31 protein-coding genes are annotated in these 42,258 nt (G+C 58.4%); 6 read left to right on the top strand and 25 right to left on the bottom strand.

What is annotated here, in order from left to right; genetic code table 11:
- Positions 1–29: 29 nt before the first annotated feature.
- Entirely contained in the window at positions 30–932 is a 903-nt protein-coding gene (gene pssA / locus B3187_RS00375) for a CDP-diacylglycerol--serine O-phosphatidyltransferase (RefSeq protein ID WP_123639500.1), read from the bottom strand.
- A 112-nt stretch (positions 933–1,044) separates the two neighbouring features.
- Positions 1,045–2,061 (bottom strand): ketol-acid reductoisomerase, encoded by a 1,017-nt coding sequence (ilvC, locus tag B3187_RS00370; RefSeq protein WP_286804144.1) that lies wholly within the window; start codon positions 2,059–2,061, stop codon positions 1,045–1,047.
- 145 nt (positions 2,062–2,206) lie between these two features.
- On the opposite strand from ilvC, the gene ilvY reads away from it, so the two are divergent.
- Positions 2,207–3,082 (top strand): HTH-type transcriptional activator IlvY, encoded by an 876-nt coding sequence (ilvY, locus tag B3187_RS00365; RefSeq protein ID WP_123639502.1) that lies wholly within the window; start codon positions 2,207–2,209, stop codon positions 3,080–3,082.
- 42 nt (positions 3,083–3,124) lie between these two features.
- Here the strand turns inward: ilvY and B3187_RS00360 are convergent, their stop codons facing one another.
- The 6 genes from B3187_RS00360 to B3187_RS00335 form a co-directional block, all read right to left on the bottom strand.
- On the bottom strand, positions 3,125–4,351 hold the full coding sequence (locus tag B3187_RS00360; RefSeq protein WP_286804143.1) for a glycoside hydrolase family 27 protein: 1,227 nt from the start codon (positions 4,349–4,351) through the stop codon (positions 3,125–3,127).
- Between the two features lie 215 nt (positions 4,352–4,566).
- Positions 4,567–5,880, bottom strand: a complete 1,314-nt coding sequence (locus B3187_RS00355) for a glycosyl hydrolase (RefSeq protein ID WP_286804142.1) — start codon at positions 5,878–5,880, stop codon at positions 4,567–4,569.
- A gap of 95 nt (positions 5,881–5,975) precedes the next feature.
- Entirely contained in the window at positions 5,976–8,609 is a 2,634-nt protein-coding gene (locus B3187_RS00350) for a hypothetical protein (protein ID WP_286804141.1), read from the bottom strand.
- Positions 8,610–8,666: 57 nt separating this feature from the next.
- Positions 8,667–11,834, bottom strand: coding sequence for a TonB-dependent receptor (locus B3187_RS00345; RefSeq protein WP_286804140.1), 3,168 nt, complete (start codon positions 11,832–11,834; stop codon positions 8,667–8,669).
- 380 nt (positions 11,835–12,214) lie between these two features.
- Positions 12,215–12,706, bottom strand: coding sequence for an acetolactate synthase small subunit (ilvN, locus tag B3187_RS00340; RefSeq protein ID WP_024462558.1), 492 nt, complete (start codon positions 12,704–12,706; stop codon positions 12,215–12,217).
- Position 12,707: 1 nt separating this feature from the next.
- Positions 12,708–14,444, bottom strand: coding sequence for an acetolactate synthase 3 large subunit (locus B3187_RS00335; RefSeq protein ID WP_286804139.1), 1,737 nt, complete (start codon positions 14,442–14,444; stop codon positions 12,708–12,710).
- Positions 14,445–14,956: 512 nt separating this feature from the next.
- Here B3187_RS00335 and B3187_RS00330 point away from each other — a divergent pair.
- Positions 14,957–15,388 carry a DUF4124 domain-containing protein gene (locus B3187_RS00330; protein WP_286804138.1) on the top strand — a complete coding sequence of 144 codons (432 nt, stop codon included), beginning with the start codon at positions 14,957–14,959 and terminating at the stop codon, positions 15,386–15,388.
- Positions 15,389–15,407: 19 nt separating this feature from the next.
- Here the strand turns inward: B3187_RS00330 and clpB are convergent, their stop codons facing one another.
- From clpB to rluD, 3 genes are all read right to left on the bottom strand, one after another.
- A complete protein-coding gene (clpB, locus tag B3187_RS00325) occupies positions 15,408–18,053 on the bottom strand; it encodes an ATP-dependent chaperone ClpB (RefSeq protein WP_123639509.1) in 2,646 nt (881 codons plus the stop codon).
- 96 nt (positions 18,054–18,149) lie between these two features.
- A complete protein-coding gene (gene pgeF, locus B3187_RS00320; RefSeq protein ID WP_286804137.1) occupies positions 18,150–18,911 on the bottom strand; it encodes a peptidoglycan editing factor PgeF in 762 nt (253 codons plus the stop codon).
- Positions 18,912–18,931: 20 nt separating this feature from the next.
- Positions 18,932–19,879: a 23S rRNA pseudouridine(1911/1915/1917) synthase RluD gene (gene rluD / locus B3187_RS00315; RefSeq protein WP_286804136.1), complete on the bottom strand. Its 948-nt coding sequence runs from the start codon at positions 19,877–19,879 to the stop codon at positions 18,932–18,934.
- A gap of 149 nt (positions 19,880–20,028) precedes the next feature.
- On the opposite strand from rluD, the gene B3187_RS00310 reads away from it, so the two are divergent.
- Positions 20,029–20,940: an outer membrane protein assembly factor BamD gene (locus tag B3187_RS00310; RefSeq protein ID WP_024462552.1), complete on the top strand. Its 912-nt coding sequence runs from the start codon at positions 20,029–20,031 to the stop codon at positions 20,938–20,940.
- 86 nt (positions 20,941–21,026) lie between these two features.
- Here B3187_RS00310 and B3187_RS00305 read toward each other — a convergent pair whose 3' ends face one another.
- On the bottom strand, positions 21,027–22,652 hold the full coding sequence (locus tag B3187_RS00305; RefSeq protein WP_286804135.1) for an NAD+ synthase: 1,626 nt from the start codon (positions 22,650–22,652) through the stop codon (positions 21,027–21,029).
- A gap of 127 nt (positions 22,653–22,779) precedes the next feature.
- Here B3187_RS00305 and B3187_RS00300 point away from each other — a divergent pair, with 127 nt between their 5' ends.
- Positions 22,780–24,387: a sensor histidine kinase gene (locus tag B3187_RS00300; protein ID WP_123639513.1), complete on the top strand. Its 1,608-nt coding sequence runs from the start codon at positions 22,780–22,782 to the stop codon at positions 24,385–24,387.
- A gap of 37 nt (positions 24,388–24,424) precedes the next feature.
- Positions 24,425–25,801 carry a sigma-54-dependent transcriptional regulator gene (locus tag B3187_RS00295; RefSeq protein WP_286804134.1) on the top strand — a complete coding sequence of 459 codons (1,377 nt, stop codon included), beginning with the start codon at positions 24,425–24,427 and terminating at the stop codon, positions 25,799–25,801.
- 20 nt (positions 25,802–25,821) lie between these two features.
- On the opposite strand, the gene B3187_RS00290 is transcribed toward B3187_RS00295, so the two are convergent.
- The 6 genes from B3187_RS00290 to B3187_RS00265 all read right to left on the bottom strand — a co-directional run bounded on the left by B3187_RS00290 (position 25,822) and on the right by B3187_RS00265 (position 33,265).
- Entirely contained in the window at positions 25,822–26,244 is a 423-nt protein-coding gene (locus B3187_RS00290; RefSeq protein WP_211331165.1) for a type IV pilin protein, read from the bottom strand.
- 30 nt (positions 26,245–26,274) lie between these two features.
- Positions 26,275–30,390, bottom strand: coding sequence for a pilus assembly protein (locus tag B3187_RS00285; protein WP_286804133.1), 4,116 nt, complete (start codon positions 30,388–30,390; stop codon positions 26,275–26,277).
- Positions 30,391–30,591: 201 nt separating this feature from the next.
- Positions 30,592–31,164, bottom strand: a complete 573-nt coding sequence (locus B3187_RS00280; RefSeq protein WP_286804132.1) for a pilus assembly PilX family protein — start codon at positions 31,162–31,164, stop codon at positions 30,592–30,594.
- 11 nt (positions 31,165–31,175) lie between these two features.
- Positions 31,176–32,201 (bottom strand): PilW family protein, encoded by a 1,026-nt coding sequence (locus B3187_RS00275; protein WP_286804131.1) that lies wholly within the window; start codon positions 32,199–32,201, stop codon positions 31,176–31,178.
- A 27-nt stretch (positions 32,202–32,228) separates the two neighbouring features.
- Positions 32,229–32,678, bottom strand: a complete 450-nt coding sequence (gene pilV, locus B3187_RS00270; RefSeq protein ID WP_024462544.1) for a type IV pilus modification protein PilV — start codon at positions 32,676–32,678, stop codon at positions 32,229–32,231.
- 29 nt (positions 32,679–32,707) lie between these two features.
- Entirely contained in the window at positions 32,708–33,265 is a 558-nt protein-coding gene (locus B3187_RS00265) for a GspH/FimT family pseudopilin (protein WP_286804130.1), read from the bottom strand.
- 212 nt (positions 33,266–33,477) lie between these two features.
- Here B3187_RS00265 and B3187_RS00260 point away from each other — a divergent pair, with 212 nt between their 5' ends.
- Positions 33,478–34,005 carry a GspH/FimT family pseudopilin gene (locus B3187_RS00260; RefSeq protein ID WP_286804129.1) on the top strand — a complete coding sequence of 176 codons (528 nt, stop codon included), beginning with the start codon at positions 33,478–33,480 and terminating at the stop codon, positions 34,003–34,005.
- A gap of 5 nt (positions 34,006–34,010) precedes the next feature.
- On the opposite strand, the gene ispH is transcribed toward B3187_RS00260, so the two are convergent.
- The 7 genes from ispH to B3187_RS00225 form a co-directional block, all read right to left on the bottom strand.
- Positions 34,011–34,943, bottom strand: coding sequence for a 4-hydroxy-3-methylbut-2-enyl diphosphate reductase (gene ispH, locus B3187_RS00255; RefSeq protein WP_286804128.1), 933 nt, complete (start codon positions 34,941–34,943; stop codon positions 34,011–34,013).
- 73 nt (positions 34,944–35,016) lie between these two features.
- Positions 35,017–35,469, bottom strand: coding sequence for an FKBP-type peptidyl-prolyl cis-trans isomerase (locus B3187_RS00250; protein WP_024462540.1), 453 nt, complete (start codon positions 35,467–35,469; stop codon positions 35,017–35,019).
- Positions 35,462–35,941 (bottom strand): signal peptidase II, encoded by a 480-nt coding sequence (lspA, locus tag B3187_RS00245; RefSeq protein WP_286804127.1) that lies wholly within the window; start codon positions 35,939–35,941, stop codon positions 35,462–35,464. The genes B3187_RS00250 and lspA overlap by 8 nt, the downstream gene beginning before the upstream one ends.
- The gene (ileS, locus tag B3187_RS00240) at positions 35,934–38,732 is read right to left on the bottom strand and encodes an isoleucine--tRNA ligase (protein ID WP_286804126.1); all 2,799 of its coding nucleotides are present in this window, start codon (positions 38,730–38,732) and stop codon (positions 35,934–35,936) included. The genes lspA and ileS overlap by 8 nt, the downstream gene beginning before the upstream one ends.
- A gap of 241 nt (positions 38,733–38,973) precedes the next feature.
- Positions 38,974–39,933 carry a bifunctional riboflavin kinase/FAD synthetase gene (ribF, locus tag B3187_RS00235; RefSeq protein WP_286804125.1) on the bottom strand — a complete coding sequence of 320 codons (960 nt, stop codon included), beginning with the start codon at positions 39,931–39,933 and terminating at the stop codon, positions 38,974–38,976.
- Between the two features lie 134 nt (positions 39,934–40,067).
- Positions 40,068–41,663: a DUF342 domain-containing protein gene (locus B3187_RS00230; RefSeq protein ID WP_286804124.1), complete on the bottom strand. Its 1,596-nt coding sequence runs from the start codon at positions 41,661–41,663 to the stop codon at positions 40,068–40,070.
- A gap of 186 nt (positions 41,664–41,849) precedes the next feature.
- On the bottom strand, positions 41,850–42,258 hold a 409-nt coding region (locus B3187_RS00225), incomplete at its 5' end, for a lipid II flippase MurJ (RefSeq protein WP_286804123.1).

The following is a 42,258-nucleotide window of genomic DNA, read 5'->3' as shown; positions in this document are numbered from 1 at the left end:
GGGCGCGCAAGTACTTTTTGAAAAAAGTTTTAAGGCTCCTTGCGTACCTCTTCGGGCGCATCCTCTTCGCCGGATTCAGCGCTGCCCTGAGCAGAGGAATCATCGCCCTCTTTACTGCTATTCACCCACCCCACCAGAGAGGCCCGGCGCCGCCAGAGCCAGATGGCCGGGCCCGACAGGCCGTAGGTGACTGACATGCACAGCAGCACAACCGGCGGGTTGATGCTGACCACCACAAACACCCCCACCACCATCAACATGACCACAAAGGGTACGCGCCCGCGGAAGTCGATGTCCTTGAAGCTGTAGTAGCGAACATTGCTGACCATTAACAGCCCGGCGATGGTCGTGATTAGCGCCGAGGCCACCGCGACGGACACCGACACATCGCCGCTATGGCCAGTCCATACGATGGACGCGAGAATGGCCGCCGACGGCGGGCTGGCCAGACCGACGAAGTACTTCTTGTCGACCACACCTATCTGGGTGTTGAACCGGGCCAAGCGCAAAGCGGCGCAGACGGCGAACACAAAGGCGGCCGCCCAGCCGAGCTTTCCCAAGTCCGACAGCGCCCAACTGAACATGACCAGGGATGGCGCCAACCCGAAGGACACCATGTCCGACAGACTGTCGTATTGTTCACCGAACGCGCTAGAGGTGTTGGTCAGCCTGGCTACCCGCCCATCCAGGCCATCCAGAGCCATGGCCACGAAAATGGCAATGGCCGCACTGTCAAAATTGCCGTGCATGGCGGAAATGATGGCGTAGAAGCCCGCAAAGAGAGCCCCGGTGGTAAACAGATTGGGGAGAAAGTACACCCCACGGTGCCGCACCTTCTTGCCGTTCTCGGAAACCTCCTCTACATGCTCGTCAAAGGGGAGAAAACCCTCATCCCCTTCCTGCAGCCGGGAGTCCTGATCGTTGTTTGTCATAGCCACCTCAACACTGAATTTCCTGTCCCCATGGTACACGAAAGCCCGCTGCAGGTGATCCCGCAGCGGGCTGAACGAGTGCTCGGGGCCCGGAGGGCCCCTGCGCAAGAACTCAGATCTTGGACTTGTCGATGATCTTGTTGGAACCGATCCAGGGCATCATGGCGCGCAGGCGCTCACCGACCTGCTCGATCGGATGCGCCGCATTCAGACGACGACGGGCGGTCATCTCCGGGTAGTTCAGGGCGCCTTCGCTGATAAAGCGCTTGGCGTACTCACCGTTCTGGATGTTGCGCAGGGCCTGACGCATGGCTTCGCGGGACTCGTCATTGATGACCTGGGGACCGGTCACATACTCACCATACTCCGCGTTGTTGGAGATGGAGTAGTTCATGTCGGCAATACCGCCTTCGTACATCAGATCAACAATCAGCTTCAGCTCGTGCAGACACTCGAAGTAGGCCATTTCCGGGGCATAACCGGCTTCCACCAGGGTTTCAAAGCCGGCCTTGACCAGCTCAACGGTACCGCCACACAGCACCGCCTGCTCGCCGAACAGGTCGGTTTCGGTTTCGTCTTTAAAGGTGGTTTCAATAATACCGGTACGACCACCGCCGATAGCGGAAGCGTAGGACAGCGCTACGTCTTTGGCCTTGCCGGACGCATCCTGGAAAATCGCGATCAGATCCGGAATACCGCCGCCTTTGACGAACTCGGTGCGAACGGTGTGACCCGGAGCCTTGGGCGCCACCATGATGACATCCAGATCCTGGCGGGGCACGATCTGGTTGTAGTGGATGGCAAAGCCGTGAGCGAAGGCCAGGGTAGCGCCCTGCTTCAGGTTGGGCTCGATCTCGTCTTTATAGAGCGCAGACTGGAACTCGTCCGGAGTCAGAACCATGACGATATCGGCACTTTTCACCGCGTCGGCTACATTGGCCACTTTCAGGCCAGCGCCTTCGGCTTTCTTGACCGAGCCAGAGCCTTCACGCAGACCGACCACAACCTCAACACCGGAGTCCTTCAGGTTGTTGGCGTGCGCGTGACCCTGGGAGCCATAGCCCAGAATGGCCACTTTCTTGCCCTTGATGATGGAAAGATCACAATCTTTGTCGTAATAAACGTGCATGTTCATCTCCTGAATAGTCGCCCAAAGGCGGGGAACGATTGAATATCGGCCGGCAGTTTAAGGAAAAACACTCATAACGTAAAATGATATATTCGCAACTTGATATTGCATATAATGCAACATCAATCAACGGCAGGAGATCCCGATGGACGCCACAAAGCTTCGTCTCTATCTGGCGCTCGCCGCCACACGCCACTTTGGGCGAGCGGCTACCCAGTGTCACGTCAGCCCCTCCACCATCAGCCGCAACCTGAAACAGCTGGAAGAGGAGCTGGGCGTGACGCTGATGCTGAGGGATAACCGATCCGTGAACCTGACGCCCGAGGGCGAACGATTCCAACGGTTTGCCCGGGAAAGCCTTCAACAGTGGGAGACCTTTCAGGAAGCACTGCACCAGGGCGCCGACGAGCTGCGCGGCCAACTGAGCATTTACTGCTCGGTGACCGCCAGCTACAGCTTTTTGCACGACTTGCTGACCCAGTTCCGGGGCAGCTATCCCGGCATCGCCATCAAACTGCACACGGGGGACCCCGCCCAGGCGGTCGAGCGGATTCTGGCGGGACAGGAGGATATTGCGATTGCCGCCCGGCCCGACCGTCTGCCGGGAAGCCTGGAGTTCAAGTCCATTGCCGAGTCACCCCTGGTGTTCATCGGCCCCGAGGACCCGGCGTTGCTCGCCAATCAGGCCGGCTCCGAACAGGACTGGCGGCGCTGGCCGATCATCATCCCGGAAGAGGGGATTGCCCGGGAGCGCTTTGACGGCTGGTGCCGGGCACAACAGCTGACACCCGACATTTACGCAGAGGTCAAAGGCAATGAGGCAATCGTCAGCATGGTGAGCCTCGGTTTCGGGGTCGGATTGGTGCCAGAGATTGTGCTCAGAAACAGCCCCCTGCGCCAGCGGGTCAAGCCGCTGCCGCAGCAGCCGGACCTGGGGCCCTTCGAAACCGGCATCTGCGTGCTGCAAAGGCGGCTTAAAAGCCCAATTGTGTCAGCACTATGGGAACAGGTGGCGGGTTAACCCCCCCCGGAGCAGCTAACCCGCCACCAGCCATACAGGAATTTACCGCACTGGGGACAACCGCAACACTGCCACATCGTGTGCGGCCAGCTTTAACCGAAGCGGTTTACTGGTATCCCCCTCGCCATCTCTCCAAAGCCGATGCCAGGTGAACTGCTGATCGTGAAAGTTGATGTGATGGCCAAACTGATCATCCTTCACTTCAAAATGATGAGCCCAGTCGTGGGTATAGCTCAGCGGCGTATCCCCGCGGTTCAGAAACATGAAGGCCCAGTCACCGCCTTCCAGCGGTTTTACATAAATCATCAGCTCTCCCTGATGAAGGTACTTCATGGCCTGTACACCCAGAGGGTCCTGATTCAAGGCAATGATGTCTCGGTTCGTCAGAATGTCGCGTGTGGCATCACTCATGTTGCGCAGGTCGTTTCCGGCGATCAGCGGCGAGTTCAACATGGCCCACAGGGTGAAATGGCTGCGGTCCTGCGCCTCTGTCATACCGTTGCCCACTTCGAGCATATCGTAGTCGTTCCAATGACCTGGGCCCGCGTATTGACGCAGTCGCTCATCGGCACGCATTTCGAGAATCTTCAGAACACCCCAGGATGACCAGGAACCCCAACTCAGCTCGCAATCCCAGCAGGGGTAGATATCGCCACTGACCCGCCAGGAGTGCCCCACATCCTCCGCCCAATTCCAGGGCTGGTTATCCCCCCACTCACAGATACTGAACAAAATCGGTCGTCCGGCGCGTTTGAGCGCGTCGCGCATCGTAGTGTATGCGCCAATCGGGTTGATATTCTCGGTATCACACCAGTCGTACTTCAGGTAATCAATGCCCCACTCTGCGTAGGTACGCGCATCCTGATACTCGTAGCCTCGACTGCCCGGATAGCCGGCGCAGGTGGTATTACCCGCATCGGAATAAATCCCCAGCTTCAAGCCACGCTGATGTACATATTCGGCCAGGGCTTTCATCCCGGAGGGAAACCGATCTTTATTAACCTGAATATTGCCCTGAGCATCGCGCTCACCGTGCCAGCAATCATCAATATTGATGTACTCATATCCGGCCGCTTTCATACCCGACTCCACCATGGCATCAGCCATTTCCCGAATCATCGACTCGTCGACATTACAGTCGAACGTGTTCCAGCTGTTCCAGCCCATCGCCGGCGTATCGGCAAGATGCGGAAACTTTTCGGCATTTGCGGCCAACGATGCCCAACCAATCAGAAAGCCGGTAGCCCAAGTTAAAATTGTACTTCTCATAATGATTACCCTTATCAAAATATACGATTTATATTACTTTTAAAAATTTGCGATAAAACGCCCATCAAGCCTGATGCAATGCTCCGTTAATGAACGGGTCGGCGCCAGGATCGAAAGACGAAAAATGAAACCAATGGTTTCCTTTTTGAAAAAGGTCTGAACAATCTTGTTCGCCCCCGGCCAGAAAACCCAATCGGAAGCGAACCTAGGAAGGATCAGTTTTCGCTGTGAAATTCCGGAAGCTCATCCAGAGTGACTACCAGCTCATGGTTGTAAACCTCAACTTTATGTGCATCTTCATTGTAGTACTCGCCCGTCCAGAAGTTACTGCTATTGGTAACACCTTCTTCACTGTCCCCGTCATTCCAGGTCACGAAGAACAGCCACCAGGCGCCATCCTCCTTGATATTGTCCGGGTGAGGAATCGTGCCATTTTCTGTCAAGGCAACCATCTTGTCTTCACTGTCCGGATACTCGACGGCTTCGTTGAACTTGGGGAGTTTGGAGCCGTAATCTTGCGCATCTCCGTAAATATCTTCACCAATAATATCTACATATCGATCCCCCGGGTACCAATCAGCCGAGGCTCCATTCCATACCCAAATCAGATTATTCAGTTCGTGATGATTCGTTAACCGATCGTACAAATACTTCCAGAGCGCTATCTGTGCGTTAGCAGGATGGACGGAATCATCTCGGGTCGCCCCCCACCAGAACCAGCCGCCTGATGCCTCATGCAAAGGGCGCCAGAGGACAGGAACGTCGGCGTCCTGGAGAGCCTTCAACTCCTGTGCAATACGGTCGACATCCGCCTCCATCTGGGCGAACGCGTCAGACTCGCTATCAAGTTGATCACCATCCATTGGTACTCTGAAGCCGGTGGATTCCGTATAGAACTCCAATGTTTCTCCAGACGGATCTCGCCAGTGCCAGTTGAACGTAACCAGCCCTCCCAGTTCCCAGTGCGCGATCGCCTCTTCGGTCTGCATCAAACCAGACCACCCTTGCCCATCAGCTACGGTGTAGTTCATGAAGTCATAGCCCATGATCGCAGGGGCCAGCCCGGTGTCATTGACCACTCGCTGGAACATGTCGGTGGAATCTTTCCACGTCAAGTCCTGCTGACCTGACAGCACCTGCTTTCCGAAAACACTTTTCAGATAGCTGTAAACCGTCCGGGTCGTCTCGGTCGCATTGTCATTGACGAGATTCTCTGCAACATCCAGTTTTTCAACCGTGGGGGCGTTGGGGTCCATATCACCCATCTCGACAACGCAGTTTTCTTCCTCCTGACTGATTACCTGCTGCCCCCAGCCATCGCCATCGGAATCGACCGATGCCTCCGGCTCAGTACAATAGGGGTAGTCCACTCCCTCAACCTCAACATAGGTCAGCGCATTTTCTGGATCGTGTTGATTGGTATCGGGATTATCTTCAATAGCGTTATTACTACCACACCCCAGAATTCCTGCCGTAAAAGCCAGAATGGCTGCGGCACAGGTGCTACTTTTAAACAGATAGAGTTTCATTTGGTCTCTTCCAGTATCAAACCACTTGTAAAGACAACAAAACATCGGACCAGAGCTCCCAGTGACGGAGGGAGCACTGGTCCTAGCGCTCAGATCTATTCGGCCTCAGGAAAGCTAGCCGGAACGGAGGTCTCCATCAGGCCGCCTTTACCATGGACTACCTGCTCACCCCGATCCGTCAAATCCACGCTGGTCTCTTCAGAGTTGGACAAGTCAAACCCGGCCGCGCTTTCCGAATTATCAATCCACGTCCAGGCCAACCAACTGATGGGGGCGGAACGTTCGAACGAGGCAACATCCGCAAGCAAGTCATCTGCCACCAAGCCGCCTTCGACCATATCCACTTCCAGCCAATCAAACTGTTCCGCATAGTGGAAATCAATCAGTTGGACCACTTCTTCCTCAACCTCCAACGGAATGTCACCCTCGATACGCATTTCTCCGACTTTGATTGGCGCATCGGGCATATCGCTGACGCCGAACACCTGGAAACCAAAGTGTTGCGGGGTGCCGTTGCGCTCAAATCCTTCGGGCAACTCCATGACGAACTCTTTGGTCACCCACTCACCCGGCGTCAGATCTTCAATGGTCCAGACCGCGAGATTGGTGTGGTTAGACCAATTAGCATCCTGAATGAACACGCGGAATTCAAAGTCCTCCGGTGCCTGAGCGTAGGCCTCATCCAACTGCAGGGTCAGAGTCATTTCCAGGGTTTCACTGTTGAGATTGAAGTTTTCCACCTCGCTCAGATCATTCTTTTGGACAGCGAAAGTGCGGTTGTTATCATCCGAGGTATCACCCGCCTCAGAGGGGCGCGGTGACATGACCAGAGCACCATCTTCCGCCGACACACTGACCGGCAGAGTGTGCCAACCGAGCACCGCCCAGCCATCGGTTCCTTCGGTGAAATCAGACTGATACTGGGTACCCCACTCGAAGGCAACCTGCTCTTCAGGCAATCCAAGCACAGTGATGTTATCGAACAGAATCGGCTCAACACTGCCATTCAAGTTACCCATCTGGATCCCAAGGTCTGAGCCACCGGCCCACTCTGCCTCAAAGGTGAGAGTAGTCCACTCGCCGAACGTGACATTGCCAGCTCCCAGATAGTTTGCCGTCTGCCAGCCCGCGGTATTGGACAGGACAGTGAAGTAAAGCTCCTGACTGGCATCGCCGTAGGCCGCCGGCACCAATACGTCGAGGGTAATTTCGACCTGCCCCGAGTAACTGACCCCGCCCATAGCACCTGAAAGCGCCAGCACTTCACCATCCCCAGCCTCCCGGGTGAGAGCAAGAGCGCCATCCACTTCTGAAACGCCAGTTTGCGGATCCTCCCAGGACGCTGGCGCCCAGTCGGCAACACCATCATCGAAGGTCCATTCCCGCAGCAACTCCGGGACAGACGCCTCGATAACTTTGATGTTGTCAACACGAAGCTCGCCATTCACCTCGGGATTCTTACCATTGGCCACCAACTCCAGCCCGATTTTGGTGACACTGGAGGCATCAAAGCCGTCTTCCGCCCAGCCAAAGGAGCTATCGTCCTGAACAACTTTTTTCAGGCTTGACCAGCGGTTGGCCTGCAGGCTATCGGCTGAGTTCCACCCCAGGTTGGCGTAGCGCCCTTCACTATCCCGGAGGTACATCTGAAGCCCCATGACGCCCTCGCCTTCCGCGGCCTGCATGTAGGCCTCATCCAGATAGACCTCCATACTCACTTCCCGGCCAAGCACACTCATCGACTCCGGCAGCACTGCCAGATAACCGGCTTTGTCGTCTGGCGTCTGCCAATCGATGGGCAACTGAGCTGCATTATCTCCGGCGGCCAAGATCATCAAATCCTGGTGGCGAATAGCGTCCTCTTCCGCATTGGAGTCACCGAACTCACTGACAACGACCGGTATACGCTCGCCCTTCAATAGCTCCATCGCCGACGCCATATCGTCCCGGTCACGCCAGCGCGATCCGAAAGCATGCACAGAAAGAACAATATTTTCCTCATCATCTGCGGCCAACAGCTCCCGCCCCCGATTACCAAGGAAGGCATAGTAATCCTGGCCACAGCCGGGCGCATCAATCACGATCGGGTTGCGGAATCCGGCCCGGCGCATCTGCCGGATGACGGCTTTGTAATTGTCAATGTAGATCCGGTACCCCTGACTGTACGAGTTAAAAATGCCGGTCGGTCCCCACTTGCTCGCCAGATTGAGCATAACGTGGGGCTGGAAGCGGTCTTGCACCAGCACCGGAACCCACTCGTTCAGCCACAGGTCGTTCACCGCCCCAAACAGAGCTTCATCATCGGCGGCACATGCAACCTCGGGCTCCCAATAGGTCACTATTGCCACGAGGCCAGCATCGACCGCAGTGAGCAGCGCCGCCTCGAGCTCATCCGCCGTGGTGTCAGAGCGGAGTTGTAAACGCACCACATTAGAGCCCACCTCTTGAATCGAGGTAATACCATTGATTCGCTCCAAGGGGTTATCGCCGTATTGCAGGTTTACACCGCGCAAAAGCACTGGTTCACCGGTGGCATCGAGCAACTGTGAACCATCGGATGACAAGACCGGAGCATTTTCCGAAGGACGCGGACGCCCCTCATCTCCTTGAACAGGTTCGGGGATCAGCTTGTGCTTTTCTGAATCCGGGGTGTCCAACATGCTGCCGCCGCAGGCTTGCAGGCCGAAGGCACAGGCGAGCAGCGCTAGATAGCCAATTTGTTTTTTCATAATGAACTCCGAAATTATTCTTAGTCGGTTAAGCCTTTATTGATGTCAGCACGATCGTTAAAACGAGAGGCTGACGCCGGCTGCATAGCGGCGTTCCTGAACCCACAGCGAACGGAAATGATTTTCCCACTGGCCATAGCTGTGGCGGCTTTCACTGGTCAGATTGGTGCCGTTCAGGTATAGGCTTATGTTGTCGTTGATCCAGTAATTGACGGACAGGTCGAGGTAACCGGTTGGCTCAAGCCACTGCCCCATTTCCATGACGGCAGCGGTCGTATTGACTTCGAACCGCTCCATGTACTCTTCGCTTCGCCAGTTGTACGCCGCGCGAACATTGAGCCCCCCTTTGTCGTACCACAGAATCAGGTTGGCCTGATGCTCGGAGTTAGAGGGCAGCGGAAACTTGTTCCCTTCCAGATCCGAGTATTGGGACTCGCTTTGCGAGTAGGTGTAGTTCGCTTCGATGCCCGTCGCACTGAGGTGCTCCCCGGGCAGGAAAGTGAACGGCTGCTTATAGCCCACCTCCAGCCCGTATAAATCCGAGGCACCGGTGTTTCGCGTGGTCCAGATATTGGCGCGGCGACCGCGGTCGATACCATCAAGGTCTCGGAAGGAGCGCTGTTCCTGCCCCGGTTCTACGGCGGTTTCCACGTCAATCAGGAACAGGCTGGCACCCAAGATGGAGTTCTCGGCGAAGTACCACTCTGCCGCCGTGTTATAGACCCGGGCCCGCCAGGGCTCGATATCCGGACGCCCCTGATCTTCACCTCCTCCAACACAACCGACATCATCCTGTACCGGACCGGAGGGACCGACCACCATGACCGGCTCACCATTTTCATCGGTTTTAGGGCAGCGCTGGTACCAGAGGTTCAGGCTGGCTCCGACGTTATCCAGATCATTTCGGGTCATAGTCTCAGCAAAGCCGAAACGAACGGTGACATCGTCTGTGGGAAACAGGTTGAAGTTGACTGAAGGCAACACATCGGTGAAGTCCACTTCATCGGTTTGCGTGCCGTAAACAAACGCAAGCTTCTGCCAGTCGTCATAGCCGATGGAATTGAACATATCGAGAACTTCCGGCACATCATTTCGGATGACCGTCCGATCGGTCTGAACCACTTTCACCCCGACATTGCCTGAGTAGGGGATACCGAAGAGTCCCTGATCGAAATTCTCGAAATTCACCTGTACGTGAGCGGAAGTACTGGCCTCTTCCACGTCGTAGCTGTAGCCGGGGTTTTCCACGGCCCGCACCTCGCCGTACAGACGTGTCATAAAGTCATAGGGGCTGTCCCAGGCGTCGGGGTTCAGAGCCGCTACGCCGTCTTCAAACCCACCAATGGGGCCAAAATCGGTAAAGACGACGGTGTCGTCACCGCTAAACCCATTGTCCTGTAAACCACCGACCTCGACCAGATTGATATTGGTTTCCGAAAAATCGAACTTGCGCCAGTCGGGGTAGCGTTGCCACACCAGGTTGCCCGGAAGCAGCTTGTAGCGCAGATCCGCGGGAACCCGCGGATCTTCCCAATCGGTATAACGTCCGGTAGCAGTCACATATTCGAATCGGTCGCTGCGTGCCTCCCGAATCCCGTGACGCAAGCCAACATCAATGGATTCGACCAGCCCCCAATCCAGACGCAGGTTTACATCCGCACGCACGACATCCAGCTCCGCCTCAAGATTGCTCCCTTGAGCGAACCCTTGGTACTGGTCGAGAACCGCCGGATCGGCCAAACTGGGCCCTTGATAGTGGAACTCGGGATAATCCGGTCGATAATCCACCGTCACGCGGTAACCTTCCACCGGATCCTTACCATCTTCACCATCCTCATCAACCCAGAGCCACGCCGGAGTCCCCTGCTGGAACGTCGCTTCGCGGGTCTGACTCTCTGCTTCACCGTGGACATAACGCACACTGGCGATCAGGTTGTCGTGATTGGTGTAGTTCAATTCCAGGTTGGTGTTGATGGCAGCGGTTTTTTCTATGTCGTTATCCGAGCGGGTCTGGAAGTCTGCCGCCCAGACATCCGCCACGGTGACGTAATACAAGTCATGATTGACAGTATTACCGGCGCCGTCCGGCACCCCAATGGTGGCTCCGTATTCAACCTGAGTATGGGGCGAGTCCTGCACGACGTTGTACACATTCTCGCTAAAGACGCCAGGCTCACCATTGACCTCAAACGACTGCGGAGTACTACCACCGTTAAAGCCGGCGCTGACCCCTCGATCGTATCGGTCCATACGGGTGTAGAACACATCACCCTTGAGAGTAAAATTATCGTTGAGCTCCCACTCCGCGCTGACGGTGCCGCCCGTGCGCTCACGCTCCATGAATTGACTGTTGGCACTGTAACGGTCGGGGACAATGTACCAATCGTTCGGATTACCGGTGCCAGCCAAATCCGGGGCATTGTTTACCGGGTCTGGGCCCACGGGTAGCGGTGCCCCCCCCTGAGACTCCAGAAAGCCCAGACGATGGCCATTCCAGATGGAGTAGTTGGCCGCGTTGGAAATCGAGTGATTGAGGTTGGCGTAGACGGCGAGTCGATTGTCAAAGTTGTAACCCACCATGACACTGGCACTGTGGTCCGGGTCGCGGGTGCCTTCCGTGCCATCGGCTTTCATTTCGTTTTTGGAGCGCTGACCCTGGGCCGCCTCCAGACGCAGACGACTGGTCCAGCCTTCATCCAGCGCCAGGGGCTTGAACGTCCTCAGATCAACCACCCCGGATACCCCGCCCGAGAGCATGGAAGCACTTTGAGATTTGTACACGTCTACGCCGCTCATCAGGCCAGCAGGGATGTCAGAGTAGTCCGGCTGAACGCCGGTAATCGATTGAGGGCTGAGAAACTGTTCTCCATTGAGCGTGGTCAACACCTGAGGCATACCACGAATGTTCAGACTGGTGCCCTCATTGGCTTCTCGGGTGATCTGCACCCCTGTCACCCGCTGAAGTGAATCGGTGATGGTGGTATCGGGAAGCCGGCCAATGTCTTCGGCAACAATGGAGTCGACTATACGATCAGAGTCGCGTTTGATATCAATGGCCATTGACTGAGAAGCCCGTACTCCGCGCACGATGACTTCTTCGAGAAGACTAGTTTCCTCTTCACCGCCTCCCTGCTCTTGGGCTTGCACCCCCACACTACTCAGTGCGCAGCCGATGGCCAGTGCCAAAGCGGTTTTCTGCGAACCATACCCTCTGCGTTTGATCATACTGACATTCCTCTTATTACTTTTATTAACGTTATTGACTGGGCGAAAGCCCGTCGCCTTCGGAGTGATTCCGAGCCGGTGAGTGGGCCGATGACGCCACAACTCAGGGTTTCTTTATAGTCGGGAGCCCCCTTTATTCTCTGTAACCGGTTCCAAACTGAAGGCAAAAATAAGCTCCCTGAGAGAGCAGGAAGCTATTAGGATCTGTAACCGATTACAAATAGCCTAGCCCAAATACTTTTTGGTGGCAACCAAAAAAAGAAGGGGTGGGTATTTTTTTCGGTACGATTTGGTCTAAAAAGGGAGGGAGTTTATAACGAAAGCCGTCAATACCGCGTCACAGCACTTTGATCCGGCACCCTCCCTGGCGCCAATCGAGGCTACAGACTCAGTACTTTTTCACCGCGGGAGATACCCGACACACCAGAGCGCACCACTTCCAGAATGGACGCTTCGCCCACGGCCTGAAAGAAGGCGTCCAGTTTGTCGCTGGTGCCGGTGATCTGGATGACGTACAGCGAGCTGGTGACATCCACGATCTGGCCACGGAAGATGTCTACACAGCGCTTCACTTCTGCACGCTGGGCACCGGAGGCTTTGACTTTGACCAGCATCAGCTCACGCTCAATGTGGGCGCCTTCGGTCAGATCCACCAGTTTGACCACATCGATCAGCTTGTTCAGGTGCTTGGTGATCTGCTCAATCTTGTGATCATCCCCAATGGTGGTCAACGTCAGGCGAGACAGGGTCTCGTCTTCGGTGGGGGCCACCGTCAGGGTTTCAATGTTGTAGCCACGCTGGGAAAACAGCCCGACCACCCGGGACAGTGCGCCCGGGGCGTTTTCAATCAATACCGAAATAATACGTTTCATGTCAGGTACGCTCCGTCTTGCTCAGCCACATGTCGCGCATGGACCCATTGGGTGCAACGTGCATGGGGTATACGTGTTCGCTTGGGTCAACCTGGATGTCCATAAACACCACCCGATCTTTCATGGCGAAACACTCTTCCATCTTGGCTTTGAGGTCTTCTTTGCGCTCCACGCGAATGCCGACATGCCCGTAGGATTCCATCAGCTTGACGAAATCCGGCAGAGTCTCCTCGTACAGTGATTCGGAGTAGCGGCTTTCGTACTGCATATCCTGCCACTGCTTGACCATACCCAGGGCATGGTTATTCAGGCAGATGATTTTCACCGGCAGGTGATACTGGGTACAGGTCGCCAGTTCTTGGATGCACATCTGTATGCTGCCTTCCCCGGTCACGCAGGCGACTACCGCATCGCGGTGCGCCATCTGTACGCCCATAGCCGCCGGCAGGCCGAAGCCCATGGTGCCCAGACCACCGGAGTTGATCCAGCGACGCGGCTTGTCGAACAGATAATACTGGGCCGCAAACATCTGGTGCTGGCCCACGTCAGAGGTGACGTAGGCATCGCCCCCAGTCACTTCGTACAGCGCCTTGATCACATCCTGAGGCATGATTTTATCGCCGTCGGTGTTGTAGCGCGGCACGGTATAAAGACCGTGACGGGTACGCCACTCGTCAATCTGCTTCCACCAGGCCTTGATCGCATCGGCGTCCGGCAGTTCTTTGCTCTCTTTGACCATGGCCAGCATTTCGGTCAGCACGCTCTCCACCGATCCAACGATAGGCACATCGGCGGCAACCGTTTTGGAAATGGAGGCCGGATCCACATCAATGTGGATGATCTTGGCATTGGGGCAGAACTTGCTGACGGTGTTGGTTACCCGGTCGTCAAAGCGTGCGCCCACGGCGAGAATGACATCGCTGTGATGCATGGCGGTATTGGCTTCAAAGGTGCCGTGCATGCCCAGCATACCCAGGAACTGGCGGTCGGAACCCGGGTAGGCCCCCAGCCCCATCAGGGTATTGGTGACCGGGAAGTTCAGGCGTTTGGCCAGATCGGTCAGCAAATCGGAACCATTACCCTGAATAACACCACCACCGGCATAAATGACCGGACGCTTGGATTCCAGCAGCAATTGGACGGCTTTGCGAATCTGCCCGGTGTGCCCGCGAGTGGCCGGATTGTAGGAGCGGATCTTGACCTTTTCCGGGTACTCGTAGGGGAAGGTCTCACCGGGCGCCGTGATATCTTTGGGGATATCAATGACCACGGGGCCGGGACGACCGGTTGAGGCAATGTAGTAAGCCTTTTTGACGATTTCCGGAATCTCGCTCGGATGCTTGACCATAAAGCTGTGCTTTACGATCGGCCGGGACACACCCACCATGTCCGTTTCCTGAAACGCATCTTCACCAATGCGCTCAGAGACCACCTGACCGGAAATGACCACCATCGGAATCGAGTCCATATAGGCGGTGGCAATACCGGTAATGGCATTGGTCGCACCGGGGCCGGACGTCACCAGCACTGTGCCCACCTGACCGGTCGCGCGCGCATAGGCGTCCGCCGCGTGGGTGGCCGCCTGCTCGTGACGGACCAGGATGTGCTTGACGTCTTTCTGCCGAAATATGGCATCGTAAATATGCAGGGCCGCACCGCCCGGGTAACCGAACACGTGCTTGACGCCTTCGTCCCGCAGGGAGCGAATCAGCATATCTCCGCCTGATAGCATTTCCACTGGGTAACCTCTCAAATAACCATGAATGTATGAACTCAGGGGTCGCAACAACCACAAACCACGAAGCCACGGCCTGCCCGCCCTTCGGATCGGGAGCTGTGCTTCTCTGAATCGAGTCAGTCTTGGGATTCCCCGACCTCCCGCGCGGGTAGCAATTGCGGGCTGGCTCTGGGCAGGCGGCGTAGGTTAACGCGCCTTCGCGGCTGCGGATGGTTCGGGGGCCGGGTCGGCCTCCGGTGTAGAGTACGGCACCGAGGTTGTCGGCTGGCTCTACACGCCATCGTGCGAACTTGCTATTGTTCGGAAAATGCTCCGGAAAGTCAAGAGTAAACAGGGACTTGGGCGATAAGTTCACAAATCGGGGACAAGTTCGGCCTCTGGCGCGGGACACACCTTTCTCGACGGGTCCCTCCGGGCTATAGTGTATCCATGATACATGCGGCGCGAGGCCATGAGCGCAGGATGGCTTTTACCGGCCCACTACCGCCGCCCGCCAACGAAGGGAGCCCAACATGAAACACCCGCTTCTGGCCGTGCTGGCCATCACGCTCTGCGCCACCCCACTGACGGGGCTGGCCGATCAGGTTTACCGCTGGGTCGATGATGAGGGAGTAACGCATTTTACGTCTCATCCGCCCAAGGGGCGTCCATCGGAAACTCTGCGCACCCAGACAGGCCACAGCGAACCGGTGGATTACTCCAGCCAGTATCCACGCCCCGAACCCGAGCAGCCGGAACCACAATCGGCGGCCAGCAATGTCGAGCAACCCTCGAAACAGGAGCTGGATGAAGCCTGTCAGCGGGCCCGACAGAATCTGGAAACCCTGGAGCGGGGAGGCCGGATTGCCGTAGAGACCGAGGACGGCAGTCGGCGTTACCTGGGCGAGGAGGAGCTGTCCGAACGGGCGGAAACCGCCCGCCAGATTATGGACCGAGCCTGCTGAAGCAACTCCGAGCGCGCACTCAGTGGAGCGCGCGCTTCTCGAAGCTCAAGCGGTCGCCCTTGAGCACCGCATGGATATTATCCCCCGGCACAAAGCGCCCCTGAAGAATATCCTGGGCCAGCGGGTTTTCGATCTGCTGCTGGATCGCCCGCTTGAGTGGCCGGGCGCCGTAGACCGGATCGAACCCGGATTCGGCCAGTTTATCCATCACCGCATCGTCCAGGCTCAAGGTCAGATCCCGCTCAGCCAGACGCTTGCGCAGCAGGCTGAGCTGAATATCGGCAATGCCGCGAATCTGCTCACGACCCAATGGGTGGAACACCACCACTTCGTCTACCCGGTTGATGAACTCCGGCCGGAAGTGACGTCCCACCACCTCCATGACCGCGTCTTTCATCGCCGCATAGCGGTTTTCATTGCCCAGGGAGTCTCCGGTTTTCTCTTCGTCGAAGCTCACGGTGTCGTAAGAGCGATCTTCCGCCAGGTCCTGAATGCGATCCGAACCGAGGTTGGAGGTCATCACGATCACGGTATTGCGGAAGTCCACGGTCCGGCCCTGGCCATCGGTGAGTCGGCCATCTTCCAGCACCTGCAACAGGATGTTGAACACATCCGGGTGGGCTTTTTCCACCTCATCCAATAACAGCACCGAGTAGGGACGACGGCGCACCGCTTCGGTGAGATAACCGCCCTCTTCGTAGCCGACATAGCCAGGGGGTGCACCGATCAGGCGAGCCACGGAGTGCTTCTCCATGAACTCGGACATGTCGATGCGCACCATGGCTTCCTGGCTGTCGAACAGGAACTCCGCTAGGGACTTACACAGCTCGGTTTTACCCACCCCGGTTGGCCCGAGGAACAGGAAAGAGCCGTTGGGGCGGTTCGGGTCCGACAGGCCGGCCCGGGAACGACGCACCGCATTGGCCACAGCGACCACTGCTTCGTGCTGACCGATCACCCGCTGGTGCAGGGCATCCTCCATCCGGATCAACTTGTCCCGTTCGCCCTCAAGCATTTTGGAAACCGGAATGCCGGTCCACTTGGAGACCACTTCTGCAATCTCCTCATCGGTCACCCGGTTGCGGAGCAGCTTCATTTCCATCATTTCGACTTGGCTGGCCATATCCAACTGCTTCTCCAGCTCAGGAATGACGCCGTACTGCAGCTCCGACATACGGGCGAGATCGCCCGCTCGGCGCGCCGCCTCCATATCCAGCCGGGCCTGCTCCAGGTTGCTTTTGATCTCATGGGAGCCCTGCAGCGCGGCTTTTTCCGCACGCCAGACTTCGTCGAGGTCGGCGTACTCACGTTCGAGCCGGTCGATATCCGACTCAATTTTTTCCAGGTGTTTTTTACTCGCCTCGTCTTCGTCCTTTTTGACCGCCTCGCGCTCAATTTTGAGCTGGATGAGACGCCGCTCCAACCGGTCCATCTCCTCCGGCTTGGAATCAATTTCCATCCGGATACGACTGGCCGCCTCGTCGATCAGGTCAATGGCCTTGTCCGGCAGTTGCCGGTCGGTGATGTAGCGCTGGGACAGTTTGGCGGCGGCGATAATGGCCGAATCGGTAATGTCTACCCCGTGGTGGACTTCGTAGCGCTCTTTCAGGCCCCGCAGAATGGCGATGGTATCGGCCTCACTCGGCTCGTCCACCAGCACTTTCTGGAAGCGACGTTCCAGTGCGGCGTCTTTCTCGATGTACTGGCGATACTCATTCAGGGTGGTGGCCCCGACACAGTGCAGTTCGCCGCGCGCGAGTGCCGGTTTGAGCATATTGCCCGCATCCATGGCGCCTTCGGCCTTGCCGGCCCCGACCATGGTGTGCAGTTCGTCGACAAACAGAATGACCTGCCCCTCTTCCCGGGCCAGCTCTTTGAGCACGGACTTCAGGCGCTCTTCAAACTCGCCACGGAATTTGGCACCCGCCAGCAGGCTGCCCAGATCCAGCGACAGGAGACGTTTGTTTTTCAGGCCTTCGGGGACTTCGCCGTTGACGATTCGCTGGGCGAGCCCTTCCACGATGGCGGTTTTACCGACACCGGGCTCACCAATCAGTACCGGGTTGTTTTTGGTACGGCGCTGCAGGACCTGGATGGTCCGGCGAATTTCATCGTCCCGGCCAATCACCGGATCCAGCTTCCCGGCTTCGGCCCGGGCGGTGAGATCCAGGGTGTATTTTTCCAGCGCCTGGCGATTGCCCTCGGCGTCGGCATCGTCCACGGTTTCACCGCCGCGGACTTTCTCTACAGTCTGCTCCAGGCTGGTGGCGTCACCAAACTGTTTGAGCAGTTTGCCCAACTGGCTCTCGCCATCGAGCATGGCGGCCAAAAGGACCGACTCGCTGGAGACAAATTTGTCACCAGCTTTCTGGGCGCGACGATCGGCCAGATTGAGCAGGCGGCCGAGCTCCTGGGACATACCCACATCGCCGGTCGGATTCTGCACTTTGGCCAGGTTCTCCAGTTGCTTGGCCAGCTCATTGCGCAGGCCGGTCATATTGAAGCCGGATTGCGCCAGGAGTGAGCGAGCCGTGCCGCCCTGTTGATCCAGAAGCGCCTGGAGCAGGTGGTAGGATTCCAGCTGGCTATGATCCCGGCCCACTGCCAGGGACTGAGCGTCAGACAACGCGGTTTGCAGCTGGTTGGTCAATCGATCAATGCGCATGGGTGTGCCTCAAGAATAGTCATTACTGATAACCAAGTATGGTTAAAAGAATGGGGGCACACCCCGAAAAAGCAAGGCGCGAGGCCGCGCTTTGTGTCAGGGGTTGATCCAGATCAAGCTGGCCATCCGGCCGGTGTCGCGATCCCGGCGATAAGAATAAAATCGCTCGCGGTCGCGGTAGGTGCAGAAATCACCGCCGTAAACGGCGGTCACCCCCAGAGCCTCAAGCTCGGCGCGAGCCAGAACATACAAATCGCCCTGAAAATGCATCGGCTTCTGACCGGGCTGGAAGGCCTGTGCAATGGCCTCATTGTGGGCTTCGTTGCGCGCCTGTTCAAAAAACGCCTCCAGCACCTCCACCCCCACCTCAAAGTGGGGCTGAGACAGCGCGGGACCGAGGTAGGCCAGCAACTGCGCCGAGGGTTCACTGAAACGTGCCACCGCCGCTGCCAGCACCCCCTGGGCCAAGCCCCGCCAGCCGGCATGCACCGCCGCCACTCGCGTGCCCTGCTGATTGCACAGCAGCACCGGCAGACAATCCGCGGTCAGCACCGCGCAGGCCAGTCCGGGCTGTTTCGTATGACAGCCATCGGCGGTCAAAACCCGGCCATCGTCCTGCGCCTCGACCACCGCCGTGCCATGAATCTGCTCCAGCCATTGAGGTCCGCGCTCCAGCCCGAGCTCCGCCTGCAGCAGAGCACGGTTGCGCTGCACCGCCGAGGCGTCGTCCCCCACGTGCAATGCCAGGTTGAACTGAGCGTAGGGGCCCTCACTCACGCCCCCCTGGCGGGTGGTGATGGCGGCCCGCACTCGCTCCGGGGCGGGCCAGTCGGGGCGGATAAGCTCAAGCTCGGACATAGCAGTCTCCGGTGATTGACTCAGCCGGCCCGAAGGGCGGCCAGTAAAGATTGGAAGTCTTCGGGCAAGGGCGCGGTCCACTCACGATACTCCCCCGTACCGGGGTGCTCCAGCCCCAGCCGGGCCGCGTGCAGCGCCTGGCGGGGGAAGCTTTTCAGCTCGTGAATCAGCTCGTCACTGGCGCCCTTGGGAATTTTGAAGCGCCCGGCATAGGTGGCATCACCCACCAGCGGGTGGCGGATATGCGCCATATGCACCCGGATCTGATGGGTGCGGCCGGTTTCCAGCTTGACCCGGATATGGGTGTGGGCCGCAAAGCGCTCCAGCAGCCGATAGTGGGTCACGGCGCGCTTGCCGCCGCGCTCCAGAACGGCCATTAATTTGCGCTGGCGCGGGTGGCGACCAATGGGCGCATCCACGGTACCACCACCGGTCATGGTGCCAATGGCCACCGCCTCGTATTCGCGACTGACAATGCGCTCCTGCAACTGCTCTACCAGGTCGGTGTGGGCCGACAGTGTCTTGGCCACCACCATCAGGCCCGTGGTGTCCTTATCCAGACGATGCACGATGCCCGCCCGGGGCACCCCCTCCAGGGCCGGGCAGTGATGCAGAAGCGCGTTCAGCAGGGTCCCGGTGTGATTGCCCGCCGCCGGGTGCACCACCAGACCGGCGGGCTTGTTGATCACCAGCAGGTCGTCGTCTTCATAAACAATGTTCAGGTCGATGGCCTCGGGCTCCCATTCTCCCTGCGCTTCGAGCTCCGCCTCCAGGCGCAGGGTCTCCCCGCCCAGCAGGCGCTCCTTGGGCTTGGCAATACGTCCGTCCAGGGTCAGTTGGCCGTCCTTTATCCAGGATTGGAGCCGGGCCCGTGAGAATTCAGGGAACAACCCGGAGGCGACCTGGTCGAAGCGCATGCCGGCCATATCCGGGGGCACGCGGGTGCTCTGTTGCAATTGATCCGCCATGGGGCGTGATTACCTCTATCGAGTGCGAGAGTGCGCGGCCCCACCGGGGCGCTTTGGTATACGCACGCTCTGTGTTTTAATAGCCCGCTGCTCCAGTGGGCCGGTACGGAGCCCACTGACTTTTGAATCGTGAACGAGTTTTGAATCCTATGCGAGTCCTGCAACTCCTACTGCTCGGCGGCCTGTTGGCGCTGATTACCGCCTGCTCCAATACCGATCGCGAGCCAGAGTATACCAGTGAGGCCGACCTTTACGAGGCCGCGCAGGCGCAAATGCGCCGCAGTCAGTGGGAAACCGCCATCAGCAACCTGCAATCACTGGAAGAGAACTTCCCGTTTGGCACCTATGCCGAGCAGGCCCAGCTGGAGCTGATTTACGCCTACTACCGCTCCGGCGACGCCGATATGGTATCGGCCACGGCCGACCGATTCATCCGTCTTCACCCCCAGCACCGCAATGTGGATTACGCCTATTATATGAAAGGGCTCAGCTCCTTTACCGAGGGTCGTGGCATGTTCGAGCGGGTGCTGCCGACGGACCTCACCCAGCGCGACCCCGGCGCCGCACGGGACTCCCTGGACCACTTCGCCCAGCTCCTCACCCGCTTCCCGGACAGCATTTACGCCTCGGACGCCAAGCGCCGCATGCTGTACCTGCGCAACCTGCTGGCCCGCTACGAAATTCACGTGGCCAACTACTACTTCAAACGCGGCGCCTATGTCGCAGCCACCAACCGTGGGCGCTACGTACTGGAAAACTTTGATACCACCCCTGCCGTTCCCGATGCACTGGCAGTGATGGTGCAGGGCTACGAGCTGCTGGATATGCCGGAGTTGTCCGCCCAGATGCTGGATATCCTCAAGCTGAACTACCCGGACCACCCGGCGCTGAACGACGATGGTTCTTTTGATTTCCAGTACAGTTCGGATGAGGGCGATCGCAGCTGGCTGAGCCTGATCACCTTTGGCTTGTTCGACAAGAGTGAGCCACCGGGCTTTGATACCCGGGAGCTTTATAATCCGGAATATCAGGACGCGCCGCAGCCGCCTTCAGGGGTTTGATGGCTGTTTTGGTGTGACCGTGTCGGGTTACGCGCTGGGCGCTAACCCGACCTAAGGGAAAGCGCCCGCTCTTACCGTCAGTTTTCTTACTCTCCCAACTTCCATCCGGACGTAATAGGATAACGCCGATCGCGGCCGAAGCCACGCTGGGTGATGCGCACGCCAATCGGGGCCTGGCGGCGCTTGTATTCATTGATGTCCACCAGTCGGACCACGCGCTCGACATCTTCCCGCTCAAAACCCCGGGCAATAATGGCTTCCGCACTGCAATCCTGCTCCACATACAACGCCAGTATCTGATCCAGCACCTCGTAAGGCGGCAGGCTGTCCTCATCTTTCTGATCCGGCGCCAACTCGGCGGACGGTGGGCGGGTAATGACGGACGGGGGAATCACCTCGCCCTGTTCGTTGCGGTGCCTGGACAGCTCAAACACCAGGGTTTTGGGAACGTCTTTGAGCGCATCGAACCCGCCGGCCATATCGCCGTACAGGGTGGAGTAACCGACCGCGAGCTCACTTTTGTTGCCCGTGGTCAGCACCAGGTCGCCCCGTTTGTTGGACCAGGCCATCAGCAGGACGCCTCGACAGCGGGCCTGCAGGTTCTCCTCGGTGGTATCCCGTTTGGCCCCCTCGAAGACGGGATCCAGGGTCGCCATAAAGGCCTCGTACATGGGCTCGATACTCAGTGAGTGGTAACGCACGCCCATGCGGCGGGCCTGTTCGGCGGCGTCGGTCTGACTCAGTTCCGAGGTGTATCGAAACGGCATCATGATCGCCGTTACCCGCTCCGGACCCAACGCATCCACGGCGATGGCCAGCGTCAGGGCCGAGTCGATGCCGCCGGAAAGGCCCAGCACCACGCCTTTGAAACCATTCTTGTTCACATAATCCCGCGTACCCGTCACCAGCGCCTGATACACGGAGTCCAGGTCCTGCTGCTGGGGAGCCAGCGCCTGATGGGCCATATGGACCGAGCCATCGTGCCAGTTGGCCTGCAGCAGCTCCAGCGACTCCTGCCAGGCGGGCAGGCGCCGGCACAGGTCGCCCTGGGCGTTCACCGCCACCGAGCCGCCGTCGAATACCAGCTCGTCCTGGCCGCCCACCTGATTGACATAAACGATGGGCATATGCCCTTGCCGCGCGCGCTCGGCCAGCAACTGCTCCCGCTCACGCGGCTTGCCTTTGTGGAAGGGCGAGGCATTCAGATTCAGCATCAATTTGGCGCCAGCGTCCCGGGCCTGTTCCACCGGTCCGGGCTGCCAGATATCCTCACAGATGGTCAGAGCCGTCGGCACGCCCTTGAGGTCAAAGACACAGGCGCTATCACCCGGCACAAAGTAGCGCACCTCATCGAACACTTGGTAATTCGGCAGGCACTGTTTGGCGTACTCGCACACCAACTGCCCACGAGCAACCACGCCGGCCATATTGAACACCCGGCCCGCCACCACCTTGGGGTACCCGAGCACCAGCACAATACCCAGGTCTGCCTGCTTGAGTTGGTCCAGAGCGCGATCAATCCGCAGCGCGAGACTCGGACGCAACAGCAGGTCCTCCGGCGGATAGCCCGACAGGGTCAGCTCCGGAAAGACGATGACATCCGCCCCCTGGGCCTCCGCCCGACGGGCCTGCTCCAGAATCCGCTCGGCATTGCCGGGGATATCCCCGACCAGCGGGTTGATCTGGGCCATTGCGATACTCAAACTTGACATAAAGGGGCCTGCATCCTGATAAACTGCGGGAAAACGACGCGTATTGTCCGCCAATTGCGGATTCGACGCAAAGCGATAATATCCGACCCCGATCGGTCAGACTCACAGCCAAGGTACTCTGTCCCCCATGCCCGTCAACGACAACCCTGTCATGGCCCGCGTATCCAGCTACAGCAATTACGACCTGCTGAGGGTATACACCTACTATCGCACGCTGCTGGGCAGCCTGTTGCTGTTGATGTTTCAGGGCAACATTGCGCCCAATATTCTCGGCAACGACCACCCGGACGTCTTTCTCTATACCTCAATCATCTATACCAGCATCAACATCATCACCCTGGGCCTGCTATGGCGGGTGAAGTTTCTGCCCTCCAATCAGCAGAGTTTTGTGCTTCTGGTTCTGGACGTGGCGGCCATTGCGCTGATGATGTATGCCAGTGGCGGCGCCTTGAGCGGCCTGGGTTACCTGCAGTTGGTGGTCGTGGCGGCTGGCGGCATGCTGCTGCCCGCGCAGTTGGCGATTCTGCTGGCGGCTCTGGCCAGCATCGCCGTGGTGGGCGAGAGCATCACCCGGCTGTGGTTGCTGTCGATCGACAACCGTACCCTGTTCTCCGCCGGCACCCTGGGCGCCCTGCTCTTCACCACGGCCCTCACCTTCCAATATCTGGCTCGGAAGATCCGCACCAGCAGTCAGGAGGCACTGGCCCAGGCCCGGCAGGCACAGCACCTGCAACGCCTGGCTCAGTTGATTGTGGAGCGCATGCGGACCGGCATCGTTGTTCTGGGGGGGAACCAGTCCGTTGAATTGATCAACCGCTCTGCCGCCGAGCTGCTGGGCGTGCGCGAAACACCCGGAACGCTCGATGACATTCCCCTGCTCAAAAATCAGTTTGATCAGTGGCAAACCGACAGTCGCACTTCATCGGTAGTGGCCACGGATCAGTCGTCCAATAACGAACTGAAAATCAACTTCGCGGCGCTGGATCCGAGCACCGCCTCAGAGACCCTGGTCTTTGTCGAAGACAACCGCCTGATTGCCCAGCAGGCTCAGCAGCTCAAGCTCGCTTCCCTGGGCCGATTGACCGCCAGCATCGCCCACGAGGTACGCAACCCCCTCGGCGCCATCAGCCACGCCAGCCAACTGCTCAGCGAATCGGATCAGCTCACCGGCGGCGACCAGCGCCTGCTTCAGATCATCGATAATCACAGCAAGCGTGTGAACCAGATCATCGAGAATGTTCTTCAGCTTTCGCGCCGCCGCAATGCGCGGCCCGAGCAGGTCATACTGAACGATTGGCTCCAGCACTTTACGGAAGAATTCCGCTCCGGCCAGCCCAATCCGTGCACACTTGAATTATCTCTTGATCGTGCTGACATTGGAGCCAAGTTTGACACGGGTCAGCTCCATCAGGTGCTGACCAACCTGTGCGACAATGGCTTGCGCTACAGTGAGGCCATTACGGGAGAGCGCCGGGTCAGGATTGAGGCGGGCATAGAAGCGCGTAACCAGCAGCCTTTCATCAGAGTCATTGACTGGGGGGAGGGTATTGATGAGGAGCGTCGCAGGCATATTTTCGAGCCGTTTTTTACTACGGAAAGCACCGGCTCGGGCCTCGGACTGTTCATCTGCAAGGAGCTTTGCGAAGCCAATCAGGCTTTAATACACTATGAACGCACGTCCGATGGACTCAGTGCATTCCACATTCAGTTGGCACACCCGGACCGGGCACTTTAATGGCCGACACCGACAGACTCTCTGACACAGGTTTTCTATGAGTAATCAACGCGTTCTGGTTATTGATGACGAGCCCGATATCCGCGAGCTGCTGAATATCACCCTCGGGCGGATGGGCATTGAGGCCGACTGCGTGGAAAACCTGACGTTGGCCAAGGAGCGCCTGGCACAGTCCCAGTACGACCTATGCCTGACAGACATGCGCCTACCTGACGGGAACGGTCTGGAGCTGGTGGAATTCATTCAGCAGGAATATCCCCGGTTGCCGGTCGCGGTGATTACGGCCCACGGCAGTATTGATACTGCCATTGAGTCCATGAAAGCCGGCGCCTTTGACTTTGTGTCCAAGCCCGTCGATCTGACTGCACTGCGCAAGCTGGTCAGCAGCGCGATCCAGTCCAGCCAACTGCCCCCCATGCCGCTGCCGGCCGAGTGTCCGATTATTGGCCAATCCAAAGCCATTCAGCATCTGATCGCCAGCATTCAGAAACTGGCCCGTTCCCAGGCGCCGGTGTATATTTCGGGCGAGTCCGGGGTGGGTGAAGAGCTGGTGGCCCGCTCCATCCATAAACTGGGGCCACGGGCCGCCGGTGAATTCGTGGCAGTAAACTGTGGTGCCATTCCCCGGGAGTTGATGGAGAGCGAGTTTTTCGGTCACAAGAAAGGCAGCTTCACCGGCGCTCACCAAGATAAGGCGGGCCTGTTTCAGGTTGCCGAAGGCGGCACACTGTTTTTGGACGAGGTCGCCGCCCTGCCACTGGACATGCAGGTCAAGTTGCTGCGGGCGATTCAGGAAAAAGCGGTGCGCCCCGTCGGTGGGCAAAACGAAATCCGCACCGATGTACGTATTCTCTGTGCCACCCACAAGGCGCTGGATCAGGAAGTGCTGCAGGGCCGCTTCCGTCAGGACCTGTTTTATCGGCTTAATGTCATCCAGCTAAGGGTTCCACCACTGAGGGAGCGCAGGGAAGACATCGCCATGCTGGCCCGCCACATACTCGAACAGTTGGCCCGAGAGGTCAATTTCCCCACGCCGCAACTGAGCCAACCGGCCATGAAACAGCTCTGCGAGTATCATTTCCCCGGGAATGTCCGGGAGCTTGAAAACATTCTGGAACGAGCGTTTACGCTCTGTGAAAGCCAGGTCATCGACCCGGTTGATCTGCACCTGCCGGATAATACCGACCCGATGGGTAACGGCATGGAACCCGCCAATGACGGTGCAGGCAACCATGTAGCCCGATGCGCGGAGTACCCTTCTCTGGATCATTATCTTCAGGAAGTCGAAAAAGACATCCTGTGCAAGGCGCTTGAGCAGGCCAAGTGGAATAAAACCCAGGCGGCAAAAAACCTGGGCATCAGCTTCCGGTCATTGCGCTACCGGCTACAGAAACTGGGGCTGGACGACGACTGAGTCGCCGCCCGAGCTTCGGACTACCAGCAGGCCTCTGGTGTCCGGCGTCCCCGGTGGTCCAAAGACATTTCCGTGTCGCAGTCTTCATCAGCGGTTTGCGGTGCGCGAATCGCCGTGGCGCTCAACGTGTAGGTGGTCGCCGACTCGTCATCAATGGTAATCCGATACATCCCCTCCGGTGAATCGATCCGCGCATCGCCTGTCGTCAACTGCTGATACACCGCACAATTATCATTGTCGTAACTGGAAAAGGTCGTATAGCAGCGCTGTAGACGTTGCGCCGTATCGTTCAAGGTCGCTTGCGCATCCGAACGATTGCTGCGCATTACCTGATTCTGATACGAGCTATAGGCAATAGATGCCAGGATACCCAGGATGGCCACCACGATCATGATCTCAATCAGGGTAAAGCCCGCCTGGGATTGTCTGTGAAATAACGTCACTACTCGTTCCTCTTGTTATCGAATCTGGTGTTATCGAATCTGGCGCCAGGATTGACGGCCCAGCGCATCGGTTGGGATATCCACTTCTTCCTCCAGCAACCGCCCAATCTCGCCATCCTGACCGTTTACGCCACCATCAGATGGGTTGAGAATGAGCTTGCCTGTACCCGGACCCATGACACCGAAGGTGGGATCACCCAAGATCAGAGAGTCGTATTCTTCAATACCATCCAACAGGTTTTCACCGTAATACCGATCTCCGATGGCTACCAGTTCCATCAACCAACTGCGTCCCCCAAACTCACAGGCTACACCAGAAGGGATCAGCGTCGGGAAGATCAGGCGATCGAACAGCAACAGCGGCTTACTGACGACCCGCTCGCCCAGTGCGGTATCGAAATCAATAAACCAGCCATTAACATCGGCGTCGGCCCAGTCAGGTTCATTTCGGTCTTGACCGTCAATGGTTCTCGAATCGGTTTCCTGGATGATGTCCTTTTCATGCAAAATCGACGTCCGTCCATCCTGACCCGCATTGCTTGTGTAATCCAGCTCTGCTCCCAGGTCAGCGATGGCGTAAAAACTGTTCTGAGGTGTATCCGCTGTCGCCAGGTTATCACTATTTTCGAAGTATTTTCCCGTTCCAAAATACACCATGATAACCCCTTTGGAGTCCGTCACTGTGTGGCGTTTCAAGGAGTTGAAGCCTAACGTCGGTGCACTCGTGATTGGCTGGCGGTCACCATCGTCATCTTTTGCAACAAACAGGGGATTGCCCGAGAGTCCTACATCCCAGCGATCGGGACGAGTATCACTCAGATCAAATCTCCAGAGGTTACCCTGCAGATCTCCCGCATAGGCGGTATTGATTTCTCCATAGGCATTCCCCAGTAATGCCACACCCGATAGGCCTGTTCCCGCTTCCGTATCGATGACCCGACTCTGGGTGGTCGGATTCTCCAGATCAACGATAAACAGTTGCGATGTACCAGCATCATACCCATTACCAAACACAACCGCCCAGCGACCATTGGCCATACGAGCGATCTGTGGCTGACTGAGTATGTAGCCCATATTACCCAGAGCGGAGAGGTCGCTGGGTGCCAACTCAAACATCAACTCCGGGAAGTCAGGGTCGGTCACGTCCATCGCAAAGATACCCTTACCCCCGGCGCCGAAAGTGCCAACGAGCACGCTTTTCCACTCACCACCCACGTAAGCATCACCCACCGCCAGTGGGCCGTCCACCGTGTACTCATGGGCAACGTCCTCTCGACCATAATTGGGGCTCGCAATTGTCGCCAGTTTGGAATAAACACCATTCGGCACGTAGGCGAAGCGTTCCTGCAGAGCGCTATTCCCCTCGGCATAGAAGGCGTGAAGCATACCGTCATTGGCTCCGACAAACAGCGTGGGAGTTTCACTCCGCTTATCCTCAACGTGAGCCGCGTACGTATCACCGCCCAGCTCCGCCGGCAGCAGTCCGTAGCCAAAATCGCGGCCGCCAAGATACACCGGACTGGAATTGACGATATCGCCCAGAAGTTTCTCGCGCTCTCTCAATCCACCCGTGCCCTCTTTACTCCGATCACCTTTTACCCAGTTCAGGCGATCTTGCCCAAGCGTTTCGGTGTCACCCGCAATCAGGTGGTTGCGCTGAGTGTCCGACAGGTTCTCCCAGGTGAAATCAACCATGGCATTTCCGGTGCCGCCGTCGTTGTAGGTATAGACTGTGCGCCCTGCACTGGTGCTTGGCATGCCACTGTTGGTCGACGCGTAAACGGTCGATGAAATGGCACCATTCGCACCGATTTCAAAAGACCGGATCTCGCCAGACCAGTTCTCACTATTGAAGAGAGCCTGATAGACGAAAGAACCTTCGGTGAGTCGGGTCGAGTTGGTCGCGACCGAGGAGGCCGCGCCGATACCGGCGGCAATTTCTCCGAACGTCTTCCGAAGTGCGCGCTGCAACTCACGCGGGTCTGTCGCAAAGAAGTAATTGTCGTTAGCAGAAGCGGCTATATCAGCTTCATCTTCGTCAGCATAACCGCCCCACTTGGCAGCAAAGTAAAGGGGTTGCTCCAGAGGTTGCGCCGAAGAGGTACCTACTACGAACGTGCTAGAAGACTTCGCATCCGGCTCATCGCAACCACTATCAGCGTCGCAAGCGCTGATCGTACTGACTCCGGAAGTCGATTTGAATCCGTTAATGCCAGAATGCACATGAAAACCATCATTCGTGGTACCGCCAATCACGTAGCCAAACCCCATGACGTTTGGCGTGGAGTCCGCTACCACATCGGTGGTAACGGTGACACTGGTTGATGTGACCGAATACTCAATGATGCCCCACATGTCCTGGTCATAGTCACCGCCCTGCTCACTGTCCTCCCAGTTGACATACAGCTTGCCGGTGCTGACTGCGTCGGTATTGACCTGATCAACCACTTTAAAGTCGACAATCGCACAGTTTGCATCGGGATCGGTGGTCGTGTTGCGACAGGCCGGCTGAATCGACACCGTGCGCTCACCGCCCGGTACGGGAACAGACACCTGGGGAACGGCGGGCGCCAGAGCCACCCCATAGGTTTTGACCTGGCTTCGACGATCATTGGATACGCCATTGATCTGTAGGCCTTCGGAGCGGGCATAATACGCAAGACCCGCAATCTGGTAGCTCCCCTGAAGACGCGGAGCATCTGGGCAGGTACCTTTAACATTGGCCAGACCACTGACAGTTTTGGCCGTACAGAGCTGGTTGTTGTCTCCAGCGCCTTCACCGCCAACCTCACCGACAAAGTACTGATTTCCGTGGATATTTTCAGCCGCGCCAACAGCGTTGGTAAAGAAGTCAAGCGTGCTTTCTCCCGCACCGAGGTCTGAGAACCCCGTCAACTGATCGCCATCGTAAGAGCTGGTCGAGGCGTTAAACTGAATGACGTTCACCGGCGCACAGTAGTTATCGCCATTCACCGGTGCCACCCAACTGGCCTTGTTCAGCCCGTCAATACGTCCACTGTCGGAGACGTCAAATGCGTCAGTGGCACTCTGCCCGGCCAGATAACGCAGAGACTCCAGATACAACTCTGATTGTGGATTGCCCCAGTTGGAACAGTCACCATCAGAAAAAGACGCCTCCTCCCACTCACAATCGTCACTGCCCGTCGTGCCGAAATAGGTACCATTATCAAACCGGTAGCCGTAGATCCGAAGCCGGTCAAGGGTGTTGATAATACCGTCATAGTTATCGAGGTCAGCGGGGGTTACAAAAGTCCCATCTTCATTTATTTCGTCTTCCATGGAACCCACGTTCTTACGCAGTGTTCCCCCCGACTTGTTGGCCGAGTAGGAGCCGGTCATCAGACCGAAATTAATCGATCCATCTTCACCAAACTCCTGCAACAACCCCGTAGGTTTCAGGGAGTCGCCGTAAGCGACACAGTCATTGGCGTTGTCGTCAGGCACAAAGTTCTCTTTACAGACTTCGACACGAACACGGTAATCCGCATTCAGGTCACTATCGTCATCTCCTTTGGTCGGGCTGCTGGAGTGTGCATAGATTCCTGATACGGTCGAGTCATTGTCGTTGGTTCCCTGCCCCCAACGGCACTGCCAGCGTTCATTGCTGGCCCAGAGGGAATAGTTTCCCTCTGCAACGCGCATCAATGGAGCAGAGTCAACATTCTGGGACAGTACATCCCGGTCACTCGGATCAGTGGTATTACAGATAGTGATGCCCGAGTCTTCATTCGTCGCTTCCTCGGTAGTAGCCGGGCTTAACGGTGTCAGCCGCGATACATCGTCGCCGTTATAATACTTGGCAAATGAGTGAGCATCGTTCGGAAGAAAAGCCCGCTCCAACACCGTCTGAGTGGCCGAATCGGTGCTGCGCTTGCCCCCGTAAAGGATTTTACGCACGGCATCCATCCGGGTCATGGTCGCCCAGTTCAGGAAGTTACCGCTCCACTCGCCCGTGGAGCCGTCATTACAGTAACGGTCAGCGTTGACGTTATTGACGGGCTCAAAGCGGCTGTTGGTGTATTCATAACACAAGCCACTATCGAAGTAACCGTAGTAGTCGTAATCGTGTTTATAGGTGGTATCCGGCTCCCCGTCCCCATCAATATCGCTGTAATCGTCGTACAACTTGAAGAACAGCTGATGGTCATTGGACATATTCAGCATGGCCACCGGTCGGACTGGTTGGGTCATAAATAGGGGCGACTGGGCCGGCTCAGCAGCCAGGGCCGTATGGGTGGTAGCGACCGAGAGAAAACTGAACCCTAACGCCCAGGCACCTCGGTATAGCACGGAACTCATCATTCGTTGTTTCATGACGCTACCCTGTTAATTCTTGCGATAAGTTGACTGAAGCACGGCCTGTGATTCACCCGAGCCACTGAGGCCCCGGCTGGTGACCCGAAAGAATTCCATCTGCAGGTCATTGGTATTCTGTAAACTCTGCTGGTCGATGGCGCCACCGGTGGACTGGGATGCGTTGAACGACAGCACCATCAGCTCTTCCACGACGTACCAGGGCTGATTGGCATCGCCGATATTCTCCAGCCCCATATCAACCTGCACGGCATTGGCTTCCCACTGCTCATCGGTCCATTGATGCACCGGGGGCAATGCCAGACCCGGCTGGTTCAGATCAGGCTCCAGACCGGGCGTTGCGCCGGAAAAGTCCAGCCCATCGACGTTGTTGTCCTCTACCAGCGCCTCACCCACCCGGAGGCTGGCCTCGGCGGCCTGAAAGGCCAGATTGCGCTCACGCATGTTACCGGCCATAGTCTCCTGCAGACCGGTACTGCGAATGGCGGCCAGCCCCACGATGGTCATCAGGAGCACCATGATCAGACCAACAATCAGCACGGCGCCACGCTGTTTTGAAGCCATTGTCACTGCATTGACGTTCATAGGTTTACCTCTTAATCCAGGCGTCCGCGGATGCCAACGGTGGTGCTGAAAACCTGACGCATACGCCGATCATCAATTCGCGCATCATCGATGGTTTCACCCCCAAAGAAATAGGGCTGGGGGTCCGGCAATACATTTGGCTGCAGGCTTTGCATCAACAACTCGAGCCTGACCGCCAGGACGTTTTCCCAATCTAAACCAGCGTCATATTCCCGATAATCGTTGGGGATACCGTCACCACTTGAATCCAGACCGTAAAGCACCCGCATATTCTCGACACCTTCGATCAGTTCCGCCCGTTCACCATCCTGATCGCGCCACAGGCTCATGGTACCGGGCGCACCGAAACCGCTTTCGTCGATGTAATAAGTCAGGGTGCTCATCCGCAGGATTTCGGCGCCGGCACCAAACTGTTGCCCCCCCAACTGGGCATCGAGGTTTTTCGGCTGGTTGGCCACATTGGAGCGAGCGTGGACGATTTTTGAACCACCACCGCCAACGTTCTGGAAATTGGTGATCAGGAATACCCGGCCCTGAGTGCAATCTGAAATAACGGCAATATCACCCCGGCAGACATCCCCCACACAGTCGTCCTCCTCTTCCGCTGCCACTTCCAGATTGGCGGTACTGCCTGTGGGCCCAACAATGGGCATGGTCACATTACTTGCCCGTCGAACCACCAGCACGTCAGAACCATCGGCGACATCGATACCATCCATGGGATGATTATCGGAGGAATAGCCCTGTATGGAGATATTGAAATCAAGCAGGTAGTCGTTGGTCGGATCCTCCACCCCAATTTCGATATTCTGATTGGCACCGCGGCTCGAACAGCCCTGGTAGCCCGCCATACGGATATCCTGCGCGAGAAACTCAACCGCCATCCGGCCACTTTCCTGAATCCGGGAAATCGCCTGCTGAGTGTTGTAGGTGGTGCGACTGGTGAGGAACATCTGCATGACGCCGGTCATCAGTACAATGCCGAGGGTCAGCGATATCATCAGTTCGATCAGTGATAAACCTTGCTGTTTACGCATGGGAGGCGCTCTCTCGATTCCGGGCCGCTAAATACGGGAACTGTAGGTAAAAGTGACCAGTTGGGCGTCTTCACCCGCCTCATCCGGTGCAGCGTCTTCATCCACCCAGCGCAAACTGATGGTGCACAACTGGTTGGCATCGCAGTCAATGGCTCCCTCGCCGCCAGGCAACGTCCTCTCAAGCCGATCCAGCCACTGCTGGACGTCTGTGTCCGCCAACGAATTGCCCGCCGGCGCATCATCGCCAAAACCATAGCCGTCATAGCTGTCGATACGGTCCCGGTTGATTCGCATCCGGTCCATGATGTCGTACGCAAGAATATTGGCCTGAGAGCGCAAATAGGCACTGTGGTTGAACTGCAGGCTGCGGTTCTGCAGGGCTCCCATGGCCAAGAGCGACGTGGCCAGAATCAGAACGGTGACCAACACCTCGATCAAGCCGGCCCCCGATTGTTTATGCGAACTGTTCAGTGACATTACAGATTCCTCAAACCGTCTCACGGGGGTTAGCACTCGGCTCGGGCGGAATTGACCGATCCGGACAGGCTGATCCGGATCGCCCGGGCCGAATCGTTGGTGCAGTCGTCATGGCGCGCCAGGCCGGTCACCTGATTATTGTCCGTGCGCGCCAGCGCACCCAACTGATTGAAGCGAACATAGGTCACCGCCCCACCCCGGTTCATCGTGATGCTCATGTCGTTAGCCAAAGGCTCCCGGTCCCGAAGGATATCCGCGTCATTGTTGACCGTGGGGTTATTGCCCTGTTCGCCACCGGCATCGCGATCCAGAATGACCAGCCAGCCATTGGTCCAGTCATTGCCGCAGCCATCGCGATCGGCATTGCTGGCACACAGGGTCACAATATCGGAGCGCTTGACCGCCTCGCTGCGGGTAAAATTCAGCGTCGAGATCAGCTCGTCACCCAGGGCGAGGGACTGGTTGTTGCGGATCATGGCGTTAAAACTGGGAATCGCGATCCCCAGGACGATGGCCAGGACCGCAAGCGTCACCATCAGCTCAATAAGGGTAAAACCTGGTTGGCGAGTAGGAGTGCTTCGTTGCATATATCAACACTTTTTGTTGTTGAGCCGGACAATGCCCGGGCCCGGTGGCTGATCAGGTGGCGGGTGATTCTCTGGACGGACCGACCCTCCGCCTTTATAGTACCAACGCTACCACAACCGGGCCGCCCCACCAGCGGGCGCACGACATGTGGTCAACACGGACGTATGAACGGTAACCCTCGGGAGACCGCCACTTTTCAAGGAGGAAAATTATGCCACAGCGTGGACTGACGCTTCTGGAACTGCTTATCACTCTGGTCATTCTGTCCCTGCTACTGACCATCGGACTGCCCGGGTTCCAGCGGCAGATCGAAGAAACCCGCACTCTCACGATGACCCAGACGCTCCAGGATGCCATTCAGTTGGCTCGCCAACGGGCGGTCAGCCGCAATGGCCGGGTCACCCTGCGCCCGCTCGGTGACTGGGAGCGGGGTTGGGAACTGTTCGATGACGAGAACCACAATGGCGTTCGGGATGACGGAGAGCACGTCGTGCTGACGCACCAACTGCCGCCGGATCTGGGTGGTCTGTCGATTTCCAGTGACAGCAAGTTACGGCGAGCCGTATCTTATGTCGGGACCGGAGAAAGCCGGCACCCCAGCGGCAGCGCACTGGGGGGCTTCCAGGCGGGCCGCCTTACCATCTGCCGTCCAGATGGGTTACAGGGGTACGAGCTTGTGCTTTCTCGTATGGGCAGAATGAGGCGCCAAACGGTGGGACCGGAGGTCTGCACCAACTGAGTCGGTCAGCGCAGTTCCCGGGGCAGGCTGAAACTGATGGTTTCGGGCGTCCCCGCGGCCTCTTCGGCCGTCAAAGCACCCCAGCCGCGCAGCTTCTGGACCACTTCTTCCACCAGCACTTCCGGCGCGGAGGCCCCGGCGGTGATGCCGATGCTCTCTTTGCCCTCTAGCCACTCTCGGTGGATGCACTCTGGGCCGTCCACCAGGTACGCCTCGGTGCCGCAGCGCTCGGCCAGCTCGCGCAGGCGGTTGGAGTTGGAGCTGTTGTGGGAGCCGACCACCAGTACCAGGTCACACTCTAGCGCCAATTGGCGCACGGCATCCTGACGGTTGGTGGTGGCGTAGCATATATCGTCTTTGCGCGGCCCCAGGATATTGGGGTATTTGGTCCGCAGGGCGTCGATCACCTTGGCGGTATCGTCCATGGACAGGGTAGTCTGGGTGACATAGGCCAGATGGTCGGGGTTTTTGACCTCCAGCGCCGCCACATCGTCTTCATCTTCGACCAGATAGATGGCACCGCCATTGCTGGCGTCGTACTGACCCATGGTGCCTTCCACTTCCGGATGCCCCTCGTGGCCGATGAGCACGCACTCGCGCCCTTCCCGGCTGTAACGCACCACTTCCACGTGCACTTTGGTCACCAGCGGGCAGGTGGCATCGAACACCTGCAGGCCGCGATCGCGGGCTTCCTGCTGCACGGCGCGGGAGACACCGTGGGCACTGAAAATCACGATCACATCGTCCGGCACCTGCTCCAGCTCCTCCACAAACACCGCACCGCGCTCGCGCAGAGTGTCGACCACAAATTTGTTGTGGACCACTTCGTGGCGAACGTAAATGGGGGCGCCAAAGACATCCAGGGCACGATTGACGATATCAATCGCCCGGTCGACACCGGCACAGAAGCCGCGGGGGTTGGCGAGTTTGATTTGCATAGTGTCAGACAACCTGAGAGGTTCCGGCGGGCGGGGCCCGCGCAAAGTGAGCGCCGACGGGCGGCGCGGGTGTTCAGTGTACCTGAGCCGGCTCGACGTTCAAAACCGCCACTTTGAACAGGATATCCCGCCCAGCCAGCGGATGGTTGAAATCGATCAGCACCCGCTGATCATCGAATTCCCTCACCACCCCGGGTAATTCGGCCTTCTGGGCGTCGGCAAAGGAGAGCATCAGTCCCTCTTCCAGCTCGATATCGGGGCCGAACTGATCTCGGGGCATTTCCTGCATATTGCTCGGGTTGTGCTGGCCGAAACCATCCTCGGGCGGAATGGTGAATTCCTGCTGGTCACCCGGCATGAGGCCAAACAGCACTTTTTCAAACCCGGGCAGCAGATTACCGTCACCGACGGTGAAGGTCGCCGGGTCTTTATCAAAGTTCGAGTCGATTTCCTCGCCATCTTCCAGGCGCAGGGAAAAGTGGAGCGTGACGGTGGTCCCGGGCCCCACGGGCAGCTGTTCAGTCATGACGTTTGTCCTTGCCAAATAACATATCCAGGATCAACAGGGCGGCGCCGACGGTAATGGCCGAATCGGCGATATTGAAGGCCGGCCAGTAGTAATCCTGATAGTGCACCACGACAAAATCCACCACATAGCCCAGCACCACCCGGTCGTACAGATTGCCGATGGCACCGCCCAGAATCAGCGCAAGCGCCAACGCCTCGTAGCGTTTTTCGCTCACCCGCGCCAGCCAGATCACCAGCACCACGCTGACCACGGCGGCCACCACGGTAAAGAACCACCGCTGCCAACCCCCGGCATCACTCAGAAAGCTGAACGCCGCGCCGGGGTTGTGCAGCAGGGTGAAGTTGAAAAACGGCGTGAACACCACGGGCTCGCCATAGGTGAGTGCGGCGGATACCCAGTGTTTGCTGATCTGGTCCAGCGCGATCACGGCAATTGCCAGGGCGTACCAACGCCAAGCGGATTTAAGCATAGTGGCGTTCCTCACCCTGCCCTTCGACGTTGTCCACACAGCGGACGCACAGGGTCGGGTGCTGGGCGACGCTGCCCACGTCGGCCCGGTGGTGCCAGCAGCGCTCGCACTTGTCGTAGCTGGATTTTTCCACCGCGACCTTGAGCCCCTCAACATCCGTCAATTCCGCCTCGGTGGCCTCATCGAGCGGGCGCACCTGAGCGGTGGAGGTGATCAGCACGAAACGCAGCTCGTCGCCCAGTTTCTGCAGCACGGCTCGCAAGTCGTCATCGGCAAACAGAGTCACTTCCGCGCCCAGAGCGCCACCAATCACACCATTGGCGCGCTGGGTTTCCAGCACCTTGTTCACGGCATCTTTGACTTCGGCGATCTGGTGCCAATCCTCTTCGCTGAACTCGGACTCACCGGCCTCGGGTAACGTGTACCATTCGGCGGCAAACACCGGTCCCTGACGTTCACCGGGCACCAGCGGCCAGATTTCATCGGCGGTGAAGCTCAAAATCGGTGCGATCCAGCGCACCATCGCTTCGGTGACGTGATAGAGCGCGGTCTGGGCCGAGCGCCGCGCCAGACTGTCCGCCTGGGTGGTGTACTGGCGGTCCTTGATGATGTCCAGGTAGAAACCGCCCAGTTCCACCACGCAGAAGTTGTGCAGCTTCTGGTAAATCAGGTGGAACTGATACTGGTCGTAGGCCTTGATGATATCGGCCTGCAGCTCGGCGGCGCGACCGACGATCCAGCGATCCAGCGCCACCATTTTCTCTGGTGCCACAGCGTGTTCAGAAGGCTCGAACCCGTTCAGATTGGACAGCATGAAGCGGGCGGTATTGCGGATGCGACGATAGGAGTCGGCGGTGCGCTTGAGAATCTCGTCGGAGACGCTCATCTCGCCACTGAAATCCGTGGCGGCCACCCACAGACGCAGAACATCGGCGCCCAATTCTTTCATGACTTTCTGGGGCGGCACCACATTGCCCACGGACTTGGACATTTTCCGACCCTGGGCATCCACAGTAAAGCCGTGAGTCAGTACGGTTTTATAGGGCGGCGTACCGTTCATGGCCATGGCGGTTTTCAGGGAGGACTGGAACCAGCCGCGATGCTGATCCGAGCCTTCCAGGTACAGGTCCGCCGGGTAGCGCAGATAACCGCGCTGCTGCAGTACCGCAAAATGGGTCACCCCGGAGTCGAACCAGACATCCAGGGTATCGGTGACCTTCTGGTAGCGCTCGGCATCGTCGCCCAGCAATTCAGCGGCATCCAGATCAAACCAGGCATCCATCCCGTCCTGCTCGACTTTTTTGGCGACCGCTTCGATCAGTGCCGGCGTTTCCGGGTGCAGATCACCGGTTTCCTTGTGAACGAACAGAGCAATGGGCACACCCCAGGTGCGCTGACGGGAGATACACCAGTCCGGCGAGGAGGCCAGCATGGAGTCGATGCGCGCGCGGCCCCAATCCGGCACCCACTGCACCTGATCGACCGCATCGCTCACCTGCTCGCGCAGCTGGTTCTTGGTCATGCTCACGAACCACTGGGGGGTGGCCCGGAAGATCAGCGGAGTTTTGGTGCGCCAGCAATGAGGGAAGCTGTGGGTGATTTTACCCTGGGCCAGCAGGGCGCCCTTTTCTTCCAGCAGGGCGACGACCTTTTCGTCCACTTTGTAGACGTGCTCGCCGGCAAAGATCTCCACGCTGTCGCGATACAGGCCGTTGTCGTCGATGTAGTTCAGGGTGCCGATGCCGTATTTCTGACCGACCACAAAGTCGTCCATGCCATGGTCCGGGGCGGTGTGCACGCAGCCGGTACCGGCGTCGGTGGTGACGTGGTCACCGCAGATGACCGGCACCTGCCGGGCATAGAACGGATGGTGCACCTGCAGGTTTTCCAGCTCCTTGCCCGGTGTACGCCCGACCACTTTGTAGTCCTCCTGCCCGGCCCGCTGCATCACCGATTCGAGCAGCGCTTCGGCCACCAACAGTCGTTCGTCACCGGTCTGTACCACGACGTAGTCCAGTTCCGGATTGACGCTGACCGCCTGGTTGGCGGGCAGCGTCCAGGGGGTGGTGGTCCAGATGACCAGTGACACGTCGCCGCTGCCGGTCAGGCCCGGCACGGCGTGCTCCAGGGCGTGCTGATCGGTGAAGGCGAATTTCACATCGATGGAGTAGGAGGTTTTGTCCTGGTATTCGACTTCGGCTTCGGCCAGGGCGGAGCCGCCCACGACGCTCCAGTAGACGGGTTTGAAGCCTTTGTGCAGGTGGCCCTGGTCGGCGATTTTGCCGAGCGAGCGGATGATGTCTGCCTCGAATTTGTAGTCCATGGTGAGGTAGGGGTTGTCCCACTCACCGAGCACGCCCAGGCGGATGAAGTCTTCTTTCTGGCCTTTGACCTGGCGCGCGGCGTAGTCGCGGCATTTTTGCCGGAAGGCTTTGTGATCGAGTTTGACGCCGGCTTTGCCGTGTTTCTTTTCGACGTTGTGTTCGATGGGCAGGCCGTGGCAGTCCCAGCCGGGCACGTAGGGGGCGTCAAAGCCGCTGAGGGTTTTGCTTTTGACGATGATGTCTTTCAGAATTTTGTTGACGGCGTGGCCGATGTGAATGTCACCGTTGGCGTAGGGGGGGCCGTCGTGCAGGATGAATTGCTCCCGACCAGAGCGCGCCTTTCGGATTTGCTGGTAAAGATCGTCTTTCTGCCAGCGTTTGAGCATTTCGGGCTCGCGCTGTGCCAGGTTGGCCTTCATGGCGAAGGCAGTGTGGGGCAGATTCAGGGTTGCTTTGTAGTCGCTCATAATCGTCAATTCGCCAAGTATTTGTGGCTTTCGAGTGCGTAATACGCTTCGTTAATCGGTTCGGCCCGTTGTGGGGTCGCCCACCACAGAACCTTCGTGCCAAATTTGAGTCCGGCCCGAAGCGGGTAAAGCCTTCCCGGACACGCCGTAAACCCATCCCTGGGGGCTCGAATCGCCGGTCCCCGGCTCCACGGTCCGGGAAGGCTTTACCCGCTTCGGGCCTCCGTGCCAAATTCCGAGTTCAGTGTGTCCCTTTACCTTGCTTAAAAAACTGTTTTGCTTCTGCAATATCTTTCTGCAGTTGCTCTTGCAGTTTGTCGATCGATTCAAACTTCTGTTCTTCCCGCAGTTTGCGGTGAAATTCCACGTCGATGCGCTCCCCGTAGAGGTTCCCGGTGAAGTCCAGCAGGTGGACTTCAAGGATCGGCCGGGTGGAGCCGCTGACGGTGGGGCGTACGCCGACGTTGGCGACGCCCGGGTGGGCGCTGCCATCGGCCCGGTGGGCGGTGATGGCGAAGACGCCGTGCAGGGGCGAACGGTAGCGTCGCAGTTGCACGTTGGCGGTGGGTACGCCCAGTTGTCGGCCCAGTTGTTTGCCATAGCCTACCCGTCCGCCGATGCGGTAGGGGTGGCCGAGCAGTTGTTCGGCGAGGCCGAATTCGCCCGCTTCCAGGGCCTGGCGGATGCGGGTGCTGCTGATTCGCGCCCCGGCGTGTTCCAGGGTGCAGGTGTCGCTGACGGTGAAGCCTTGCTCCCGGCCCACGGCGGTGAGCAGTTCGAAGTCGCCGGCGCGGTCGCAGCCGAAGCGGAAGTCGTCGCCCACGACCAAATGGTGGATGCCGAGGCCTTGCACCAGTATGCGGTCGATGAACTGCTGGGCGGTGAGGCTGCGCAGTTCTTCGTTGAAGCGCAGGCACAGTATCCGCTGGACGCCGGCGCTGAACAGGGCCTGGATTTTTTCCCGCAGTCGCATCAGCCGGGCCGGGGCCCGTTCGCGGGCGAAGTATTCGTGCGGTTGGGGCTCGAATATGATGGCCACGGCGGGCTGCTGGTGCTGTTCGGCGGCGTCGGTCAGCTGGCGCAGGATGGCCCGGTGGCCTAGGTGCACGCCATCGAAGGTACCGATGGTCGCCACGCAGCCCCGGTGTCGGGGGCGCAGGTTGTGCAGCCCGCGGATGAACTCTTTGGGGGCCGGTTTCACAGTAATGCCCGCTCGCCTCGCTCAGTCGACTTTACAAAACGCGTGAGTATACAGGAGCGGGCGGGTGGGGGTAAGAGGTACAAGACCGGGCGGGCTGGAGTAAGAGGTGACTAGGGCTTGGGGGGAAGACCGATTCAGGAGCCGCGCACCAGTTCGGCGCCTTGCCTGTGCCAGCACGAGGGACCATGTTCGGTATTGAAGTAGCGGCGAACGCCGTCAATGTTGAGGCTGAGGTTGGCATGCTGACGCTTTTTGACCTCTACCCGACTGGGCCTGGCACTTTGCCGAGCCCCCACCAGGCGGTCGATCAATCCACGGATTCTCTGGCGGCGCGCCCGCAGTGAGTCCCGGGTCGCATAAAGTCGTTTCAGTTTATCGGTGGGCGGCGTGGCCATCTCCCCCCGCTGGATACAATCCAGGGTGTCGCACACCCGCTGCCAGTTGTGCTCGCACAGCGTCAAGGCTTCTTTGAGCTGCCCCACCAGGCGACGCCGGCGGTTGGGGCGCCCCACGGACACTTCGGTGGCGACTCCGGCCTCGCTGCCCAAGGTATTGGCCACCAGCGCCCGGCCGGCGCTGGCGCTACCCCCGATGAGACTGCCCTTACCCGTCGGTTGCCCGAGTATGATGTCCCGTCCCGCCACCAGCCGGCACTGCAGGGCATACTCGCGCACCAGCAGATCATAGCGGACGTTAACATACGCCAGATTGATAAATTTCGCGCTCAGTGTTCCGCCAGAGGTGAGGTGCGTGCGCAGGCGTAAATCGCCGTCATGGCGCCGGCCCACCTCTTCTCCCATGACGCCGCCAAGCACAGTGAGATTACCGCCGGCGCGGATATCGGCTTTTTCAACCATCCCGCGGATCAGGATGTCTCCCGTGGCACTGAGCACAAAACCGCTGGCGACATCCCCCGCCACCTCCACCGAACCCTCAAAATCGATATTGCCCGTGGAGACATCCACCGCCTTGAGGCGCAAGGTGGGGTCCACCCGTACGCCGCTGGATGAAAATACCGGATGCCCCCGGATGGCGGCCCGCAGCACGTTGGCATCTTCCGGGTCCGGCTCAACACTGTCGTCCAGAGCATCAAAACTCCGGTCGCGCCCCGGCGTCGGCATCAGTGGCTCACCCATGACGTCCTCGCCCGGCTCGCCCTGGGTCGCGGGAATACGGCGCAGCAGGGGCGTGCCCGGATCCACCACCACAAACTCATGTAAATGATGGAGGTCAACGCGCCCCTGCTCGTCCTCCTCCAATGCCAGTTGATCGTCCCGCGCCACCAAAGACACAAAACGGGCGTCCTCACCCGGCTGGGGCAGGCGGGCCCGGGCCACACACAGGGACTCGGCGTGCCCCGCCTCGGCAGCATGGGTCAGCGCTCGCAGGTGGATACAGGTCTTGACGACTCCCTGGGTCAGAAGCGCCTTAAGCAGGGCCTCCCGGGTCAGCCTGCGGCCACCCCACGCCGGGTGAAGGGTCAGAAAGGCCGCCTGGCGGTCCTCAGCAATGCGCCATTCCGTCCGGGCATCGCGGCGCTCGGCCAGCACCAGATCCCCGCAACGGCCGTTGTTGGCCTGCTGCACCGCCGACTCCAGGGTGGCTTGCGGAGCGAACCATTCACCATACCCCGCCTCCGCCAAACGCACTCTGAGGCGATCGAGATCCCAGGACTGCTCCTCGGTCGACGGCTCCAGCCGCCCCTGCACCAGGCCACGGGCTTCATCCATCGAAAACGTGATGGCGCAAGGGGTAAGTTGGCTCGCACGCGAGTCTGCCGAGGCGGATCCGGTGGGGGCCGGCGCCTCTTGAGGGGCTGGAGCGCCCTTTTGGGGAGCGGGCGCACCAGAAGATGTGGATTTACGATTGTCGCCCATATCAACAATCGTAGCACATACGGCTCAAACTGCCAGCTTTCAGTGGTTCGAGCGAAATTCGCTGAATTTGATGCCCATAATGCGCAAACTCGCGCCATATACCGCCAGCCCGAGAATACACAATACCGCCAGACGCCAACCTCTCTGCCACCAGAACCACTCCTGCCAGCCGGTCCAGACCGACAGGCCACCCACCAGCGCCGCCACCATGGCCGCATTGGCGCCCCCAAACGATAGCAAACGCCGAGCCCAGCCGGGCTCTTGCCGGTAAACACCGAGCCGACGCAGGCCCCGGAACAGCAAATAGGCATTCAGGTAGGCGGAAACCGCGGTGGCCAGCGCCAGCCCCACATGACCAATATTGAAGATCAGATAAAGCGGTAACACGAACACCACGTTGAGCAGCATATTGGCGAGCATGGCGTAAATACCGATGCGCACCGGGGTT

The organism is Marinimicrobium sp. UBA4209 (genome assembly GCF_002381585.1).
GTDB lineage: Bacteria > Pseudomonadota > Gammaproteobacteria > Pseudomonadales > Cellvibrionaceae > Marinimicrobium > Marinimicrobium koreense.
The sequence above is the reverse complement of the archived record's forward strand: the minus strand, read 5'-3'. Positions and strand labels throughout refer to the sequence as shown.

Excerpts from the sequence above, each read along its gene's own strand:
- clpB (WP_123639509.1), bottom strand. The coding sequence starts at position 18,053 with ATGCGCATTGATCGATTGACCAACCAGCTGCAAACCGCGTTGTCTGAC.
- B3187_RS00300 (WP_123639513.1), top strand. The coding sequence starts at position 22,780 with ATGCCCGTCAACGACAACCCTGTCATGGCCCGCGTATCCAGCTACAGC.
- B3187_RS00355 (WP_286804142.1), bottom strand. The coding sequence starts at position 5,880 with ATGAAACTCTATCTGTTTAAAAGTAGCACCTGTGCCGCAGCCATTCTG.
- B3187_RS00230 (WP_286804124.1), bottom strand. The coding sequence starts at position 41,663 with ATGGATGAAGCCCGTGGCCTGGTGCAGGGGCGGCTGGAGCCGTCGACC.
- ilvC (WP_286804144.1), bottom strand. The coding sequence starts at position 2,061 with ATGCACGTTTATTACGACAAAGATTGTGATCTTTCCATCATCAAGGGC.
- B3187_RS00280 (WP_286804132.1), bottom strand. The coding sequence starts at position 31,164 with ATGAACGTCAATGCAGTGACAATGGCTTCAAAACAGCGTGGCGCCGTG.
- ilvY (WP_123639502.1), top strand. The coding sequence starts at position 2,207 with ATGGACGCCACAAAGCTTCGTCTCTATCTGGCGCTCGCCGCCACACGC.
- B3187_RS00295 (WP_286804134.1), top strand. The coding sequence starts at position 24,425 with ATGAGTAATCAACGCGTTCTGGTTATTGATGACGAGCCCGATATCCGC.
- B3187_RS00250 (WP_024462540.1), bottom strand. The coding sequence starts at position 35,469 with ATGACTGAACAGCTGCCCGTGGGGCCCGGGACCACCGTCACGCTCCAC.
- pssA (WP_123639500.1), bottom strand. The coding sequence starts at position 932 with ATGACAAACAACGATCAGGACTCCCGGCTGCAGGAAGGGGATGAGGGT.
- B3187_RS00265 (WP_286804130.1), bottom strand. The coding sequence starts at position 33,265 with ATGCAACGAAGCACTCCTACTCGCCAACCAGGTTTTACCCTTATTGAG.
- B3187_RS00330 (WP_286804138.1), top strand. The coding sequence starts at position 14,957 with ATGAAACACCCGCTTCTGGCCGTGCTGGCCATCACGCTCTGCGCCACC.
- pilV (WP_024462544.1), bottom strand. The coding sequence starts at position 32,678 with ATGTCACTGAACAGTTCGCATAAACAATCGGGGGCCGGCTTGATCGAG.
- B3187_RS00305 (WP_286804135.1), bottom strand. The coding sequence starts at position 22,652 with ATGTCAAGTTTGAGTATCGCAATGGCCCAGATCAACCCGCTGGTCGGG.
- B3187_RS00345 (WP_286804140.1), bottom strand. The coding sequence starts at position 11,834 with ATGATCAAACGCAGAGGGTATGGTTCGCAGAAAACCGCTTTGGCACTG.
- B3187_RS00360 (WP_286804143.1), bottom strand. The coding sequence starts at position 4,351 with ATGAGAAGTACAATTTTAACTTGGGCTACCGGCTTTCTGATTGGTTGG.
- B3187_RS00350 (WP_286804141.1), bottom strand. The coding sequence starts at position 8,609 with ATGAAAAAACAAATTGGCTATCTAGCGCTGCTCGCCTGTGCCTTCGGC.
- B3187_RS00275 (WP_286804131.1), bottom strand. The coding sequence starts at position 32,201 with ATGCGTAAACAGCAAGGTTTATCACTGATCGAACTGATGATATCGCTG.
- rluD (WP_286804136.1), bottom strand. The coding sequence starts at position 19,879 with ATGGCGGATCAATTGCAACAGAGCACCCGCGTGCCCCCGGATATGGCC.
- ileS (WP_286804126.1), bottom strand. The coding sequence starts at position 38,732 with ATGAGCGACTACAAAGCAACCCTGAATCTGCCCCACACTGCCTTCGCC.
- ispH (WP_286804128.1), bottom strand. The coding sequence starts at position 34,943 with ATGCAAATCAAACTCGCCAACCCCCGCGGCTTCTGTGCCGGTGTCGAC.
- pgeF (WP_286804137.1), bottom strand. The coding sequence starts at position 18,911 with ATGTCCGAGCTTGAGCTTATCCGCCCCGACTGGCCCGCCCCGGAGCGA.
- ilvN (WP_024462558.1), bottom strand. The coding sequence starts at position 12,706 with ATGAAACGTATTATTTCGGTATTGATTGAAAACGCCCCGGGCGCACTG.
- lspA (WP_286804127.1), bottom strand. The coding sequence starts at position 35,941 with ATGCTTAAATCCGCTTGGCGTTGGTACGCCCTGGCAATTGCCGTGATC.
- B3187_RS00310 (WP_024462552.1), top strand. The coding sequence starts at position 20,029 with ATGCGAGTCCTGCAACTCCTACTGCTCGGCGGCCTGTTGGCGCTGATT.
- B3187_RS00260 (WP_286804129.1), top strand. The coding sequence starts at position 33,478 with ATGCCACAGCGTGGACTGACGCTTCTGGAACTGCTTATCACTCTGGTC.